The organism is Clostridium sp. SHJSY1, assembly GCF_031626875.1.
Classification (GTDB): domain Bacteria; phylum Bacillota; class Clostridia; order Clostridiales; family Clostridiaceae; genus Clostridium.
This window is the reverse complement of the sequence record NZ_JANDMF010000040.1, coordinates 1-50735: the sequence shown is the minus strand read 5'-3', so window position 1 is coordinate 50735 and position 50735 is coordinate 1. Positions and strand designations below refer to the sequence as shown.

Sequence of the window (50735 nt, the reverse complement as noted above, 5' to 3'; positions counted from 1 at the left end):
TTTTAGTATTCCATGCTTTTAAATTTAGCTTGCAAAATAATTTTCCCGAAGGGAGCGTGGCATAGCCACTTTTTTTACTTTCCTTTAATTTTTATATGTTCACCATCAAAATTAAAAAAGCATCTTAAAAAAGTATAAACTAAATTAATAGAGGATAATAAAATTATAATATAAATAATTCTTTGTAACATAATAATATTAACTGTAATAATACTAAATAAATTTATATTGAATAATCCTATAAATCCCCAATTAATACTACCTATAATACATAATACAAATGATATTTTGTCCCATAAATTTAATTTATACATATAATACACCTCATTTATAAAGTATCTGTTTAATTAAATATATGACTACTTTTCATAATTATAACTTATGTAATTTTTTTCTTACAAAGATGAAAGATTTTACTTTATATGATATAATACGAATGATAATAAAAAAAAACACAAATATATTCGTACGGAGGTTGAAGATGAGAGATTTATATAGTAGTCCTTTGAATTCAAGATATGCTTCAAAGGAAATGAGTTATATCTTTTCTGATGATATGAAATTCACAACTTGGAGAAAGCTATGGGTTGCATTAGCTGAGTGTGAGAAAGAATTAGGTTTAAATATTACAGATGAACAAATAGGTGAGTTAAAAGCTCATATAAACGACATAAACTATGATGAAGCTACAAAGAGAGAAAAGGAAGTAAGACATGATGTGATGAGTCATGTTTATGCATATGGTCTTCAATGCCCAGCAGCAAAAGGAATTATCCATTTAGGAGCTACAAGTTGTTATGTTGGAGATAATACAGATGTAATAATAATGAGAGATGCATTACTATTAGTTAAGAAAAAAATGATTACAGTATTACATAGATTAAGCAAGTTTGCAATTAAATATAAGGATATGCCAACACTTGGATTTACACATTTTCAACCAGCTCAATTAACTACAGTAGGAAAAAGAGCAACATTATGGATGCAAGATTTAGTTATAGATATTGAAAATATAGATTTCTTGTTATCTAAGTTAAAGTTATTAGGAGTTAAAGGTACAACTGGAACTCAAGCTAGTTTTGTCAATCTTTTTGAAGGTGATGAGGAAAAAGTTAAATTACTTGATAAAATGGTTGCAGAAAGAATGGGATTTGAAAAGAGTTTTGGTGTAACTGGGCAAACATACCCTAGAAAATTAGATTCAATCGTATTAAATACATTATCAGAAGTTGCACAAAGTGCATATAAGTTTTCAAATGATTTAAGATTGCTGCAAAATATGAAAGAAGTTGAAGAACCATTTGAAAAGCATCAAATAGGGTCATCTGCTATGGCATATAAGAGAAATCCTATGAGAAGTGAAAGAATGGGAGCTTTAGCTAGATATGTTATAGTAGATGCTTTAAATCCAGCTATAACAGCTTCTACTCAATGGTTTGAGAGAACATTAGATGATTCTGCTAACAAGAGAATATCTGTAGCAGAAGCGTTTCTAGCTTTAGATGGTGTTTTAAATCTATATATTAATATAGCTGAAAATATGGTTGTGTATGAAAAAGTTATTAAAGCACATGTAAATAATGAATTACCATTCATGGCGACAGAAAACATAATGATGGAATCAGTTAAGAAGGGTGGAGATAGACAAGAACTTCATGAAAGGATTAGAGAACACTCAATGGCAGCGGCACAAAGAGTAAAAGGGGAAGGGCTAGATAATGATTTAATTAAGAGAATAATTGAAGATACTAGCTTTAAATTATCTAAAGAAGAGATTATTGAAATAATTGATCCAATTAAATTTGTTGGAAGAGCACCAAGTCAAGTTGTGGAGTTTATAGATGAATATGTTAAGAATATTATAGAAGAAAATAAGGATGCTATTGAAGTTAAGAGTGAAATAAATGTTTAAGCATATATATTCATTAACTTAATTTTACAAAATGAAGTTGTTTTAAAATATAAATTTTATATTTTAAAACAACTTTTTATATTTTTTAATAAAAATGTATTTACAATTATATTAATATATCTATAAATATAAGGTTGAATACGTATACTTTACTTGTTATAATATGTATAATAAGTATTAAATTAACTTTAAATTCAGGTAAATATTTTGAAAATAATGTGCATAGTATTATTTATATATGCAAATACTAATTATTAAATTATAAAAAGGAGGGATTTAAATGGATAATAACAATTGTATACCATCATTAGATAATTATGTAGCAAAGTTTATGGATGAAACAGGTTGTACATTTGAGGAGGCTTGTAACGAACTAGGAATAAAAGAAGACGATTTTATGAATAAGGGGACTATTAGAGGATAACTTATTTAATGATCAAATTGCAGACTATAGAATCAATCTATAGTCTAATGTAATTTGATCATTATTTTTTAGAAATTATTAAGTTTTATATAAATTTATTTGTTGTGAGATAACTTTGATCTTTTAGTATATTTCTTGCCATTACTATGAGAACCTAACTTTTCACCATCTATTATGCCAATATCAGATCCTGCTTCAGAATACATTTTGCGCAATTCGGCATTTGATTTTGAATGATCTTTTAGTCTGTTTTTATTATTATCCAAGTGAAATCCTCCTTTTGTTTATTTTCTATTGATATTTTGCCCTAATGGACAAATATTATAAATTTTTTAATAGATAAATAAAATTATATTTTACTGAATAAGAATGTATGTTCTTGTTAATTATGTTAATATATAAATAGAAAATAATTAGGAGTGATTCTTTTATGGATAAATCTTTAGAGGTTTTAGAAAAATATTATGGATATAAAAATTTTAGAAAAGGTCAAGGTAAGATAATTGAAAGTATATTAAAAAAAAATGATACCCTTGCAATTATGCCAACAGGAGCTGGTAAATCAATTTGTTATCAAATACCTGCATTAATATTTGAGGGAATAACAATTGTAATATCACCATTAATATCATTAATGAAGGATCAAGTGGATTCTCTTAGGGGAATTGGAATAAGTGTAGCATTTATTAATAGCACCTTAGATAATAACGAAATACAAGAAATTTTATATGGATTAAAAAATTCAGAATATAGAATAATATATATTTCACCTGAAAGACTTGATTCTAAAAATTTTATAGATGAAATTTTTAGTATGGATGTATCACAAATAGCTATTGATGAAGCTCATTGTGTTTCTCAATGGGGGCATGATTTTAGAGTTAGTTATAGGAAAATAGGAAGTTTTATTAGCAAATTTAAACTCAGGCCAGTAGTAACAGCTTTTACAGCAACAGCTTCTTTAGAAGTACAAAATGATATAGTGAATCTATTGGATTTTAAAGAGCCACAAGTATTTGTAAATGGTTTTGATAGAGAAAATTTAGAGATTAACATTGTAAAAGAAGGAAGAAAGGACAAATTCCTAAAAGAATATATAAAAAAGCATTCAGAACTATCTGGAATAATATATTGTGCTACAAGGAAAGAAGTAGATTCAATATATGATGAAATTTTAAATTTAGGTTATAAAGTAGGAAAATATCATGCAGGACTTAAGGATATAGAAAGAAAAGAATTTCAAGATATGTTTATTAAAGATAAGATAAACATTATGGTTGCAACAAATGCATTTGGAATGGGAATAGATAAACCTAATGTTAGGTTTGTAATACATAATAATATGCCTCAAAGTATAGAAGCATATTATCAAGAAATAGGTAGAGCTGGGAGAGATGGTGAAAAAAGTGAATGTATATTACTATTTACACCAGGAGATATTCATCTTCAAAAATATTTAATAGATGTAGGGTTTAGTAGTGAGGAGAGAAAAGCTGTAGCATATAAAAAGTTACAAGAGATGGTTGGACTAGTGTATTCAGCAGATTGCTATAGAAAATATATATTAACTTATTTTGGAGAAGAGGTAACAAAAGAATGTAACAATTGCAGTAATTGTCTAAGTGAAGGGGAAGTAGTAGATAAAACAATTGATAGTCAAAAAGTGCTATCTTGTATTGGAAGAATGAAAATAGGATATGGCGTTACTATGATTGTGGATGTTTTGAGAGGGTCTAAAAATCAAAAAGTGGTTAGTTTAAATTTTGATAAACTATCAACATATGGAATAATGAAAGAATATAAAAAGGATGAATTAGTAAGTTTTATTAACACTTTAATATCTCATGGAATTGTTGATCAGGTTGAAGGAACTTATCCTGTACTAAGATTAAATAATCTATCCGTTAAAGTACTTAGAGGAGAGCATAAAGTACTATTAAAAGAAATAAGTGTAAAAGATACTATACTTGAAGTAAATACTTTATTTAGCCTTTTAAAAACATTAAGATTTAATATAGCTTCTGAAGAAGGCGTACCTCCATATATAGTATTTGGAGATAGGACATTAAGAGAAATGAGCAACTTATATCCTATTACTAAAGAAGAGTTATTAGAAATCACAGGTGTTGGAGAAGCTAAATGTGAAAAGTATGGATATATATTTATGGAAGAAATTAAAAAGTATATAACTGAAAATAAAATAGATAAAGGATATTATAAAGAAGATAGTGAAGATAGAGTTAATTTTTATATAAATAGTGATGAACATTTATATTTAAAGTTAAGAGAACTAAGAGAAGATATTTCTTCAAAGGAAAATAAATTAGCATATTCTATAATTCACCAAGATACATTGAAAGAGATTAGTGGAAGGTATCCTTTATCTTTAGAAGAGCTTAGTGATATAAGTGGAATTGGACCTAGAAAAGTTGAATCTTATGGAGAACAAATAATAGGAATTGTTAAAAAGTATGTTGAAGAGAAAAATATACAAAGGGATTGGGAGTATAGAGGTAAATTGAAACTTATTATTGATGGAGAAGAAAGAAATCATGAAGAGATAGTAATAGATATGCTAAATGAAGGATATGAAATTAAAGAAATTTCAAGTGAAATTGAAGTTTCAGTATCTACAATTTTAGGATATATAACTGAATATATTAAAGAAAATGGGTCTATTACATTTAAATTAAATGTAAGTGAACTTTTTAATAAAGACGATGAAAAATATATTTTAAAGGCATGTAAAGAATTTGGAGTAGAGAGAGTGGGAGATATTAAGAAGAATTTAGATCCTAGAATTAAATATGAATCAATTAGAGCAGTAATTTTGAAAAATTACTATAATATAGCATAATTATTTTGATGTATAATAAGGAGAATAATTTTATTCTCCCTAGTTTTAACGGCCTCTACGAGATGTTATAACTACATGCTCATTGTCAGTAAATTCATAATCGGAAGTAGGGGTATTAAAGGATTTTTCTGGGGTTGGCATCTTTGCATTTGCTGAATGAATTACTCCAGAAGTACGCTTTTTTTTATCATTTTTACTCATAATATCACTCCTCTATAACTATAGTATTTCATAGTTTTTTGTTAATAATCATAAAAATTTATTTTATTAAATAGAAAAATAATCTAATTTATGATAATATAAATTTACTAACACACATAAAACTATATCAGGGGGGAAATATATGGCTAAGGTAATTGGTTGTAGTTTAATAATTAAAGATGATTTTCACAATGTATTGATTTTAAACAAGAAAGTTAAAAGAGGAGAAGTTGAAACTTGGTCTTTATTATCACAAAAACTAAAAGGAAAGGAAAGTCACGATAAATGTATTGCTAGGGGTGCAAAGGATATATTAAAATCTGTTGTATTTGATGTAGAGCCAGTTGGAGAATATAATTTAGATTCAAATGAAGATGAGTGTGTTATGGTTTATACAGGTAGAATTAAAGAGAAGGCTATATTAGATAAAAATTATAAAGAGTGCAAATGGATTGGACATAGAAACCTAGAAGGTTTAAATATGCTATCGCATGAAAAACAAATTCTTTTAGATTTTTTTAAGGAATAATTATATATTTTATTAGAAAAGGAGCTTTTTAGCTCCTTTGGTTTATATGTTTATAATTCTAATTTTATTATAAAATAAAGGATAAACTTCACTTAAAGGATAATCAAGTTTGTCAAAACTATGACAACAATACAAGCAATCATTATTAGGCAAAATTTCAGAGATTATCCCTGAATGAGAGAAAAAACCTTTCTTAATAGAATGAAATTGAATAATATCTGATGTGTTCATAGCAGAAAAGTCAGTTGAATTAAATCCTATTTTCAAAGCATAATAGTAAAGTTCATTTACTCTTATCCAAGTGGTTGTATAAGGCTTCCAATTTAATGAATATGGCAATCCTCCTTCATGAAGACATTGGGAAACAAAATTAGTGCAATCCCCACCAGTATTATCAAAGTTCTTATATGATTTATTGTAATTAAGTGCATATTTGCGAGCATATTTAATTATTTTATCTTTATTCAAATTATATTCTGGTTTATTATAATCTTTTCGAGTAATGCTGGAAGTAATTTTATTAAATTCCTCATATGTTGTATCAATGTTTTCAATAAATTTATTATAGTTCTGTCTTTCTAAATTATGTTTTATAAAATTTAAATTAAATTCTTTATTAAAATGATTCTGAAGAAGGCTGTTGTATTCTATAGGAAACTCTTCTTTATTAATCATATATAGTATTTTCATGTCTTTTATAATAAAAATGTATTGAATTTCTTCTTTGCATGTTTTTTTCGTAGGGGGGGTTATAAATGAAAAAGAATGGTGCAATCTGGTTATTAGCATAATATGATTTGTAGATTTTCGTACTTCCAAATTTTTTAACGAATAATGATTGCTAAGAATTATATTTCCTAATTTACTTCTCCACATAGATTGTAATTTTTTTTTATTAATTATGTCATTAATAAGATTTTTATTAGATATAAATTTCGTTAATTTTTCAGGCGTTATATTTTCATATGGCTCTTTAAATATATTAAAAAAACTATACAAGAAAAACCTAAACATTAAACTACCTCCATTATGTTGTATTAAAATCATATAATCAGTATATGTTTGTAGATATTTATAAGTTACAATGGTATAATAATCGAAAGTTTATATATTTTTTGCTTATGTATGGAACTTAGTTATTTACAATATTTGAAGGGGAGAAATAAAATATGAAGATTGTTTTTATTGCAATAATATTAGTTTTAGTATTATGCAATTTATTTTGCTTTGTAAAAAGTAGAAAATATTTAAAAAAAGTAACTGGAAATGATGATGAATCAAATAGAAACTATGAGGAGGGGACAAAGTATATCAAAATTTCTGTAGTAATATCGTTTCTTATTTTTTTAGTAGGAGCTACTTCAGTAATTGTTGTTAAATTATTATAATTTAAAGAACCATCTAAAAATATTTTTAGATGGTTCTTTTTTAGTATTAAAAAGTCTAATTTTGGAATAATAAAATTATATTAAGTTTTAGGAGGGTATTAGATGAAGAAGTATGTTTGTACAGTTTGTGGATATGTCCATGAAGGTAATGAACCACCAGAAATTTGTCCTGTTTGTAAGGTTGATAAGACCAAATTTAAAGAAATTACAGATGAAATGCATTGGGCAGATGAACATGTTATTGGAGTTGAAAAAGGAGTAAGTTCAGATATCATTGAAGATTTAAGAGCTAATTTTATTGGTGAGTGTACAGAGGTTGGGATGTATATAGCAATGAGTCGTCAAGCTGATAGAGAAGGGTATCCAGAAATAGGAGAAGCATATAAGAGAATAGCTTTTGAAGAAGCAGATCATGCAGCAAGGTTCGCAGAAATATTAGGCGAAGTTGTAGTAGCTGATACTAAGTCAAATTTGGAAGCTAGAGTTGAAGCAGAGTATGGGGCTTGTGAAGGTAAAAAGAAATTAGCAACCAAAGCAAAAGAACAAAATTTAGATGCAATTCATGATACAGTACATGAAATGTGTAAAGATGAAGCAAGGCATGGAAGAGCTTTTAAAGGATTATTAGGAAGATACTTTAATGATAGGAGAGATAACTAATGAGTAGAATTCAATGTGATGCAACAAAATGTTCTCATAATAATAATAGTGCATGTTATGCAAATAGAGTAAATATTGGAGGAAATGCAGCTCAGCAAGATACTCAAACTTGTTGTGGATCATTTTTGAATAAGCTTCTCTATAGTGATCTTACCAATAATACTAATTGTCAAGGGCCTTGTGATACTCTTGTCTGTTTTGTTAAAGGGTGTCAACATAATGAAAATACATTATGCAATTTAAATCAAATTAGTGTGGGTAGAAACACTGCAGAAATATATGATGAAACATTATGTGAGAGTTTTCAAAGAAAATAAAATTAATTTATAAGTAGATTAATATACAGTAATTCCAATTATATCATAGTTTATTCACTGGATTTATGTAAAAACTACAAATAGTAGATTGATAATGGAGGTGAAATAGATATGAAAAATAAGGGAATTAGTCATTTAAAAGCAAAAATGAGTAAAAAACAAGCTAAAGAAAACTTATTAATGGAATTAGCAGAAGATATGGTCAGTTTTGTTATGAATACTAAGACATTTAAAAAGATGAAGAAAAAGATGAAATAGTAGGATATTGTTTCTAAAATCATAATAAAAAATATAAATTAGTAAAAAACTTTAATTGCTTTATTTATTCAATAGTCAATTAACAAGGATTAATTGAGGTGTTATTTTTTAGTTAAATAATGCATGAAAAAATATAAGACTAAGGTGTCATGAAATACTATATTGGTATTGATGGCACCTTATTTTATTTATACATAAAGTTAGAAATTTTAGTGTTAATGAGAAAGATTTGATTAAAGTTTTGTGTAATATCTAGATAAGTGGGGTAAAGCTAGATGTATTAAAGAATCAAAAAATTCAATTTAGGGCAAAATAAATTTCTAAATAGATAAATTTTCATTTAGCATTTTACTCATATGCTTCTAGAAAAGAGCTGCAAAGAATTTCTTGTGAAAATTTAATAAAATATTTTAATGGCAAGTTAAAAGAGGTAAATATAATAATTAATGTTTAAAATTATATTATAAAAGAAAAGAGGATATAAAAATGAGAAAAGGAATATTAAAAGAAATTGGTATAATTGCTTTAATAGGAACTCTGTTCATATCTGTTGTAGGGTGTGGAGGAAAGAAAAAAGAATCAGAAGAAACTTTAGATAAAATTAAAGATAACAAAAAAGTAGTTGTAGGATTAAGTGCAGATTATGCACCATATGAGTTTCATGCCGTTATAGATGGCCAAGATAAAGTAGTTGGGTTTGATATAGATTTGGCTAATGAAGTTGCAAAAGATATAGGAGTTGATTTAGGAATTAAGGAAATGGAATTTGATCCATTAATAGGAGCTCTTAAAGCTGGACAAATTGATATGATTATTTCGGGTATGAATCCTGATGAAGAGAGAAAAAAACAAATAGATTTTTCAGATATATATTATGAATCTAAACATGCAGTGTTGGTTAAATCTGGGGATAAAGAGAAATATAAAAAGGTTGAAGATTTAGATGGCAAAAAAATAGGGGCTCAATTAGGCTCAACTCAAGAAAAAATAGCACAAGAAAAAGTTAAAAATGCAGAATTGCATCAGTTAGCTAATGTTAATAACTTAGTCCTTGAATTAAAGACAGGAAAGGTAGATGCTTTAATCACAGAAGAACCAGTAGGAAATATGGCCATAAAGTCAAATCCAGAACTAGTACTTTCTGATATTAAATTTGAAGATGAAGGTGGAGGAAATGCCATAGGAATAAGAAAAAATTCATCAAAACTTTTAGAATCTATAAATAAAACTATAAAGAGGCTTAAAGATTCAGGTGAATTAGATAAATTTATAATTAATGCAAATGATTTAGCAGCAAAGAATCAAGATAATTCTTAAGTTAAAGCTTTAATAGAGGAGATAATGATGTTTGATTTTGATTTTTTAGAAAAATACTTTGGAAAGTTGTATGATTGAAAATATTCTAGAAGAATTATTGATTTCTTATATAAGGTATTGTAAATGATATTGACTTAAAGTTAACTTTAAGGTGTAAAATTATAATAAATATAATTTTTGTCTAGAAGGAGTATGTAGTTATGGAAAATTTTTATTATTCAATACCAACTAAAATTTATTTTGGTAAAGGTGAAATAGAGAAGCTTGGGAGTTCTATAAAGGAATATGGAAAAAAAGCGCTTATAGTTTATGGTGGTGGAAGTATAAAGAAAATAGGTTTATATGATAAGATGATTGAAATTTTAAAAAATAGTGATGTATCTTATATGGAACTTTCAGGTATAGATCCAAACCCAAGAATAGAATCAGTAAGGGAAGGGGTAAAACTTTGCAAAGAAAATAATATTGAAGTAGTTTTAGCTGTAGGTGGAGGTAGCACTATAGACTGTGCTAAAGTTATTGCAGCAGGAGCTTATTATGAAAATGATCCATGGGATATAGTTAAAAATCCAAGAAAAATTAGAAATGCATTGCCTTTAGTTACTATATTAACTTTAGCTGCAACAGGTTCAGAAATGAATAAGAATGCAGTAATTAGTAATATGAGCATTAATGAAAAGATAGGTACAGCAAGTGAATTAATGAAGCCAAAGGTGTCTATTCTAGATCCAGAGTATACATATTCAGTGTCAAAATATCAAACGGCAGCAGGTACAGCAGATATAATGAGTCATATTTTTGAAAGTTACTTTACACATACAAATGCTGTGGATATTCAAGATAGTATAGCAGAAGGTTTATTAAAATCCTGTATAAAGTATGGCAAAATTGCTGTAGAAGATTCAACTAATTATGATGCAAGAGCAAATTTAATGTGGGCATCAAGTTTGGCTATAAATGGAATGATATCACTTGGAACTAAGAATATAGGTTGGACAGCTCATCCTATGGAACATGAATTGAGTGCATTTTATGATATAACTCATGGAGTTGGATTAGCAATTTTAACTCCACATTTAATGAAATATTCATTGAATGATGCTACAGTAGATAAATTAGCTCAATATGGGGTTAATGTATGGGGAATAGATAAGAATTTAGATAAATATGAAATAGCTAATAAAGCAATAGAAGAAACATCAAAGTTCTTTAAGAGTCTTGGGATTCCTATGACATTAAGAGAAGTTGGGATAAATGAAGAAAAATTTGAAGTGATGGCACAAAAGGTAACTAAAAGAGGAAAACTTGGAACCTTCCATCCTTTAAGTACTGAAGATGTAGTTAATGTATATAAATTAGCATTATAATTTATATACAAAAAATGGGAAAAAAGTTATTTACTATTAGATTATGATGTTGTATAATTACTAAGTGCGATTGAGATAAGTAAAGGGTAAACTCAATTGAATACGGGTATATAGGAGAAAATTTATGAGAGTAAAAATGGAAAGACAAAGTGTCTCCACTAAGGATGACAGAAGTGCACCTAATAGTGAGTTTATTGAAATTATGAATAACTGTAAATTAAAAGACTTTGTAAAAATTTTAATTGAAAGTTATTGCCCTAAAGTTAAAAAAGATAGGGCTGTGTGGGTATTATGGGATAGGCATAAAGCATTAGCAGTATTTGACAGTGTAAATGCTTATTCAAAATTTTTCTATAGTGAAGATTTACCATTAAATGAGGTTATTAAAGATGCAGAGAATGCAGATATGTATCTTTACTATAGAGAAGAAGAAAAATTAGGGCATGTATTTGATGAACTCAGAGAAGAATTAATAGGTTAAAGAAATTTAATGTGGCTGTATCAGTTTTTGATACAGCCTTATTTTTATTTTGGTAGGCTATATAAGAGTTTAGCCCATGATATATATTTATTTTGTAGATAATTACGATAAAGAAGCTGATGTTGAAATATTACTTCTAAGTGATCAATATTGTCAATATTACCCATGTAGTTCCAAACTCCGATTTGGGGATTACCATTATAATTTACTATTTTATCAGTAGATCCTTCATGTGGAGCAATAGCCGATATAAGAGGAACTAAACCATCATTCTCCCACCAACTTGAATCAACTTTTACTTTATTAGGTTCATCTTGAGTATATCTTCCCATAGCTATTGAACTTTTAATCATAAGAGGATGCATATTTATATTAGGAATTTGATAATTACTAAATAAATCTTTATGTGTATTTGAACAAGATATAGAGAAATAGTATATATCATTTAATGCAGGTACTTTAATATTAAATTCTTTAGCACCTTCTAAAGATAAATCCCAAATACTTAAGTCCTTTGTATCTTTCCATATGTTACTTTTAAATACTCTGTTTATATAATTATCTAAAGATTCATTTGAATTCTTTTTAAGTCCCCATTGATCTAGTCTTAAATCAAAGTTTGCAGTAGTTGATGAATTTAATCCAGCATTTGCAGCTATAGCAGCAAAAAATTGATGAACATAAGGTTCAAAATTATCTTGCATTTCAGCTTCTGTACTACCATCATGAGGAGTGCAAAGTGTTGTTATACTGTCAATCCAATGTTTGTTTCCTGTAAATAAGGGGCTTGTTTTACCTCCAGTAGCATTTATTTCATCTTGATCACCTTGTTCAAGTAACTTAGCCAATAGTCTGCTAGTTTGTCCACCCATACTATGTCCAAATAGATGAATTTTTTGTAATTCATTTTTAGCTGAGTATTCTCCAAGTTGAGGGTATACCCCAGAATATGTTCTCCCATAACGAGCATGTCCATGTTTTTTTGAATGAGCTTCACCATAGTCAACAGTACCACCTTTTAAATAGGCATATAATTCACAAGCTCTATCCCAATTACTGGAAATGGGTCCTATAGTTGGAGTAAATACAGTATATCCTTTGTCATTTAGTAATTCTTTTAAACTTGTATTACCTCCCCAGTAATTTTCATTGAACATTTCTGTATTTCCCCAACCACAAAGACCATGAACCATTACAATAGGGTAATTATTGTTTAAATTAGGCAAATTATTATTAGTAGTAGTTGATGATTTATTATCTGAATTTGTTGTAGCTAGTGTATTAAGTGGCATAGCAAAAATTATAAATAAGCTTAACAAAAACGAAACAAATATCTTTTTAATATTTTTCATAAGAACCTCCTATAATACTAGATATTGTACGTACAGTTTTAGTTTAATTTAGTTTACATAATATGTCAAAGATAAAAATAATGACTATTGGTCATGTGGTTGAAGTATCTTAATATATATAGAAATTCTTAAAGATTTCATGAAAATTTATAAAGTACACAAAATGTAGATATTCATATAATATAATAGAATAATTTTGGGAGCAGATTAATGTTTAATGAAAGAAAATACGTAATCTCATCTATCGAGTTACATTTATTTTTTTTAAGAATTATGAAAGAACATGCCATTTTCTTAGAAATTGCATTTACACCAAAGAACTTAAAACTTGCAAAGGAAGCTGACAATTATAAAATACAATTTGAAAAAAATTTATCAGAAACTTTAAGATTAAGTAGGGGTATGATAAGAGAAAGTTTTTTAGAGTCTGGAGAAATGGTAACAAATTATACATTAGATGCTGAAAAGAAAACTGAATATTATACTGGAATTATGATAAATCAGAGAATTACTGGGGAAGAATCTAAATTAGAATGTGGTAGCAATCCACATATTCGTAATCAGACCATTAGAAATATTAAACAATTAAATAGAAATATTTATAGACTTTTAGATGAATTTTTAGACTTTAAGGGAAAAATACTAAATGAAGTTCTAGATTTCAATATATTTACAACCAATTACCCATCATTAATTAAACATATAATACATGAAGCTAATGAATATAAGGCCAGTATAATAGAGATAGAAGATGATAGTGACATGGATTATGAGGATATTAAAGAAAATGAAGTTTTTTGGGATGAAATTATGATGGAGCATGCAGAAACCATTAGAGGTTTATTAGATCCTTCAGAAAAAGAACTATTTAAAATAACAAATATTTTTGCAGAGAATTTTGACTATCTTTTTAAAAATGTAAAAGATGTTACTGGAATCAATTTACTAGGAATTACAAATGAAAATTTAAATGAGACTTTGAAATTTAAAGAATTTAAGGAAACTGGAACCAAGGGGATTTTGGATGGAAAGATTGAATCTATTATTTTACCACTTCTTGCAGATCATGTATTAAGGGAAGCAAATCATTTTATAAGAATATTAAAAAATTATAGAAAAAAATTAAATAAAAATAACTTATAAAGAATGGAAATCTACTTTTCTCTAACATCTTTAAAAATAAATAAAGATGTTAGAGTTTTCTTTTTTTTACCAAGGATAAATAAGTTACGAAAATAAAATACTATTAAGGTTAGGAGGTGATTTTTATGAGATTAGCACCACATGAAGCACTTGAAGCTCGTGAATTTATAAGTCAAGAAATGTTAGGAATTAAAAAGATAAGTGCAAATATAAATATGGTTAATGATAGTGAATTAAAAAACTTTATGCAAGATAGCATTGCATCAAAGAAGACTGCACTTAAAAACATCCAATCTGTATTGGGAAATAAATAGCAAAAGAGGTGAACAAAATGAATCAAAGTACTACTTTAACAGAAAAAGATGTTGCTATGGATTTATTAACAAGTTCAAAGGCAACAGTAACATCTTTAGCAAAGGCAATAACAGAAACTACAAATCCTGAGTTAAGAGATACTTTTAGAAATCAATTAACTGCATGTGTTAATTCACATTGTAGATTATCTGATATAGCAGTAAGTAAAGGTTGGTATGATGCATATGCAACTCCTGAGCAACAATTGCAAAAAGACTTATCAGAAATAAATTCAATAACTCAATAAAATATTAACTTTTATGTTAGAATTAAAAACTGATAACATAATTAGGAGGATAAGTACATGGAAGAAAAAGGTAAATTAACACCTCATGAAATAATTGAACTTAGAGAATTATTGGATAGTAATGTTGTTGGAGCTAAAAAAATACAAGATTCAATGTCTAAGGTTAATGATGATGAATTAGAATCATTTATGGAAAAATGCTTAGATAGTAAAAAAGAAAATATAAGTACCATAGAAAACTTTATTAAAAATAATTTTAGTATTCAATAGAGGTGATAGAATTGTCATTTTTAGATAAACTACTTGGAAGCGATAACAATCTAACAGAAAAAGAGATTGCACAAGATATGATAAAGGATTCAAAATTTGGAGTTACTTCTTTAACTTCAGCTGCAGCAGAGGCTACAAATCCAGAGTTAAGGGAAATCTTAAAAAATCAATTAGATAATGCAGTAAATGAACATTTTGAGTTAACTGATATTTTAATTAGCAAAGAATGGTATTCAGTATATGATGATCCAACTGAACAATTAAGAAAAGAATATGAAGAAGCAAAAGGGATATTATAAAAAGATTTTGGTTATGTGATAAAAGTCCCAATTCAAATAATGTTATTTGAATTGGGACTTAACATTAATTTTATTTGCAATAAATATCACTGGGTTTAGCGATATCTTGTACATGCATCAAAGCTTCACCAAATCTCTGATAGTGTACAACTTCTCTTTCTCTTAAAAATCCTAAAATCTCTTTTATATCTGGGTCATCAGTTAAATTAATAAGCCATTCGTAAGTGACTCTTGCTTTTTGTTCTGCAGCCATATCTTCATGAAGATCTGCAATAGGATCCCCTTTAGCTTGGATGTAAGTAGCAGTCCAAGGATTTCCAGTAGCATCAGTATAAAATAATGCTTTACCATGATCAGCATAGTGGCCAGCTAATCCAGCTTTCTTTATTTCATCAATAGAAGCATTCTCCATTAACTGGTAAACCATGGTTGCTATAATTTCAACATGAGCCATTTCTTCTGTACCAATATCTGTCAATAAACCCTTTGATCTATTGGTTGGCATGGTATATCTTTGGTCTAAATATCTAAGTGCAGCACTTAATTCTCCATCAGGTCCACCGTATTGGGTTACTAAAAGTTTAGCCATATTAAGATCTGAACTTTTAAGGTTAACAGGATGTTGCAAAGTTTTAACGTAATACCACATTGTTATTTACCTCCTTTACGATTTTCCCATGGCCAAGGTGTATTAATCCAAGCTTCAGGGTTTTCAATATAAGCTGAACCAAAATTAGATAATGGGCCATATGCTTGCTCATATTCGCAAATGAGTTTTTCTAGCTTATCTGAAACAAATTTATAGTCATCTGTAGCTTTTTTACATCCAGGAAAGTTATCTAAATAAAGATTAAGATCTACAGCAAAAAATAACAGTTTTCTAATTTTGTTTAGATGTTCATGTGGGCTCATAAAGTACACCCCCTAATATATTTAACTTCACAGTAAGGGCTATAAAGGCTTTTAAATATTGTTCCAGCAGCAAAAGCATCATTTATATTAAATAAGTCTTCATATGGATGAATACAAATATTTGCTTTAGCATACATTTCAGGGTCAAATACTTTATAAGATTCACAGCAATTTTTCTTGGTGCTAGGACAGATGGTATTGCAAGAAACATCATAAGGATCATTAATACAATCTTGACAGTTAATACATTTATCGTCTCTTTGATAGTACATAATTATATTTCCTTTCGTTTTTCGTACCTACAAAATCATATTATGTATAAATTAAAGGAATTGTGAATAGAAATGGAACTAATTATGCAATAATAATATGAGAGATGTTATGTTTTGGCAAATTAAAGGATATAATGGAATGTATAGTGATCTGTAAAAAGTAAAATTAGTAAGGGGGAGATAGTGTGAGAGTTCTTAAAGAAGAATTTTATGGTAGAAAGACATTGTTAGTAGCAGAAGAATTATTAGGGAAATATTTAATACATAAAGTAGATGGAAAATATATAGGTGGAAAAATAGTAGAGACTGAAGGATATTTAGGAGTTAATGATAAAGGGGCACATGTATATGGTGGAAAAAAGACAGATAGGGTTATGCCATTATATGGCCAAGAAGGTACAGCATATATTTATCAAATTTATGGATTATATTATTGTTTAAATGCCATTACAGAAAAGAAAGGAGAACCTCAAGGTGTGTTGATAAGAGCTATTGAACCGTTATTTGGGCTAGATTTTATGTCACAAAGAAGGACAAAAAAAAATTATAATGAATTAAGTAAAAAAGAAATAAGAAATTTAACATCAGGGCCTTCAAAATTATGTTTAGCTTTAGATATAGATAAGAGATTAAATAATATACTATTATGGGATAAAGAATTATTTATTGTGGATAAAGATGAAGAGATTAAAAAACTTTTAGAAAGAGAAGAAGATAAAACAGGAGATGTAGTAAAAAGTAAGAGAATTGGAATTGAATATGCGGAAGAAGCAAAAGACTTTTTATATAGATTTTATTATATAGATAATGGTTTCGTTTCTAAAAAGGATAAAATAATAAAATGAAAAGGTAAGGAGTGAAAATAATCTTCAAATTCTATGGAAGATAGGAATAAAATTGTTTTTATATAGTAGATTATTATGAAACTATAAATTTAGGACGTGGATTTATGGATGAAGATCTTTTAAGTCTCTTCATGTATTTAGATGAAGGTCTAGTTAAAAATTTATCCTCTTTATTTTTAAGTGGATATATTGAGGTTAGAACAACAAGACTTGTTCAGGATAAGACCATAACAGGAAGAGCTGGAATAGATAGCCGTGAACGTATTTTTGGTGAGGATAGATTTACTGAGGATGATAGGCAAGGATATAAAACTAATAATTGTGTAAATGTTGAGCAAACTGACAATGGAAATAGTACTTCTGCTGGAGTGGAAAATAGAGATTTTGTAAGGGTAGAGGAAGAACTTAAAAAAATTTATACAACTTTTTCATTCCATAGACAAGTGATTAGTAGCTTGAATAAATCTAATGCTATAAAAAATTTTAATAATAAAACAATAAATGAAGGTGATTTATCAGAAGGAGATTATGTTCAAATTAGAGGAAAGTTAACTACAGAATCAGTGAACTCTTATTTAGATTCACTTTTAACAGTATTTAATTGTTTTGGATGTGATTCTTTAAATAAGATGATTAGTTCTAGAAATAATCAGATTATGAATTTTACTGCGATGAATTCACTTATTGGACATTTAAATGATATCCTAAGCAAAAATTCTACAAAAGATATGATTTTAACTTGTGGAGATACACCTGTCGTCATTAATGTTAATGAAAATTTTTTTATGAACAATAATGCATATATATATGATAGAGTTGATTGTCCTTGTACTGTATTTGGTAAAGTAATAAGTGTTGCACCTAATGGTAAATGTGTTAGCTTGCTTAGGAAAACAGCACAACATGATTATTATGAAAGTGTCTTAAATAGTTGCACATCTTATTGTAATCTTTTAAACTCAAATGGAATTATAATGCCTAAAATGCCAAGATTAAAATGTGAAGGTGTTTCTGTTGTTGTTGTGCCAATAAGTATTTGTATGTGAGTAATAGTGACAGCTTCTTTTGAGAAACTGTCACTAAAACAAAAAAATATTTGACAAATTTGAATAATTTATATAAAATTGATTTAAATTAATAAATGCAGAGAAGAGGAATAGTAATAATAGGAACTTTTTAGAGAGACTATGTATGGCTGAGAATAGTTATGGGAATATTATGAATGGAGCCTTGGAGCATAATAAGAGTAAAGTAGGGCTAGTGCCAAGAAGGGTGGAACCGCGGAAATTTTTTCGTCCCTTTGTTTGGTATAGGCTTTTTTTATTTTATAAAAATTTTAATTTAGGAGTTGGTGTTATGAAATCTATATTAACAGTAATAGGGAAAGATCAAGTTGGAATTATAGCAGGTATAAGTAGTGAATTACAAAAGTTTAATATTAATATTTTAAATGTTACACAAACAATAATGGATGAATATTTCACAATGATTATGCTTTTAGATCAAACAAATGCAAATGTAAATATTGAAGAAGTAAAAAATGGTTTAATAGCAAAAGGAAAAGAATTAAAAGTAGATGTAAAGATACAAAGAGAAGAAATATTTAATTCAATGCATTCACTATAAGAAAAAAAGGGGGCAAACAATGTACACAAATATTACACCACAAAATGTATTAGAAACAATAAAAATGATAGAAGAAGAAAATTTGGATATTAGAACCATAACAATGGGGATATCTTTATTAGATTGTATAGATCCAGATGGGGATAAGGCTAGAGAAAAAATATATAATAAGATTATGTCTTCAGCTGAAAATTTAGTTAAGGTTGGAAGAGAAATCGAAAATGAATTTGGAATTCCTATAGTTAATAAAAGAGTTTCGGTAACACCAATTTCTATAATTGGAGGAGCAACCAATGAAGATAATTATGTAGAATTTGCAAAAACTTTAGATAGAGCAGCAAATGAACTTGGAATAGATTTTATTGGAGGCTTTTCTGCACTAGTACATAAAGGATGCACAAAGGGTGATAAAATACTTATCAAGTCAATCCCAGAAGCATTAGCAGTTACACAAAAGGTATGTTCTTCTATAAATGTTGGATCTTCAAAGTGTGGAATCAACATGAATGCTGTAAGAACTATGGGAGAAATAATAAAAGAAACAGCAGAGCTTACTAAGGATAAGCATGGATTTGGTTGTGCGAAGTTAGTTGTATTTGCAAATGCTGTTGAAGATAATCCATTTATGGCAGGAGCTTTCCATGGAGTAGGAGAAGCTGATAGGGTAATAAATGTTGGAGTTAGTGGTCCAGGAGTAGTACAAAGAGCTCTTGAAAAAGTTAGAGGGGAATCTTTTGATGTAGTTGCAGACACCATAAAAAACACTGCATTTAAGATAACTAGAATGGGGCAATTAGTAGCTAAAGAGGCTTCAAGACGATTAGATATTCCATTTGGTATTGTTGACCTTTCTTTAGCGCCAACTCCAGCAGTTGGAGATTCAGTAGCACATATATTAGAGGAAATAGGACTTGAATGTGTAGGAACTCATGGAACAACTGCAGCTTTAGCTTTATTAAATGATGCAGTTAAAAAAGGTGGAGTTATGGCTTGTAGTCATGTTGGAGGTTTAAGTGGTGCTTTCATTCCAGTATCTGAAGATGCAGGGATGATAGATGCAGTTATAAATGGGTCTCTTAATTTAGAAAAACTTGAAGCTATGACAGCTGTTTGTTCTGTTGGACTTGATATGATTGCAATACCAGGAAATACTAAAGCTTCAACAATAGCAGCTATGATAGCTGATGAAGCAGCTATCGGAGTTATTAATAATAAGACAACTGCTGTTAGAATAATACCAGCTATAGGTCTAGAAGTTGGAGATATGGTTGAATTTGGGGGACTTCTTGGAAGAGCTCCAGTTATGAAAATTAATGAAAATTCTTCTGAATTATTTGCAGCAAGAGGTGGAAGAATACCGGCACCAATTCATTCATTTAAAAATTAGAATAGTAATTTATAAAAAGATGATGCAAACTAACTTTTAGATAGTTTGCATCATCTTTTTTATTGCAAAAATTTTGTTACACTCAATGTATTAATTAAGAAAAACTGGAAAATAATAATTGAAATAAATGGCATTTAGAGTATAATTAAGTATATAATTCTAAAATAGGGGGAGATTACAATTATAAAGAAATATTTAAAGCCATTTATAATAAGAAATAAAATAAAATGTGTAACATATTGCTTATCAATAGTAATTTCATTTATTTTAGGAATTTGTGTATCAAAATTAAGTGAAAAAGGATTTGTAATTAAAGGCGGAGTAAATTTAATTACTATTTTTGCTTTGTTATCAATTATAGTATCTATAATATATTCATTAATTTATGATTATATGGAAAATTTAAATATAAACTTGAAGAAGTATAAATATCTATTTATAAATATAGATTTTTTTTTGTTTATATATTTTTATAGGGCAAATTATGAAAATATTATAGGTTCAATTGAAAAAACTCCAAGTTGGATTTCTAAAACAACTTTTGTATTTCTAATGTATTTCTCAATTTTTTTAGTTATTAATATAATAGTTATTGGAATAGTATCAAGAAGTATAAAGATGTTAAAAATAAGTACAAATTCAGTTGAGGTTCAATTTGAAGATAAGATTAAAATAATAGAGGGATTAAATGATATTTCATCTCTAACAAGCAGTATTACTGTGAGTAATGCAAAATTAATAGATGCTATGGATAATATTGTTAGGGCTAAATTTTATGATATTGATCTTAGCAAAGAGTATGATATAGATATATTTTTTGACTTTTATTCTGAGATAGTTACAACATTATTTTCAGAGACTATGGAGAATGTTAATGCAAGAGTTATATGTAATGATGAAGAAAATGAACTTAAATCTATTGTAGATGAGGTTGATTGTAGTATAATAGTAAAAGCAAATACTTTAGATAAAATTATTTCAGGCCATATTGTAAGATTAAGTAATTATTTGTTTGTACCAGTTTCTATGGAATTAATTGAGACAAATGCTATTGTTATAGTTTCTTTTGATAAAGAAGAAAATTGTATCACTTATTTTGGAAACATAATTTATGCTTTAATTAAATATACTGATACAGTAATCACAAATGTGCTAAGTGATAAAGCTTTGCAAGAGCTAGATGAATACATCAGCAATTTATAGGAAGGGAGATAGCTATATGAGTTCTAAGGTTACGCTAGGTAGAAAATATAAAAACCTCTCAAAGGTTCTTGGGGATGAAAATCAAAAAGAGGTAATTGATGTTCCTCAGATATCTATCACTGAAATCTTAAAAGATACTTTAAGAAAAGAAGCAATTAGCAATAATGATAGATTCGATAGAATAAAAAAAGAAATAATTACAGGAACTAAGTAACTTTTTTAAGACTTTTTAATAGTATAAATGAGAAACAGTTATTTGGAGTAGTTAGTTGATTAAAATAAAGATAAAGAATAGAGATATAGAAAAATTTGAACCACTTACAATTAAGCCTGCTAAATTAGATTTATATAAAGAGGTTAGGCGATTTATACATCTAAAAAGTAAAGAAAAATAGATACATAAAAATGTAAAGTATGAAGTGTATATAAATAAAAGTTTTAGGAGTAGGTTTACATGACCTACTCTTTTGTGTATAAATTATTTAAGAGAAATATTATCATAAAGGAGGAAATATACACATGACAAAAATGATTTCTTGGAATGTAAATGGGTTAAGAGCAATTGTGACAAAGGGATTTAAGGATATCTTTAATTCTTTAGATGCAGATATATTTTGTCTTCAAGAAACTAAATTACAAGAAGGGCAAATAGATTTAGATTTACCTGGATATCACGGTTATTGGAATTATGCAGAGAAGAAAGGTTATTCAGGCACAGCCATTTTTACTAAAATTCAACCATTGAATGTAACTTTAGGAATTGGAATAGAGGAGCACGATAAGGAAGGGAGGGTTATAACATTAGAGTTTGATGATTACTATGTAGTAACAGTATATACTCCTAATTCTCAAAATGAACTAGCAAGACTTCCTTATAGAATGAAGTGGGAAGATGATTTTAAAAACTATTTAAATAAACTAGAAGAAAATAAACCTGTTATAGTATGTGGAGATTTAAATGTAGCTCATAAAGAAATAGATTTAAAAAATCCTAATAATAATAGAAAAAATGCAGGATTTACTGATGAAGAAAGAGAAAAACTTACAGTGTTATTAAATGATAGTTTTATAGATACCTTTAGATATTTTTATCCTGAACAAGAAGGAATTTATTCATGGTGGTCATATAGATTCAATGCAAGAAAGAATAATGCAGGATGGAGAATTGACTATTTCTTAGTTTCAAAATCTTTAGAGAATAGGCTTGTAGATACCAAAATACATACAGATATTTTAGGGTCAGACCATTGCCCTGTAGAGTTAATAATTGAATAGACTTTTAATAAGAAAAAATGTTATAATTTAATTCAGGATATTTTATGATAGGAGTGACAAAATTAATGGCTAACATGTCAATTGTTAATATGGTAATTTGTGCCTGTCTGATTTTATTTACATTAATTGAAGTAGTTTCATTACTTAGGGCAATGAATAAGAAAAAAGGAATGCAAGTATTTATTCACTTATTAGGAGTAGCAGCTACATCATTGATATCTTATTCTGTAATAAAAGTTATTTTTGGGGATAAGTTAGATTCAAGTACATTAGTAATGGCTACCGCAGGAATTTCAATTGTATTTTTTATTTTAAATGGATTTAATTCTTTATTTGTAGTGAAAAAGAAAAAAATTAAATTATAAGTTTAAATTAAGTGTACTCTTTTAAATTTTTAAATGAGTGCATTTTTATTGTAGTTCAAATTAGAGGTGACATAATGATAAAAATAAAACTTGAAAAAAACAAAAGAGATGATTTTTTAGTAAAGTTAAAAGTAGAGGATGACCTTATAGATAAGTATAGGGTATTAAAAAGGGTAATTTTTGAAAGTAAAAAAATAAAAGGGGAATATAATTATAGAATGCCAGAAAGATTTCTTTCAATAATACTTAAGAGCATTCCAAAAGAAGCTATTAATATAGATGAAAAATCCATATTCAGTTATTTAGAATTTTCTGATAGTTATGATGAAAAATATTATTATGCATTGCAGGCAAGTGCAAGATATATGAAGAAGTGGAGAGAAGAAGGATGTCCTGTGATATATAAAGTTAACATAGAAAAAGAAACAGCATCAATTACAAAGGAAATAGCTTTTAAGAGAATAGATAAAGTTATTTGATTTTAGCTGAAAAATTAATTATTTCTGTTATAATTTTATTAATATACTTTCTAATATTAATAATGTAGCATTTTAAGTAGATATTTAAGGAAAATGTATATTTTATAAAAAGAATTTATGATATCTTTGTGTAAAGATATATTTATTATAGATTAAAAGGAGTAATTAAAATGAATTTAGTTACAATAGAAAATATAAATAAAAGTTATAGTGAAAAAGTATTATTAAAGAATATAAACTTTTCAATAAATGAAGGAGACAAGATTGGAATCATTGGTATAAATGGAGCTGGAAAGTCAACTTTATTAAAGATTATAGCAGGCAAAGATGAGTTCTTTGAAGGTAATTTAATAATAAATAAAAATACTAGAGTAGAGTATTTAGATCAAAATCCTGATTTTGATGAAGAAGCTACAGTAATAGAGCAAGTTTTTAGGGCAGATACTAGAGAACTAAAGCTTCTGATGGAGTATGAACAAATTTTAGATAAATTGCATACAAATAATACAGAGGAATTAAATAATAAGTTATTGAAATTACAAGTTGAAATAGATAATCTTAATCTTTGGGATTTGGAAAGCGAAGCAAAAAGTATATTAAACAAGCTAGGAATAACAAATTACGAAGAGAAAATGAAAAATTTATCTGGAGGACAAAAAAAGAGGGTTGCATTAGCTTCAGCACTCATAACTCCTTGTGATTTACTTATACTAGATGAGCCAACTAACCATTTAGATTCTGATTCTATTGAATGGCTTGAAGAATATTTAAACTCTACAAAGGTTGCACTTTTAATGATTACTCATGATAGATATTTTTTAGATAGGGTATCTAATAGAACTATTGAATTGGATAGGGGAAATCTATATAGCTATGATGGTAATTATACAAGTTTTCTAGAAAAGAAAATGGAGAGAGTAGAAAGAGAAGAATCAGAAGAGCAAAAAAGACAATCCTTGATTAAAAAGGAATTGAAGTGGGTAAGAAGAGGAGCTAAAGCAAGAACTACAAAGCAAAAGGCACGGCTTCAAAGATTTGATGAATTAGTAAACAGAGAATATATTAAACCAGAAACAGATGTTGAGATGGACTTTGTAGGAACTAGGCTTGGCAAAAAAATAATTGAAATCAGTGGATTAAATAAATCTTATGATGACAAAACTTTAATTAGAGATTTTAATTATATTTTCACAAAAGAGGACAGAATAGGAATAATAGGTCCAAATGGTGTAGGAAAATCTACCTTTATAAATATATTAAGAGGAAAAATTCAAAGTGATAGTGGAATTGTTGATATAGGTGAAACTGTAAAGATAGGCTGTTTTGCTCAGGATGATAAAGAAATGGACATGAACATGAGAGTTATAGACTACGTTCGTGAAGGTGGAGAATACATACCAGTTAGTGATGGAAGTAAGATAACTGCATCAACAATGTGTGAAAGATTCTTATTTGATGGAAGTATGCAATATACAAAAATTGAAAAACTTTCAGGTGGAGAAAGAAGGAGACTATATCTTTTAAGAATATTAATGGAAGCTCCAAATGTTCTATTATTAGATGAGCCTACCAATGATTTAGATATTAACACTTTAAATATATTAGAAGATTTTTTAGATAGCTTTATAGGCGTTGTTGTTGTTGTATCACATGATAGATACTTTTTAGATAGAATATGTAATAAAATATTTTCTTATGAAGACAAAGGAAATATTAAAGCATATAATGGAAATTATAGTGACTATCAAATTTCTGTGGAATTAGAAAAAAATTCTGTGGAAACTGAAGAAAAAAAATCTGAAAAGCAAGGAAATAAAAGAACAAAAGAGAGAGAGAATAAACCTAAATTCTCATTTAAAGAGTCTAAGGAATATGAAGAAATTCCAGAAATAATAGAATCTTTAGAAAATAAGATTTCTAATATAGAAAAGGAAATGGCTAAAAACTCAGCATCTTATGGTAAACTTCAAGAACTTATGGAAGAAAAGGAAAACATAGAAGAAGCGCTATTAGAAAAATATGAAAGATATGAGTACCTAGAGAATTTAGCATTAAAAATAGAAGAATATAAAAATAATAAATAGAGAAATAGGTGATCTTAGTTGGAGCTCCATGTGATAATTAAAGGAAAAAAAGAACCAATAATTTTTAAAGGTGATAGAATAGATGTATTAGATTTTGAAATGCAAGGAGTAAAATATAAACAGATAAGGTTTTTTAGAAAAGGATTTTCAAAATCAGAATATATCCAAGATAACTTAATAACAAAGCTGAAGGAAGTAAATAATTAACATAATTTTTTATGTGTACTTAATGTAGAAAAATTTACATATACATATATTAAAAAGATACATACAGCTTATTTTTTTATATTAAGTATCTTGGTAAAGACACCTACAGCAAAGTAAACTAAAGGTGTCTTGTCTATTTTGTAGAAAAGGAGGTAGTGCTTTGGGGTTTGAATTTTTAGATTCTTTAAAGAAGGATATATTTTATTCTGATAAAGAATTATATGATGACTTAGAAGAATATTCATTAATTGAAGATGCAAAACAAAACAATTTATTGAATTTCTATGCAAAAGCAGGTTTCCTTAGAGGAGAAAAAGAAGATGAAATAATTAACTTATTTATGGCAGCATATGATGAGAATCCACTCTCAGCAATGAAATTATTATTTTATGTAAGAGATAAAGAAGAAGGTCTTGGAGAAAGAAGAATTTTTAGAGTGATATTAAATCATCTAGCAAAAATAAAAAGTTCATATTTAGCAGCTAATATTGATTTAATTCCTATCTATGGTAGATGGGATGATTTATATAGTCTTTTTGACACTGAATTTCAATATGAAGCTATTAATATAATTCGTGAACAAATAGAAATTGATTTAAAATCAGAAAATCCTTCAACTTTAAGTAAATGGTTAAAATCAGAAAATGCATCTTCTCAGAGGACAAAAGAACTAGCTAGAAAAACAAGAATTGCTTTGGATTTATCTTCAAAGGAATATAGAGTATTACTTTCTCATCTTAGGAAGAGAGTTAATATAGTAGAGGATACTATAAGTAAAGGAAATTGGGATGAAGTTAAATATGAAGATTTAAGTTCTAGTGCTATACGTAAGTATAATAAAGCTTTTTTAAAGCATGATAAAGAACGATATATTGAATATTTAAATAAAATACAAGATGAAAAAGTAGTAGAAGAACAAATAGATGAAAATAAGGATGAGTTATATCCATACGATATAATTAATCATATAATTAATGATGCAACTGAATATAGTAAAGTGTATTATTCTGAAAGATGGAATGAAATTCCTACATTTACTAATAGTCAGTATGGAGATACTTTGGTTTGTTTAGGTTTATCAAGTAAATCTGTAAATAAGAATTTAAAACCAGCTATATATTATGGTGGAATTGGAACCTCATTATATTTACTAGATAAAAATAAAGATAAATACAAAAATTATGTTATAACTATGGTGCCAAAGCCTAATTTAGTTAGGGTAAAGGGTGATAAGCTTATATCTAGGATAAAAGATTTAACTGAAAAGTCATTGACAGAAGAGATAAATGTAGATGCTGCTTTAGATTTAATATTATTTGCTGCAATAAAAAATGGAATAAATCAAGAAAATATACCTAGAAGAGTATTATTTATTTTAGATGATAAATGTAAAATAATATTTACTAGTGAAAATAATTCTAATGAAAAAAAATATTTCTTAGATGAAAAAGATTATAGAAAAATTAAAGAAAAATGGTCAAAAAGCGGGTATGAAATACCTAATCTTTGTTTTTGGAAGATTGATAGCTATAGAGAAAATAGTAAAATACTAGAAGATAGTAATGGCTTTCAATATGCTTCTGGATATTCGAATGAAATGTTTAAATTTATTATGAATGGTCAAGATATATCTTCAAGTAATTTGGATGATGAAGTACTTCTAAATATAAGGTATAACAAAGTGTATAATGGAGATTAAATTCTGCTAATACATGTAAGAAAGGATAAATGGGAAAACATGATTTGGAAAATGAAAAAAGGGTATTATAGAATGTATCAAGCTGCATTTAGAACTGCTCTTAAAATGTTAAAATATAAAGAACAAAGTATAATATCTGGAGAAGGAAGTGTAGGTAAGTTACCTTTAGTCCTTAAGGATAGGAATATAGATAATGTTTTAATTGTAACAGGAAAGATAATAACTAGTCTTGGATTATTAGATGAATTAATAGAAGGTTTAAAGGAAAATGACATTAAATATTCTATTTTTAATAATGTGCAAGCAGATCCTATAGTAGAAAATATAGAAGAAGGCTTAAAAGTCTATGAATCAAATGGATGTCAAGGGATAATTGCTTTTGGTGGAGGATCACCAATGGATTGTGCTAAAGTTATTGGAGCCAGGGCTACAAATAAGAACTTACAGGTTAAAGATCTTAGAGGGTATTTAAAAGTAAAAAATCCTATGCCACCTTTCTTTGCAGTTCCAACAACAGCAGGAACAGGGTCAGAAAGTACTATTGCAGCAGTTGTTACAGATTCGACTAATCATGAAAAGTATGCAATTGGTGATCCAAAGCTTATGCCTGAGTGTGCAATACTTGACCCTAAATTAACTATTGCTCTTCCAAAGCATGTTACAGCTGCAACTGGATTAGATGCATTAACTCATGCTGTTGAAGCTTTTATAGGGAATGATGGAACAGAATTTACAGATGAGTATGCTTTAAAATCTATTAAGATGATATTTGAAAATTTAGAATTGGTATATAATGATGGATATAATATAGATGGGCGCAATAATATGCTGTTAGCATCAAATTATGCAGGACTAGCATTTACAAGAGCTTATGTAGGATATGTACACGCTATAGCACATGCTTTAGGTGGGTTGTATAGAATACCTCATGGATTGGCTAATGCTATTTTACTTCCTTATGTTTTGGAATACTATGGGGAATCTGCTTGTGGTAAACTTGCTAAAATAGCTACTTATGTAGGAATAAAAGGAAGTTCTGAGAAAGAGTTAGCTTTTAATATTATTGAAAGAATTAAAGAATTAAATAAGAAATTAGATATTCCAACAGTAGTAAAAGAGTTAGAAGAAAAAGATTTTGATGTAATAGTACATAGAGCATTAAAAGAAGCTAATCCAACTTATCCAGTTCCTAAAATTATGAATAAAGAAGATTGTGTAAGATTGTTGAAGAAGCTTATGAATAAGGAAGAAAATTTAATAGCGTAATTCAATTGTGGACTAAAAAGGCATAGTATAGAGGTTTAAATTCTTTACTATGCCTTAAATTTTTATTCACAAATAGAGCTTTTTATTAGGTTAATTTAAAAAGTTAGGTTATAATGATTATTAGAATAAATGGAGAAATAGGAGATAAAATAATGAGTAAAATATTAGTTTTGGCTGAAAAACCTTCAGTAGGCAGGGAATTAGCTAAAGTTTTAAAATGTAATAATAATAAAGGTAGCTATATAGAGGGAAATAAATATGTAGTAACTTGGGCACTTGGACATTTAGTTGGACTTATGGACCCCGAAGGATATGGAGATTCATACAAAAACTGGAGCATGGAAACACTACCAATGTTACCAAAATACATGAAACTTTCAATTTTGAAAAAGACTACTAAACAATATAATGATGTAAAAAAACAAATGCTTAGAAGTGATATAGATGAAATTATAATAGCTACAGACGCAGGGCGAGAAGGAGAGCTTGTGGCTCGTTGGATTATTGAAAAAGCAGGAGTACATAAAAAATTAAAAAGATTATGGATATCTTCTCAAACAACAAAAGCAATTTTAGATGGATTTAATAATCTAAAAGATGCAAGAGAATATGAAAATTTATTTAAAGCTGCTGTTTGTCGTGCAGAAGCAGACTGGTTAATTGGATTAAATGTAACTAGAGCTTTAACTTGCAAATATAATGCTCAATTATCAGCAGGAAGAGTTCAATCACCTACACTTGCAATGATAGTTGACAGAGAAGAAGAAATCAGAAACTTTAAGCCAGTAGATTATTACAAAATAAATGCAAGTGCAAAAGGTTTTAAATTAAGCTGGGCTGATAGTAAAGGAAATTCTTCAATTTATAATGAAGGAGCTGCAAAATCCCTAGTATCTAAAACTCAAGGAGCAGAGGGTGAGGTAATAGAAGTTACTAAATCTCTTAAAAAGAAATATTCAGCTCCACTATATGATTTAACAGAACTACAAAGAGATGCTAACAAAATATGGGGTTATTCAGCTAAAGAAACATTAAATTATATGCAAAGATTATATGAAAATTATAAACTTTTAACATATCCAAGAACCGACTCAAGATATGTAACAACAGATATAGTTGCAACAATTCCTGATAGACTTAAGGCAATAGGAACTGGGGAGTACAGAGTGTATACGGAACAATTGCTTAGACAAGGTGTTAAGGGAAATAAGAGTTTTGTAGATAATTCTAAGGTTTCTGATCACCATGCTATTATTCCTACAGAAGAAAAGGGAAGTTTAGCTACACTTGGAACAGGGGAAAGAAATATATATAACCTTGTAGTTAAAAGATTTTTAAGTGTAATGTTACCACCTTATGAATATGAACAAACAACAGTTAAGGTTAGTATTAATGGAGAAGTATTCACAGCTAAAGGAAATATTACTAAAGTTAAGGGCTGGAAGAAGTTATATGAAAGAGATTCCATAGACGAAGATGAAAAGGATCAAGAATTACCTACAATTAATAAGGGTGATAAGCTTAAAATAGAATCAGTAAATATGGTGAAGAAACAAACTACACCACCAGCTAGATTTAATGAAGCTACATTATTATCTGCTATGGAAAATCCTCAAAAGTATGTAAGTCTGAATAAAGAAGCATCAAAAACTTTAGGAGAAACAGGAGGACTTGGAACAGTTGCAACTAGAGCTGATATAATAGAAAAGTTATTTAATTCTTTTGTTATAGAAAAGAAGGGAAAAGATATTTACCCAACTTCAAAAGGAAAACAACTAATAGATTTAGTTCCAGAAGATTTAAAATCACCATTACTAACTGCAAAGTGGGAAAAACAATTAGATGATATAGCTAAAGGAAAAGCAAATTCCAATGTATATGTTGAAGACATGAAGAAATATGCTTCAAAGCTTGTTAATGATGTTAAGGGTGGAAAAGCAAAATTTCATCATGATAATCAAACAGGTAAGAAGTGCCCTAACTGTGGTAAGTATTTACTTGAGGTTAATGGTAAGAATGGAAGAATGCTTGTATGCCAAGATAGAGAATGTGGTTATAGAGAAAACTTGGCAAGGCTTACTAATGCTAGATGTCCAGAGTGTAAGAAAAAGTTAGAACTTAGAGGACAAGGAGAAGGTAAAATCTATGTTTGTCCAGGAACTAATTGTAATTTTAGAGAAAAGGCTACTCAATTCGAAAAGAGATTTGATAAGAATGGTAAGGTAGATAAAAGACAAGTTAATAATTATATGAAGAAGCTTAAGAAGGAAGCAGAGCAAGCAGAAGAAAGCCCATTTGCTGCACTTTTGGGTGGGTTTAAGTTTGATGATAAATAAAAAGTAAAGATGTAAGAGTTAGATTATTATTACAAGTAATCTAACTCTTATTTTTCTGAAATATAAAAAAACGATTGATTATATATTTATTTTTGAATAATGGGCCATATAAAATAATATAATTGAGTTAAATCAAGATTATATAGCAACAATCGTTGGAGCATCAAGAATACAAGTTGCTAGAGCTTTTCAAAATTTAAAAGAAAAAAATATAATTAAGACACATAAAAATAGTGTAGAAATATTAAACTTGCTTAAATTAAGTGAGGTGTGTTCTAGCGAAGTTTTAAATGATAAATTTTAATAAATTGTATCTTCTTCTAAGTTTATATGTTTTAATTATGAAGAAATGACCTAGCAATTAAATGCTAGGTATTAGACATGATTTTTTTCAATTCATTAATACTTTCTGTTGGTAAAATATCTATTAATCTGTTTAATCCCATATTAGCTATGAGTGCCATTGCAAGTGTATCTCTAGAATAGCCTTCATCTAGTAATGGGGTGCCTTCAATAAATTCCCATTTACCTTCGTATGGAATATGACATTCCCAATCTTCACATTCTAACAATTGTGGGCTAGAAGTTGGAATTAAATAACTTGGTTTTATTCCAGCAGCTTTTAAAGCTGCTCTATCCAAATCCATTTGCCTATGTAAATCTTTATCTGAATAACCTTGAGCTTGTAATTCTGATATTTGATTTTTATATTTCGTATCTAAATATTTTTTGAATTCTTTTTGTGGCATATTCAACATCATTTCGATTTCGTCTTGTGTCATAATATAATCATACTCCTTGTTATATATAATATAATTGATCATATAACTAAATTAGAAATTATAAAATATCATTAATTCCAATGGGTAATTAAAACTTAAATTTTATAAAGAGATGTTAACTAACCTATACTTTTTATTATACTTTTTTTATATTTAATTAATAGATATCCTCAGTCACATTTTTTGTAGGACTTTTGTCATTTTTATTTTTTGGTAAATGATAAAAAATAGGATAATTAATGTTGTAATTTTGTTAGAATAATTTATTAGTTAGTAAGAGTAGTATTGGATGTTCCACTAAGTGTTTGATTATAAATAATTTGGTTTCCGATTATTGGAATATCTACTGTTATAGTAATGTGTAATGAAATATAATTATTGGGAATATCATAATGAAATTGGCTGATTATAACGCTTACTTTGGGATTATTATTAACAACAATTGAGGTGTTTCCTGAAATATCAATGGGACCGCCTTGAATATGACCTTCCTTTATTCCTGAAAACTTGGAATCATAATTAACTCTGAAGCTACCTGAACTTTCAGTGTAAATAAGGGTTAGTGTTGTCTCAATGTTTTCTTTTGCAAACAAAGCAGCATAAGAATGTTTTTCTGTTTTAGAATCGATAACTTGTGACATAATGAATTCTCCCTTTTATATTTTTATAATACTAATGAAAATTATAAAAATTCTTATTAATGATTAATTATATTCGACTAATCATTAATAAATTCACATCAGTGAAAAAACCACATTCTTAAACTAATAAGATGTGGTTTAAAAGATAATTATTTAACTGTTATAATTACACGTTGATAATTCTTAAGATTAAAGTTGCCACTATCCTTTACTTCAGCAATGATATGTATTGTATCTCCTGATTTTGCATCTTTGGGGATAGTGAAAGTTGTTGAATCAGTATTACTTTCATCTAATGTGATGTTATCTACAACTTCATCCTTAGCTAATTTACGGTAAATACTAAATAAATAATCTTGGTCTTTAGTTTCTTCTATACTATTTTTTGAAACTTTAGATTCCTCATAAGTATCAGCTTCAGCATAATGCCACCATTTGTAGGTAAGGCTATCATCATCTGGGTCTGATGCTTCAGCATGAAGAGTGATTTTTTCACCTGGTGAAGCAGTTAAATCAATTCCTTCTTTAATGGATAAAATTGGATTATGGTTTGCTTCTTTATAAGTTGTTTTAATAGCCCAATCAGCTCTTGCTGCGAAATCATTTTGAATATCATCAAACCAACGCATTAAAGAATATTCTGCTTCATATTGATTGGTGTAAGGATCATAATCTAATGAAGTATTCTTTGACAACTTATCATTAATAGTTTCAAATCTACCACCCCAACCACCATAAGATGGATTTTCCAAGCTTCTTAGACCATTATTAATTAAATATAAGAATGATGGTGAATCTCCTTCAGATATAAAGTCGTATTTTTTATATTGAGAATTTTTTTGAAGATATGAATCAGTTCCTCTTTGTTCTTCTTCAAGTTCACCTTTAATATAATTTCCATCACCTATTAAAGCATATTTGCTTAGTAAATCTCCATGATCTGATTTTATATTTTTATAGAGCCAGTCGCCTTGCAATGAATTATTTACTTGGCTAGGGTTCATTTTCCAGGCATATGCAAAACGCCAAAAATTACTAGCATCATTTATTATTTGTATGTTAGGCCACTTTTGAGATATATAATCATTATAACTATCATCTTGATTTAAAATAATGTAAAGAACAAGTTTATTGTTTAATTTTTTTTGGATAGATTCCCATTCGGCAGTATTTTTGTATTGATCTTCAATGGATTTTAAAGCACGTGCAGTAGTGTTTGTACCACCCCAGGTTTGAACATAAAGCTTTCTATCATCATCATCTAAGAAAAGTTTCTTTAATAATTCAGAACCTTCTGTTATCTCTTCCATTTCTCCAGCATTTTTGATATTTCCAATTTTGGTTATATTTTTTAAGTATTCTGGCTTTGGATAACCATCAGCATGTACATTTAAATTAGGATAAATTTTTTCATATCCGTTAATAAATTCTTGAATCCATTCTGTTCCAGTCCAACGATATGGTTTAATTCCAGCTTTATCATCTCCTGCATAATGAAACTTAGAACTTGTTAAAACTATACCAGATAAATCAACTTCATTTGAATAAAGAAGAAATCTGATTACTGAGTTCATATCATCTACTTCTCCATCTGTTGTAATAACAGTACGAGCCTTTTCAGTTTTTACAGATGTTGTTGGTTGTTTATCTTCTTCTGTTTTCTTAGTGGTTATATTATTTTGACATGCTGAAAGTGTATTAGTGCAAAGCAGTAATATTAATAGAATTGAAAAAAGAAAAAAGTTTTTGTACATTCTTTTCATCTTAGTAACACCTCAAATCTTCTGATTTATATTTTTAGTTAATGTTTTTATTAAAAATCATTTCTTTAATCACGCGTGTTTATAATAAAGAAAAGAGTTTTTACAAATAAAAAAACCTAAATATTTCTGAAAAATTATAATTTCAGAAATATTTAGGTATAGCCTGCAAATTCAGTAACAATCCTAAAATACATTTAGAGTAATTTCTTTATATTTACATGATAACATTTACAATGGTTCCTGTCAATGAAAAAATGATACATTCCTGAGTACCATCAGTATGATGATTGATAATCATGACATATTTTAAAAGTAGATAATTACAAGCTTTTCTATCTTTTGTTATGGAGCAGTAATAAATATTAATTTAAATAAATATAATAATCTGATAAAAAGTATTGAGAGGCAATATATGGAGAATTCAGATAAGACCAATTTACTAAACAAAGAAGGAAGATTAAAAATCCAATGTTTTAGAGGTCGTGATTATATTCCTATTGATGGAGCTAAGGTAATTGTAAAGAGAGCAGAAGGAAGTGAGAGTTTACAAGGTATTGACTTGGTTACAGATTCAGCAGGATTAACACAAGAAATAGAGTTAACAACACCACCATTAGAATATTCTTTAGACATATACAATGATAAGATGCCATATAGTTTGTATAATATAACTATTGAGAGAGAAGGATTTAAAACATTAACAATAAATGGTTGTCAAATACTTCCTACTAGAGTTGCGTATCAAATATGCAATTTGGAACCTAGTTTAGGAAGAGGAGATATGAGGCAAGATGTTATAAGTGTACAACCAAATACTTTATATGGAAATTTCCCGCCCAAAATACCAGAACAAGTGGATAAACCATTACCACCTCCAAGTTCAGGGGTTGTATTAGCTCAACCTGTAGTTCCAGAGTATATTACTGTTCATCAAGGAGTCCCAGATGATACATCAGCTCAAAATTATAGGGTACAATTTAAAGATTATATTAAAAATGTGGCTTCATGTGAAATATATTCTACTTGGGCAGATTCAGCAATAAAAGCAAATGTTTTTTGTATTGTATCCTTTACATTAAATAGAATTTTTACTGAATGGTATAGAGGAAAAGGGAAAAATTTTGATATTACAAATTCTACAGCTTATGATCAAGCATTTAGTTATGGTAGAAACATATATGATAATATAAGTCAAATTGTAGATGAAATTTTTTCTACTTATATAAAAAGAAGAGGAAAGAAACAGCCTCTTTTTTCACAATACTGTGATGGGAAGAGTGTTAGTTGTCCAGAGTGGTTAAGTCAATGGGGAAGTCAAAAATTAGGAGCTGAAGGATTAGACCCATATAGGATATTGACACATTATTATGGAGATGATATTGAATTAGTTACAGCTCAAAAAGTTTCAGGAAGTCCAAAGTCATATCCAGGGAAAGATTTAAATATTGGAACATCTGGAGAAGCAGTTAAAGTAATTCAAGGACAATTAAATAGAATAGCTAAAAATTATCCTTTAATTCCAAAGCAAGTTGAGGATGGACAGTACACTGAAAAAACTGCTGATGCAGTTAAGATATTTCAACAAATTTTCACATTACCACAAATTGGAGTTGTTGATTATGCAACATGGTATAAGATATCAGATATTTATGTTGGGGTGACAAAACTTGCAGAACTTAAAACTACTGAATCAAGTAGAAAGTGAAGATAAATAAGAAATATAAAATCACAGGCTTCAAATTCACCTGTGATTTTATAAAAGTGATATTATGAACATATTTATATTTATATAGAAGTATATATTATCATTATAAATAATAAAGAGGTATTTATGTCAATTTATTTTGATTTCAAAACTATTAGAGAACTTATAGGCAATACTTATTGTAGAGTTGAAAAAGAATTTACATTAGAAGAGCTATCAAAGTATGATGGAAGTGATGGTAATCCTGTGTATATTGCCGTTAATGGTATAGTTTATGATCTAAGTAAAAATAAAAATTGGGTTGGAGGAAAACATTTTGGGCTTATAGCAGGTAAAGATTTAACTAGTGAATTTAATTCTTGTCATGGAAATATGGAAATTTTGGATAGTACACCTAGGGTCGGAATGATTACATATGGAAATGAAAAAGAACAAGTTGGAGTTAGGATGGTAGAGACATACGATTTTAGCCCTGATGATTGGGTTAGATACATTACCCCATTAGTTAATGATGCATTAGAAGAGAAAAATGGAGGAATGAATTTAGAACATTTATTTCAAAAATATATTATGATAGGTGTGTTTGTAGGTCAGGGAAAAACCCTTGAAGAAGCTACTAATGAGGTGGAACAATGGAAAAAAGCAGGACTATCACAGTTGTTAGATAAAACTATGATAGTACAAAGGGATTAAAGTTCATTCTAAATTAGTTCTATTAATAAATAAAGCTAGTTCAGTTCTACAATTTAATTCAAGTTTTCCAAGGATTCTTGTAACATAGTTTTTTACAGTTCCTTCTGTTAAGAAGAGCAATTGACAAATATCTTTGTTACTTTTTCCTTGGGCAACTAGCTTTGCCACATCTATTTCTCTTGGGGTAAGCAAATCTAATTTATCACTTGAATTGTCAACTTCATAATCCTGATTTTCGTTAGCAATTGAGTTAAATGCTTTAACAACTTTTATAGTTACATCAGGGTCAAGTGACATTCCTCCATTATTAACTGATTTTATTGCTTTTATTATACATTCTGAACCTGCATCTTTTAATAAATAGCCTTCAGCTCCATACTTAATTGCTTTAAATATGTACTCATCTTCATTAAATGTTGTTAGTATTATTATTTTCACATTCTTATATCTGTTTTTAATAAGTTTAGTTGCTTTTACACCATCTATTAATGGCATTCTAACATCCATAAGGATAATATTGGGAATAGTATTTTCTACAAGTTTAATAAGTTCTTGTCCATTTTCAGCTTCACCAATTATATTAATTTCTTTATCTAAGCTTAAAATCATCCTTATACCTTCTCTTATTATTTTTTGATCATCAGCTAGTATAACATTTATCATTTTGAATTTCCTCCATTAATATAGGAATATATATATTGATACTAAAACCCATACTATTATTAGAGTATTTAACTGACCCATTCAAAGAATTTACTCGACTTTCAATTCCAAGTAATCCATTTGATTTTATAATTTCAGCACATCCAATTCCGTTGTCATTTAAAATAAGTCTTAGTATATTATTCTTAAGGGAAATTTTTATATCTATATTTGTTGATTGACCATGCTTAATGCTATTTGTTATAGATTCTTTGATAGTATTATACATGGCACTTTTTATAATTGTATTTAAGTTGTCTAAGTTTTCAGTTGTATCAAAATTGATTTTTATATCATTTATCATATTAAAATTATTAATTATATCTTTAATAGAGTTATTGAAATATTCAATTCTTCGTTCTTCTTTAAGTAAGCTAACCGCCTTTCTTAAATCACTAATACTTGATTTTGCAATATCTTCTGATTTAATCAATACTTCTTTTACTTTTTTAGGATTTACATCACACATTTTTTTTGCAAATTCTATATACATAACAAGTGCCATTAGAGAATGTCCTACTGAATCATGGAGTTCTTGAGACATCATAGTTCTTTCCTTAGTTGCAGTTAATTCTTCTACTTCAAGTGAATATTTACGAAGTTTTATATTGGCTAATTTAAGGCTTCTATTCAATTCATTTATTTTTTCTTTTTCTTTACTAATTCTAATTTCAGAGTATATGTTATAAACAATAGCAAAATAACCAAATATGCTAGGAATCAAAGCTGAAAGACTCATCCAACTATTTGGCATTCCAATAAAAGAAATCATTAACATTAAATATAATAAAAAATGTATATAGAATAACATTAATAATCTTTTACCTTTTAAAATTAAAAGATATGATAATGGGAAGGTTGTAAAAATATTAGCTTCCAATCCTTTTATAAAAAATGCTAAAATTGAAGTTCCTAAAATAGATAATAATAAGGAAATATCATGTATATAAATTGAATTTTTTATAAAATTAGACTGTCTAATATGATCATTTACTATAACCATAATGATTATAAAAAATAAAATAAACATTAAAAAACTTCTATCATTAAATAAATAATAAGCTTTAATAAATATGAAAATAGCTAAAAAGTGCTTAAATATTTCAAAATACTTTCTATACATAGATATTTAGTTACCTTTCTGTATAATTAAAATCTTTTTTACATTATAACATTTAAGAAGTATTAAACAATATGTTACTAAAGTCATATATCATTTGATTACTAATGTAACTATAAAATTTTCGCATTTTATATTAACATTTAATTATAAAAGATTATTTGGCAAATATTTAGTAGATAATTTAGTTTATTTATTAGTGACAAATTTTCAAATAGAACAAATATCTTAAAGATTCTTATCTCATCTATGAATCTTCTAAAAGAATTTCTAATCATAGAGTTTATCAATATCATTCAGATAATTTTCGCTCAAAAAACGATGAAATCTAACTTTAAGATAAAAGAAGATATATTACGATAAAATAAATTGTAGCCTAATATGAATTTAACAATATGTTAATTTTTGTATTTGTGGGGACAATTATTTTTATTTAATATAATTATATTTTGAATGGAGGGTGATAATAAAAGTATTACAGATATTATATGGGAAGTATCGTAGTGTATTGTCTTAATCAATTTATGAAATAAAATGGGGGGAATAAAAAATGAATAGTAAGGCAAGAAAAATAGTGTTGTCTTTATTAACTTTTTCTATAACTTCTTTAGTAGCTATAGGGGTTTCTACATCAGTAAAAGCAGCAACTACAAGTGATATAGAAAATGCTAATTTAATGAGCACTTATGGAAAAGTATTTGATAAGGTTGGAAATGCATTAGTACAGTCTGAGATTTTAGATAATAAAGTATTAGGATATGCAAAGAAAGAATATAACAGTATAACTGTAGGAAATGAAATGAAACCTGATTATATTTTAGGGTATTCAGCAAATCAGATATCTGTATCAGAAGCAAAATCTCTTGGATATTATATTCCTGATAATTACCCAGAAAGTACAGTTCCAAAATTGGACTTTACAAATGTAGATAAAATGTTAAAAGCTTGTTATGATAATGGGTTATCAATGCGTGGTCATACACTTGTTTGGCATAGTCAAACTCCAGATTGGTACTTTAGAAGTGGATACACAAAAAATGGAGGCTATGTAAGCCAAAATGTTATGAATAAGAGAATGGAATTCTACATAAAAACTGTTATGGGACATGCTTTCTCAAGCAAATATGGAAGTGTAATTTATGCATGGGATGTTGTAAATGAATACTTACATGCAGGTAATTCGGGTTCAGGATGGCAGAAAATTTATGGAAGTGTTAATACAAAGCCAGCATTTGTAAAGGATGCCTTTAAGTATGCTTATGAAACATTAGAAAAGTATGGATTAACAAGTAAAGTTAAATTATTTTATAATGACTACAATGAATATATGGAAGTTAATAATATTATTAGCTTGATTAATTATATAAATTCAGATAAAAAGATATGTGCTGGAATTGGGATGCAATCTCATTTAACTACAAAATTTCCATCAGTGGCTTACTATAAAAGTGCATTAGATGCATTTGCAAAAGCAGGATTTGAAATTCAAATTACTGAACTTGATGTAGGGTGTACTTCTTTATCAGAACAAAGTAAATACTATTATGATTTAATGTCCGCTATTCTATCATCTAAAAAAGCAGGAGCAAATATTACTGCTCTAGTTTGGTGGGGATTAAGTGATGATGTTTCATGGCGTAGAGATGAAAAACCATTATTATACTCTAGTTATACAACAAAAAAAGATGCGTATAATTCAGTAATAAAAGCATATTTTGATGCAGGATATACTACTAGTGGTGGGTCTTCTAATGGAGGCAGCGGAACTTCTACTGATAGTAAATTACCATTACAGAATGGATGGTATTTCATTAAAAATGTTAACGCTCAAAAATACCTTCAAGTCGCAAATAACACAGGAAAGGCAGGACAAAATGTTAATATTGGTACAGGATTGGGGGCTCTTGGACAAAAGTGGTATTTGACAGATTTAGGAGATGGATATGTAACATTAAAAAGTGCATTAGGTAATTTTATGCTTGATGTAAGTAATGGTGAAAATAAAGATGGTACAAATATTCAAATTTATAATGCATATGGACATAATGCACAAAAGTTTTCTATTAAACCATCATTAAAAATGGGGGCATATATGATTACAACTATGAGTAGTAATCAAACAAAGGCCTTAGATGACTATAACTTTGGAACATCTGATGGAACCAATGTATGTCAGTGGACTATTGGAGGATATAGTAATCAACAATGGATATTTGAACCAACTAAAAATTAATTATGGATAGTAAAAGAAAAACTTTAGGTAATATGTAAGTAGATTTATATATTTTTTCATTGCTCTTCTCCATTTGTTTAAATTTTCTTAAGGGAGAAGGGCAATGTTTATATATTAAGGGGGATTGCATAAATGTTAAAAAAAACTAGTATATTATTATTAGTGTGTATAGTATTACTTAGTTTAGGGGGAAACACTACTAGAACGAATGCAATATCAAATAATAAAGTTATTGAAAGTGGAGGATTTGAAATAGCTAAAAATTCTGGTAGTATTAATAACTCTCTTGTTGTACAATCTACAACAAATCAAACTACAGGTGCTGTAGGAAAAACTCCAGGAAATTCTAATCCACTTATATCTCATAAGTTTGGAGCAGATCCATATGTGATGGTATATGATGGTAGAGTATATGTATATATGAGTAATGATATATATGAATATGATAATAGTGGCAAAGTCAAGGATAATAGTTATAGTAAAATCAATAAAATAACTGTTATATCATCTGATGATATGGTGAACTGGACAGATCATGGTGAAATTCCAGTAGCAGGGTCTGCAGGTGTAGCAAAATGGGCAAGTAACTCATGGGCTCCAGCGGTTACACATAAGGTTATAAATGGTAAGGAAAAGTTTTTTTTATATTTTGCAAATAATGCAGGAAGCATTGGAGTTCTTACAGCTGATAGTCCAATTGGACCATGGACAGATCCTCTTGGAAAACCTATGATCACAAAAAGTACTTCAGGTGTAAGTAATGTTGAATGGCTATTTGATCCAGCAGTATTAGTGGACGATGATGGAACAGGTTATTTATATTTTGGTGGAGGAATACCAGGTGGAAATAATCCTTCACAAAGTCAAATCGCAAATCCTAAGACAGCAAGGGTAATGAAGTTAAATAATGATATGATTCATACAGAAGGAAGTGCAGCCACAATCGACTCTCCATTTATGTTTGAAGACTCAGGTATACATAAGTATAATGGGAAATATTATTATTCCTATTGTTCAAATTTCTCTGGTAATCATCCAAATGGGACTCCACCTAAAGGAGATGTAGCTTATATGACAAGTAATAGTCCTATGGGACCATTCACATATGCAGGAACTTTCCTTAAAAATCCAGCAACATATTTTGGAGTAGGTGGGAACAATCATCATGGTGTTTTCCAATTTAAAAATCAGTGGTATGTAGTTTATCATGCTCAAACTCTAGGAAAAGCTCTAGGAGTTACAAAAGGATATCGTTCACCTCATATCAATAAACTTTCATATTCTGGAAGTAGTATGAATAATGTGGTAGAAGATATGCAAGGGGTACCACAAATTGCAAATATTAATCCTTATAAAAGAATTGAAGCTGAAACTATTGGATGGAATGGTGGTATTTCAACTGAAAAATCTCAAGCAGCAGGAAGTATGGTAAGTAGTATTAATCTTGATGTTACAAGCATAAATAATGGTGATTGGTTTGCAGTGTCAAAGGCTGACTTTGGAAATGGAGCTAAATCATTTAAAGCCAATATTGCATCAACTGTTGGTGGTAAGATAGAAATTCATTTAGATAGTATAGATGGTAAAGTTATTGGAAGCCTAAATGTAAGTTCTACAGGTGGAGAACAAAAGTGGAAAGAAATGCAGTGTAATGTAGAAGCTGTAAGTGGTGTTCATAATATATACTTCAAATTTATTGGAAATGGCAATGTTAACTTATTTAATATAGACTATTGGCAATTTAGTGGTAATTCCAAAGATGCTAATACTGGAGAAAGTGGTACTGTGGTAGAAAATTCAGGGACAATTAATAATGGTTGGTACTATATTAAAAATGTTAATGCTCAAAAATATCTTCAAGTTGCAAGTAATGTAGGAAAAGCAGGTCAAAACGTTGAACTTGGTACAGGAAGAGGAACTGGTGCACAAAAATGGTACTTAACGAATGTAGGAAATGGATATATTACATTAAAGAGTGCATTAGGTGAGTATATGCTTGATGTGAGCAATGGTGAAAATAAGGATGGTACAAACATTCAGATTTATAATTCATATTCAAATGATGCACAAAAGTTTTTTGTACAATCTTCGTCAAAAAATGGAGCATATATTATAACAACTATGAGTAGTAACAAAACTAAGGCTTTAGATGATTATAACTTTGGAACAACTGATGGGACTAATGTATGCCAGTGGACTATTGGTGGATATGCTAATCAACAATGGATATTTGAACCAACTAGCAATTAAGTGAAAAAGTTAAATGTAAAATAGAAACCTATAAAGTAGAAAATTAATAAAAAGAGATATTATTTCTCAATTTTATGGACCCTGCTTTATAGGGCTTTTTGTTGTGATTAAAATATTATACAGTTAAAGAAAAGAAATATTTAAAAATTTCATCAAGTTTTCTATATATACATTTAGGACCTTTCTTTTTAATAGATATGTTTTGTTACTATTGTAAGAGTATGTTTGGGATTAGATAATGTGTTACTAAAGTAATGTATGATTTAGTTACTAAGGTGACTATAAATTTGGATGATTCTATACTAAAATTAGTGTGAAATACTAGAATTTATTAATTTATAATACTTTTTTATTAAGTTATCCTTAGAATCTTGACTATATTTGTGTGTTTTGTAAAGATATGAATAATATACTTGTTAAATATAGTTCTGTTTGAATAAATATATAATAGATTCAATAATAAGGATGAAATTTTCAGTTTAGGATAAAAAAACGCTATGTTACGATAAGAATATTGTAAAAATATATATTATTTGGTATTATTATCTCGAAGATTGTAATGAAAATTACTTGTATCTTTGAGATTTTTAATTATTTAATATATTTAATGTGAATATACATTGTTTGTAGTAATAACAGTAGAGACATTTTACATTAGTTATGCTCAATGTTTTTTTCTTTTTAGAGTAATAACTTATTAGATTTCTTTAAGCTGAAAAGGACAGTGTTCATATAAATTAAACAGATAGATAGGGGTGATATATGAAATTTGTGGTTCTAGAAATACTTAAATTTTAAGAGAAAAAATATTATTTTAGGGGGGAAAATAAAATGTTAAAAAGATCAAAAAATTATTTCTTAAACCCAAATATGAAATTATTTTATTAACAAGATTGTGTAGCCATAACATATGTATTTTAATTTTAATAAATTAAAATATATCTTTTTATAAAAAAATATTGTCTGATAATTCAAAATTTTTGCAGTAACTTATTGGGAAAAAATACACCGATAAGGCAGATAACGAAAGTCAATTAATATAAAATTTAGAATTGAGTAAAATGGGGGAATTCAAATGAATAAAAAAATAAAAAAAATAGTAGCATCACTATTAGCTTTTTCAGCAACATGTGTACTATTTCATGGAGGAGCTACTTCAGTTAAAGCATCATCAAATGCTACAGTAAATTTATCATCAACAAAACAAGTTATTCGTGGCTTTGGAGGAATGAATCATGTATCATGGGCTGGTGATTTAACAGCAGCTCAAAGAGAAACAGCTTTTGGGAATGGAAATAATCAGTTAGGTTTTTCAGTTTGCCGAATCTTTGTAGATGATAATAAAAATAATTGGAACAAAGAATTAGCAACTGCAAAAAATGCGATTTCACATGGGGCATTAGTTTTTGCTACTCCATGGAATCCACCAGCTGCATTGACTGAAAAATTTAATCATAATGGTGATGCAAATGCGAAAAGGCTTAGACATGATAAGTATGCTGAGTATGCACAACATCTTAATAATTTTGTTCAATATATGAAGAATAATGGTGTACTTCTATATGCTATTTCTATTCAAAATGAACCTGATTATGGAAAGGACTGGACTTGGTGGACTCCAGAAGAAGTTCATACATTTACAAGAGATTATGTAGGAACAATTAAAGGTTGTAAGGTCATGTCAGCAGAGTCATTCTCTTATCAGAAAAATATGTATAATCCTGTTTTAAATGATCCAAAAGCTCTTGCAAATATAGATATTTTGGGTACTCATACTTATGGTACTCAAGTTAAAGACATGCCATATTCTCTTTTTAATCAAAAAGGAGCTGGAAAAGATTTATGGATGACAGAAGTGTATGTTCCAAATAGTGATGCTAATTCAGCAGATCGTTGGCCTGAAGCATTGGATGTTGCAAATCATATTAATAATTGTATGGTTGAAGGGAATTTCCAAGCGTATACATGGTGGTATATTCGTAGACAATACGGTCCTATGAAAGAAGATGGAAACATAAGTAAGAGAGGTTATATGATGGCTCACTTCTCTAAATTTGTTCGTCCAGGATATGTAAGAGTTGATGTAGCAAAGAGTCCAGCAACAAATGTTTTTTTATCTGCATATAAAGGGAATAAAAAAGCAGTTATTATTGCAATAAATAAAGGAACAACTACATTAAATCAAAGTTTTAATATACAAAATGGTTCAACTTCTAAAGTAACCCCATATGTAACAACAGGATCACAAAACTTAGCTAAATCAACTGATATAAATGTAGCGAACGGAAGTTTTACAGCATCACTTCCAGCACAAAGTGTAACAACATTTGTAGCAGATCTTAATTAGTACATTACTTATTTAAGGAGGTGATATATGGAAGGAGTATCTAAATAATGCTTATATGTATTCATAGGTAAAAATGACATTTTAGTTAGGGGGTGAGGCTAAAAATATTTTTCTGAGTTTTTTGGAAGCGATTACAAAAACATTAAGGATTAATTAGTGTAGGTTTATGGATGAATAATTACATGAACCAAAATACTGAAAAATCAATTAAAAGGTGGGGGATTCTATGAAAAAAATTCGTAATATGCTAGCTTTAGCATTTGCTATTTCTCTACTTGTTCCTGAGGTATGCTATGCAGAGAATCCAATAGTGCAAACTATTTATACTGCTGATCCTGCGCCTATGGTTTATAACGGTACCTGTTATGTTTATACAGGACATGATGAGGATGGATCAACAAACTATACCATGAAAGATTGGAGATGCTATTCTACAACTGATATGGTAAATTGGGTGGATTGTGGCTCACCACTTTCTTATTCTACATTTAGTTGGGCTAAAGGTGATGCATGGGCTGGACAGTGTATTCCTAGAAATGGTAAGTTCTATTATTATGTACCTGTAAATCAAAAGAATGGGGGAATGGCAATAGGCGTTGCCGTTTCGGATAGTCCTACTGGACCTTTTAAAGATGCTCTTGGACATCCGTTAGCTTCTACTGGTACTGGTGATATTGATTCAACAGTATTCATTGATGACAATGGACAAGCTTATTTATATTGGGGAAATCCTAATCTATTTTATGTGAAGTTAAATCAAGATATGATTTCCTATTCGGGAAGCATTGTAAAGGTACCTTTAACTACAGCAGGTTTTGGAGTACGTAACGGTAATGGCCAAAGACCAACTTTGTATGAAGAAGGTCCATGGTTCTATAAACGAAATGGAATGTATTACATGGTCTATGCAGCTGGAGGAATACCAGAATATATTTGTTATTCCACAAGTAAAAGCCCTACTGGACCATGGCAATACAGGGGGAAAATCATGCCTACTCAAGGTAGAAGTTTTACAAATCATCCAGGAGTAATTGATTATAAAGGTAATTCATACTTTTTCTATCATAATGGTGCTTTGCCTGGAGTCAGTGGCTTCACACGTTCAGTATGTGTAGAGCAATTTAAATACAATGCTGATGGAACATTTCCAACAATAAATATGACCACAACAGGTGCAACTGCTATCGGTAATTTAAATCCATATGTAAAAAACGAGGCTGAAACAATTTGTGCCGAATCAGGTATTGAAACAGAAAAATGCAGCGAAGGCGGACAAGATGTAAGTTTTGTTGAAAATGGCGATTGGATAAAGGTTAAAGGTGTCAATTTTGGTTCAGGTGCAGCATCCTTTAATGCAAGAGTAGCTTCGGCAAGCAGTGGTGGGAACATTGAACTTCGCATTGATAGTCCAACAGGTACTTTAGTTGGAACTTGTAATGTTCAAGGTACTGATGGCTGGCAATCTTGGGTTACTAAATCATGTAATGTAAATGGTGCAAAAGGAGTACATGATTTATATCTAAAATTTACTGGTGGAAATGGTTATTTGTTTAATGTGAACTGGTGGCAATTTAAATAGTAGTGGTCTACAGGAAGAAAATTAAGACAGCTTTTTTCTTCGAGGACTGAAGATAAAATAAGAAGCATATAAGGGGGATTTTAATGAAAAAGTTTATTATTTCAATTATGAGTAGTGTAGTTTTGGTTTCATCATTTGCAGTACATGCAAAGGCTGCAACACCAGTAAAAATTCCAGTATTGATGTATCATAGAATTGAAGTAAATGCTAATAAAAATGATACATGGCAAATAAGTTTAAATGAATTTAAACAGGAAATGAACTATTTAAAAAACAATGGTTATACTACACTTACAAATGACCAATTTTACAATATTATAACTAAAAAAGCTTCTATGCCAGCAAAGCCAATTCTTTTGACATTTGATGGAGCAACATCAGACTTTTACTACAATGTATATCCAATACTAAAACAATATGGATTTAATTCTACAGAATATGTTGTTACCAATCAGATTGGCACATCTTGGGGAAGCCCATCAGATATGATTAGAATAATGAATGAAGAACAATTAAAAACAGTTGCTAATAATAAAGTGGAGCTTGAAAATCACTCTACAACACATGGGCATATTGCAAATTTGAATGCTTCAGAATTAATAAGAAGAGTAGCTGGTGCAACTAACAAACTTCAAGGTATAACAAGTAAATCGGTAAATTACTTCGCATATCCATTTGGTGAATCAAGTTCAAATTTCGTTAATGTTTTAAAAAGTTTAAAGGTAAAAATGGCCTTTAAAGTAGGGGGAGGACTTGCTACAGATTCGAGTGATTTAATGAATATGCCAAGAATAGGCATTGTTAATACAGATAATATTACAACATTTGTAAGGAAAATAACAACTGGAAATTAACTAGACATAAAATTGTAAGGAGGTTTTAACATGTTAAAAAATAGACTATATAAAAGAAAGTTTTCTTTTAAAAAGGTAGGTTCTATATTAATGCTGACATGTATGTTGATAACAACAGTATCATTTCCTTCTAGTCCTGCTAAGGCATATACATCAGATTTGGGAAATGGAAGTTTTCAAAATCCTGTTATGTATGCAGATTATCCAGATAATTCTGTTATAAAAGTAGGAGCAACCTATTATATGTTATGTTCTAGTATTAATTATATGCCAGGACTACCTGTTTTGAAATCAGAAGATCTTGTAAACTGGGAGATTTGTTCATATGCATATGATCGTATTGATGTGGGAATGAGTGGAATTGATAAGACGCATGCAGATGCTTATAATTTGGTAGACGGAAAAAATGTATATAGTAAAGGGTGCTGGGCACCAAGCTTAAAATATCATAATGGCAAGTTTTATGCTACTTTTGCTTCATTAGACCTAGGTAAAACTTTTGTATGTACAAAGAATGAACCAATGGGCTTTGGAGGCTGGGATTTTACAGAAATCAAGGGCTTAGGATATGCACATGATGGAGATCTTTTCTTTGATACTGATGGAAAAGTATATTTTGTTAATGGTGGATGTACTTTAACAGAGCTGAATTCAGATTGCAAATTTGTTAAAGCTGGAGGAATAAATAAGAAAATTTTTGATGGTGGCAACAGCCATGATGGTAACAGAATTTTCAAGAAAAATGGATATTACTATATACTTTCTACACCTGTAAAGGAGAATGGACCTTATCAACGTATAGAAAAAGCATGGAGATCTAAGAGTATAACAGGTCCGTATGAACAAAAAGTAATTTTAGATGATGGTGGAAATCATCAAGTATGTGTAGTTGATGATGGTATTTATAATTGGACAGTACTATTTGAAGATAAAGGCGCAGTTGGACGTATTCCAAAGGTTGCTCCTGTTACATGGGAAAATAACTGGCCTATGATAGGTGTAAATGGAAGTGGTAAAGTACCAGTAACTTACAAAAAGCCAGCAGCAGGAAATGGAATAAAATCACCTGGTACAAATGATGAATTTAATGCACAGGGTTATGTACTTTCTCAATGGCAATGGAATCATAATCCTGATAATTCAAAATGGACTACATCTGAACGTCCAGGATGGTTAAGGCTTAAGACAAGTAATTCTTCTGATCTTCTTCAAGCAAGAAATACTTTAACGCAAAGAATACAAGGGCCAACATCTTCAGGAGGGGTAAAACTAGATGCAACTAATATAAAACCAGGACAGATTGCTGGATTATCTGCTTTTCATAGTAAATATGGGTATATAGGAGTAAGAAATGACAACGGAACTAAGAAACTTGTTCAATATAATGTTACAGGTTCAGAAACTTCTGTAAATCTTATTAATAATACTGTTTACTTAAAAGTTGATGCTGATTGTAATGCACAAACAGCTAAGTTCTTTTATAGCTACGATGGTAACAGTTGGACACAGCTAGGTGGTACTTTAAAGATGGACTTTTTCTACAAATTATGGTTTGTAGGGTATAGATATGCTTTATTTAATTACACTACAGGTTCTGATATTAGTGGTTATGCAGATTTTGATTATTTCAGATTTAGCCAAACTACAACTGGTACTGGTTCACATAATATTACAAATAGTATTGCATTGAATGCTATGGAAAATAGTATGTTTTCTTCTGCAGGAAATGCTAACAGAGATATTAAAGGGGGAAAAAATTATGAAAAAAAAGATTTTCAATATTCTACTAATTAGCTTGATGTTTATAACATTTTTAGGAATATCACCAAAAAATGTATTAGCAGCTTCTAATCCAAGTATGCCACCATCAGATTTTGATAGGGTGAAATATAATATTCCACATGGTACAGTTAATTACATTTATTATCAGTCTTCAGCAACTAAAAGTCAACGAAGGGCAAAAATTTATCTACCACCAGGATATTCAGCAAATAAAAAATACAGCGTAATGTATTTATTACATGGCATAGGAGGAAAAGATGATGATTGGACTTCTGGTGGAGGTAGTGCTAATGTCATTGCGGACAATCTTATTGCAGCAGGGAAAATTAAGCCTTCAATAATAGTAATGCCAAATTGTAACGCATCTGGAGCAGGAATAAATGATGGTTATGAAAATTTAACTAACGATTTGAAAAACAGCTTAATACCTTATGTAGAAAAGAACTATTCTGTTTACACTGACCGTAATCATAGAGCAATATCTGGCCTTTCAATGGGCGGTGGACAATCATTTAATATAGGTTTACAAAACTTACATTTATTTGGATATGTTGGTGCTTATTCTGCAGCTCCAAACACTCATTCAAATTCTCAATTATTTCCTGATGGTGGAAATACAGCAAAGAAGCAGTTAAAACTTCTATTCATCTCTTGTGGAACTAGTGATGGACTTATTAACTTTGGTGCAGGAGTACACAATTTCTGTGATTCTAAAGGTATTCCTAATACTTATTGGTTACTTCCAGGAAGAGGCCATGATTGGAGTGTTTGGAAACCAAGTTTGTGGAATTTCCTACAAATAGAAGAAGCAGCAGGATATAATAATTAGTTGCTTAAAAATTTTATATAGATGAAAAGTTAAAATTAATTTAATAACTATAGTTGAGAATTTTTAGATACAAATTTTTACAGTATATATTTATAATATACTTTAAGCAATTTTCATGGTTTT

54 protein-coding genes and 1 other annotated feature are annotated in these 50735 nt (G+C 28.7%); of the genes, 41 read left to right on the top strand and 13 right to left on the bottom strand.

What is annotated here, in order from left to right; genetic code table 11:
• Nucleotides 1-74: 74 nt before the first annotated feature.
• Nucleotides 75-314, bottom strand: a complete 240-nt coding sequence (locus NNC19_RS17045; protein ID WP_310939880.1) for a DUF378 domain-containing protein — start codon at nucleotides 312-314, stop codon at nucleotides 75-77.
• Nucleotides 315-481: 167 nt separating this feature from the next.
• On the opposite strand from NNC19_RS17045, the gene purB reads away from it, so the two are divergent.
• Together purB and NNC19_RS17035 are read left to right on the top strand one after the other, a co-directional pair.
• A complete protein-coding gene (gene purB / locus NNC19_RS17040; RefSeq protein WP_310939879.1) occupies nucleotides 482-1912 on the top strand; it encodes an adenylosuccinate lyase in 1431 nt (476 codons plus the stop codon).
• 280 nt (nucleotides 1913-2192) lie between these two features.
• Entirely contained in the window at nucleotides 2193-2336 is a 144-nt protein-coding gene (locus NNC19_RS17035; RefSeq protein WP_310939878.1) for a hypothetical protein, read from the top strand.
• A gap of 95 nt (nucleotides 2337-2431) precedes the next feature.
• On the opposite strand, the gene NNC19_RS17030 is transcribed toward NNC19_RS17035, so the two are convergent.
• Nucleotides 2432-2602 (bottom strand): hypothetical protein, encoded by a 171-nt coding sequence (locus NNC19_RS17030; RefSeq protein WP_310939877.1) that lies wholly within the window; start codon nucleotides 2600-2602, stop codon nucleotides 2432-2434.
• 164 nt (nucleotides 2603-2766) lie between these two features.
• On the opposite strand from NNC19_RS17030, the gene recQ reads away from it, so the two are divergent.
• Nucleotides 2767-5193: a DNA helicase RecQ gene (gene recQ / locus NNC19_RS17025; protein ID WP_310939876.1), complete on the top strand. Its 2427-nt coding sequence runs from the start codon at nucleotides 2767-2769 to the stop codon at nucleotides 5191-5193.
• A 45-nt stretch (nucleotides 5194-5238) separates the two neighbouring features.
• Here recQ and NNC19_RS17020 read toward each other — a convergent pair whose 3' ends face one another.
• Entirely contained in the window at nucleotides 5239-5394 is a 156-nt protein-coding gene (locus NNC19_RS17020) for a hypothetical protein (RefSeq protein ID WP_310939875.1), read from the bottom strand.
• A gap of 142 nt (nucleotides 5395-5536) precedes the next feature.
• Between NNC19_RS17020 and NNC19_RS17015 the strand changes: the two genes are divergently transcribed.
• On the top strand, nucleotides 5537-5923 hold the full coding sequence (locus NNC19_RS17015; RefSeq protein ID WP_310939874.1) for a hypothetical protein: 387 nt from the start codon (nucleotides 5537-5539) through the stop codon (nucleotides 5921-5923).
• Nucleotides 5924-5965: 42 nt separating this feature from the next.
• Here NNC19_RS17015 and NNC19_RS17010 read toward each other — a convergent pair whose 3' ends face one another.
• Nucleotides 5966-6613 carry an amidase domain-containing protein gene (locus tag NNC19_RS17010; RefSeq protein ID WP_310939873.1) on the bottom strand — a complete coding sequence of 216 codons (648 nt, stop codon included), beginning with the start codon at nucleotides 6611-6613 and terminating at the stop codon, nucleotides 5966-5968.
• A gap of 479 nt (nucleotides 6614-7092) precedes the next feature.
• Here NNC19_RS17010 and NNC19_RS17005 point away from each other — a divergent pair, with 479 nt between their 5' ends.
• The 7 genes from NNC19_RS17005 to NNC19_RS16975 all read left to right on the top strand — a co-directional run bounded on the left by NNC19_RS17005 (nucleotide 7093) and on the right by NNC19_RS16975 (nucleotide 11711).
• Complete coding sequence (locus NNC19_RS17005; RefSeq protein ID WP_310939872.1) at nucleotides 7093-7311, top strand: hypothetical protein; 219 nt, start codon at nucleotides 7093-7095, stop codon at nucleotides 7309-7311.
• A gap of 102 nt (nucleotides 7312-7413) precedes the next feature.
• Entirely contained in the window at nucleotides 7414-7971 is a 558-nt protein-coding gene (locus NNC19_RS17000; RefSeq protein WP_310939871.1) for an NADH peroxidase, read from the top strand.
• Nucleotides 7971-8288, top strand: coding sequence for a DUF1540 domain-containing protein (locus NNC19_RS16995; protein ID WP_310939870.1), 318 nt, complete (start codon nucleotides 7971-7973; stop codon nucleotides 8286-8288). The genes NNC19_RS17000 and NNC19_RS16995 overlap by 1 nt, the downstream gene beginning before the upstream one ends.
• Nucleotides 8289-8399: 111 nt before the next feature.
• On the top strand, nucleotides 8400-8546 hold the full coding sequence (locus tag NNC19_RS16990; RefSeq protein WP_310939869.1) for a hypothetical protein: 147 nt from the start codon (nucleotides 8400-8402) through the stop codon (nucleotides 8544-8546).
• Nucleotides 8547-9032: 486 nt separating this feature from the next.
• Nucleotides 9033-9863, top strand: coding sequence for a transporter substrate-binding domain-containing protein (locus NNC19_RS16985; RefSeq protein WP_310939868.1), 831 nt, complete (start codon nucleotides 9033-9035; stop codon nucleotides 9861-9863).
• Nucleotides 9864-10063: 200 nt separating this feature from the next.
• Nucleotides 10064-11230 (top strand): iron-containing alcohol dehydrogenase, encoded by a 1167-nt coding sequence (locus NNC19_RS16980; protein ID WP_310939867.1) that lies wholly within the window; start codon nucleotides 10064-10066, stop codon nucleotides 11228-11230.
• A 124-nt stretch (nucleotides 11231-11354) separates the two neighbouring features.
• Complete coding sequence (locus NNC19_RS16975) at nucleotides 11355-11711, top strand: hypothetical protein (RefSeq protein ID WP_310939866.1); 357 nt, start codon at nucleotides 11355-11357, stop codon at nucleotides 11709-11711.
• 44 nt (nucleotides 11712-11755) lie between these two features.
• Here NNC19_RS16975 and NNC19_RS16970 read toward each other — a convergent pair whose 3' ends face one another.
• A complete protein-coding gene (locus NNC19_RS16970) occupies nucleotides 11756-13063 on the bottom strand; it encodes a lipase (protein WP_310939865.1) in 1308 nt (435 codons plus the stop codon).
• A gap of 210 nt (nucleotides 13064-13273) precedes the next feature.
• Here NNC19_RS16970 and NNC19_RS16965 point away from each other — a divergent pair, with 210 nt between their 5' ends.
• The 5 genes from NNC19_RS16965 to NNC19_RS16945 all read left to right on the top strand — a co-directional run bounded on the left by NNC19_RS16965 (nucleotide 13274) and on the right by NNC19_RS16945 (nucleotide 15376).
• A complete protein-coding gene (locus NNC19_RS16965) occupies nucleotides 13274-14206 on the top strand; it encodes a DUF2935 domain-containing protein (RefSeq protein ID WP_310939864.1) in 933 nt (310 codons plus the stop codon).
• A gap of 125 nt (nucleotides 14207-14331) precedes the next feature.
• Nucleotides 14332-14520, top strand: a complete 189-nt coding sequence (locus NNC19_RS16960; RefSeq protein WP_310939863.1) for a hypothetical protein — start codon at nucleotides 14332-14334, stop codon at nucleotides 14518-14520.
• 17 nt (nucleotides 14521-14537) lie between these two features.
• On the top strand, nucleotides 14538-14807 hold the full coding sequence (locus NNC19_RS16955; protein ID WP_310939862.1) for a spore coat protein: 270 nt from the start codon (nucleotides 14538-14540) through the stop codon (nucleotides 14805-14807).
• A 57-nt stretch (nucleotides 14808-14864) separates the two neighbouring features.
• Nucleotides 14865-15077, top strand: coding sequence for a hypothetical protein (locus NNC19_RS16950; RefSeq protein WP_310939861.1), 213 nt, complete (start codon nucleotides 14865-14867; stop codon nucleotides 15075-15077).
• Nucleotides 15078-15088: 11 nt separating this feature from the next.
• Nucleotides 15089-15376, top strand: coding sequence for a spore coat protein (locus NNC19_RS16945; protein WP_310939860.1), 288 nt, complete (start codon nucleotides 15089-15091; stop codon nucleotides 15374-15376).
• 70 nt (nucleotides 15377-15446) lie between these two features.
• Here the strand turns inward: NNC19_RS16945 and NNC19_RS16940 are convergent, their stop codons facing one another.
• The 3 genes from NNC19_RS16940 to NNC19_RS16930 are packed head-to-tail and all read right to left on the bottom strand — an operon-like array spanning nucleotide 15447 to nucleotide 16560.
• On the bottom strand, nucleotides 15447-16025 hold the full coding sequence (locus NNC19_RS16940) for a manganese catalase family protein (RefSeq protein ID WP_310939859.1): 579 nt from the start codon (nucleotides 16023-16025) through the stop codon (nucleotides 15447-15449).
• 2 nt (nucleotides 16026-16027) lie between these two features.
• Nucleotides 16028-16288 (bottom strand): spore coat protein CotJB, encoded by a 261-nt coding sequence (locus NNC19_RS16935; protein WP_310939858.1) that lies wholly within the window; start codon nucleotides 16286-16288, stop codon nucleotides 16028-16030.
• Nucleotides 16285-16560, bottom strand: a complete 276-nt coding sequence (locus NNC19_RS16930) for a spore coat associated protein CotJA (RefSeq protein ID WP_310939857.1) — start codon at nucleotides 16558-16560, stop codon at nucleotides 16285-16287. Before NNC19_RS16930 ends, NNC19_RS16935 begins: the two co-directional genes overlap by 4 nt.
• 185 nt (nucleotides 16561-16745) lie before the next feature.
• On the opposite strand from NNC19_RS16930, the gene NNC19_RS16925 reads away from it, so the two are divergent.
• The 16 genes from NNC19_RS16925 (at nucleotide 16746) to NNC19_RS23535 (ending at nucleotide 31636) form a co-directional block, all read left to right on the top strand.
• A complete protein-coding gene (locus tag NNC19_RS16925; RefSeq protein WP_310939856.1) occupies nucleotides 16746-17405 on the top strand; it encodes a DNA-3-methyladenine glycosylase in 660 nt (219 codons plus the stop codon).
• A gap of 104 nt (nucleotides 17406-17509) precedes the next feature.
• On the top strand, nucleotides 17510-18451 hold the full coding sequence (locus tag NNC19_RS16920) for a hypothetical protein (RefSeq protein ID WP_310939855.1): 942 nt from the start codon (nucleotides 17510-17512) through the stop codon (nucleotides 18449-18451).
• 91 nt (nucleotides 18452-18542) lie between these two features.
• Nucleotides 18543-18708: a binding site (T-box leader), on the top strand.
• Nucleotides 18709-18761: 53 nt separating this feature from the next.
• On the top strand, nucleotides 18762-19031 hold the full coding sequence (locus NNC19_RS16915; protein ID WP_310939854.1) for an ACT domain-containing protein: 270 nt from the start codon (nucleotides 18762-18764) through the stop codon (nucleotides 19029-19031).
• Between the two features lie 19 nt (nucleotides 19032-19050).
• The gene (locus tag NNC19_RS16910) at nucleotides 19051-20418 is read left to right on the top strand and encodes a PFL family protein (RefSeq protein ID WP_396136447.1); all 1368 of its coding nucleotides are present in this window, start codon (nucleotides 19051-19053) and stop codon (nucleotides 20416-20418) included.
• 456 nt (nucleotides 20419-20874) lie between these two features.
• On the top strand, nucleotides 20875-21621 hold the full coding sequence (locus NNC19_RS16905; protein WP_310939853.1) for a hypothetical protein: 747 nt from the start codon (nucleotides 20875-20877) through the stop codon (nucleotides 21619-21621).
• Between the two features lie 16 nt (nucleotides 21622-21637).
• Entirely contained in the window at nucleotides 21638-21835 is a 198-nt protein-coding gene (locus NNC19_RS16900) for a hypothetical protein (protein WP_310939852.1), read from the top strand.
• Between the two features lie 55 nt (nucleotides 21836-21890).
• Nucleotides 21891-22016 (top strand): hypothetical protein, encoded by a 126-nt coding sequence (locus tag NNC19_RS16895; RefSeq protein WP_310939851.1) that lies wholly within the window; start codon nucleotides 21891-21893, stop codon nucleotides 22014-22016.
• 124 nt (nucleotides 22017-22140) lie between these two features.
• Complete coding sequence (locus NNC19_RS16890; protein ID WP_310939850.1) at nucleotides 22141-22896, top strand: exodeoxyribonuclease III; 756 nt, start codon at nucleotides 22141-22143, stop codon at nucleotides 22894-22896.
• Nucleotides 22897-22961: 65 nt separating this feature from the next.
• On the top strand, nucleotides 22962-23261 hold the full coding sequence (locus NNC19_RS16885) for a hypothetical protein (protein ID WP_310939849.1): 300 nt from the start codon (nucleotides 22962-22964) through the stop codon (nucleotides 23259-23261).
• A gap of 74 nt (nucleotides 23262-23335) precedes the next feature.
• Entirely contained in the window at nucleotides 23336-23740 is a 405-nt protein-coding gene (locus NNC19_RS16880) for a hypothetical protein (RefSeq protein WP_310939848.1), read from the top strand.
• Between the two features lie 170 nt (nucleotides 23741-23910).
• Nucleotides 23911-25824, top strand: a complete 1914-nt coding sequence (locus NNC19_RS16875; RefSeq protein ID WP_310939847.1) for an ABC-F family ATP-binding cassette domain-containing protein — start codon at nucleotides 23911-23913, stop codon at nucleotides 25822-25824.
• An 18-nt stretch (nucleotides 25825-25842) separates the two neighbouring features.
• Nucleotides 25843-26031: a hypothetical protein gene (locus tag NNC19_RS16870; RefSeq protein WP_310939846.1), complete on the top strand. Its 189-nt coding sequence runs from the start codon at nucleotides 25843-25845 to the stop codon at nucleotides 26029-26031.
• Between the two features lie 160 nt (nucleotides 26032-26191).
• Nucleotides 26192-27730 carry a DUF2828 family protein gene (locus tag NNC19_RS16865; RefSeq protein WP_310939845.1) on the top strand — a complete coding sequence of 513 codons (1539 nt, stop codon included), beginning with the start codon at nucleotides 26192-26194 and terminating at the stop codon, nucleotides 27728-27730.
• A gap of 51 nt (nucleotides 27731-27781) precedes the next feature.
• Nucleotides 27782-28996 carry an iron-containing alcohol dehydrogenase gene (locus NNC19_RS16860; protein WP_310939844.1) on the top strand — a complete coding sequence of 405 codons (1215 nt, stop codon included), beginning with the start codon at nucleotides 27782-27784 and terminating at the stop codon, nucleotides 28994-28996.
• A gap of 152 nt (nucleotides 28997-29148) precedes the next feature.
• Nucleotides 29149-31332, top strand: a complete 2184-nt coding sequence (locus tag NNC19_RS16855) for a DNA topoisomerase III (protein WP_310939843.1) — start codon at nucleotides 29149-29151, stop codon at nucleotides 31330-31332.
• Between the two features lie 118 nt (nucleotides 31333-31450).
• Nucleotides 31451-31636 (top strand): helix-turn-helix domain-containing protein, encoded by a 186-nt coding sequence (locus tag NNC19_RS23535; RefSeq protein ID WP_396136449.1) that lies wholly within the window; start codon nucleotides 31451-31453, stop codon nucleotides 31634-31636.
• Between the two features lie 64 nt (nucleotides 31637-31700).
• Here NNC19_RS23535 and NNC19_RS16850 read toward each other — a convergent pair whose 3' ends face one another.
• The 3 genes from NNC19_RS16850 to NNC19_RS16840 form a co-directional block, all read right to left on the bottom strand.
• On the bottom strand, nucleotides 31701-32114 hold the full coding sequence (locus NNC19_RS16850) for a hypothetical protein (protein ID WP_310939842.1): 414 nt from the start codon (nucleotides 32112-32114) through the stop codon (nucleotides 31701-31703).
• Nucleotides 32115-32380: 266 nt separating this feature from the next.
• Nucleotides 32381-32755 (bottom strand): hypothetical protein, encoded by a 375-nt coding sequence (locus NNC19_RS16845; RefSeq protein WP_310939841.1) that lies wholly within the window; start codon nucleotides 32753-32755, stop codon nucleotides 32381-32383.
• 149 nt (nucleotides 32756-32904) lie between these two features.
• Nucleotides 32905-34518: a nucleoside hydrolase-like domain-containing protein gene (locus tag NNC19_RS16840; protein WP_310939840.1), complete on the bottom strand. Its 1614-nt coding sequence runs from the start codon at nucleotides 34516-34518 to the stop codon at nucleotides 32905-32907.
• Nucleotides 34519-34930: 412 nt separating this feature from the next.
• On the opposite strand from NNC19_RS16840, the gene NNC19_RS16835 reads away from it, so the two are divergent.
• The gene (locus NNC19_RS16835) at nucleotides 34931-36223 is read left to right on the top strand and encodes a peptidoglycan-binding protein (protein WP_310939839.1); all 1293 of its coding nucleotides are present in this window, start codon (nucleotides 34931-34933) and stop codon (nucleotides 36221-36223) included.
• Nucleotides 36224-36349: 126 nt separating this feature from the next.
• Nucleotides 36350-36916 carry a cytochrome b5 domain-containing protein gene (locus NNC19_RS16830; RefSeq protein WP_310939838.1) on the top strand — a complete coding sequence of 189 codons (567 nt, stop codon included), beginning with the start codon at nucleotides 36350-36352 and terminating at the stop codon, nucleotides 36914-36916.
• Between the two features lie 3 nt (nucleotides 36917-36919).
• On the opposite strand, the gene NNC19_RS16825 is transcribed toward NNC19_RS16830, so the two are convergent.
• Together NNC19_RS16825 and NNC19_RS16820 are read right to left on the bottom strand one after the other, a co-directional pair.
• On the bottom strand, nucleotides 36920-37579 hold the full coding sequence (locus NNC19_RS16825; RefSeq protein ID WP_310939837.1) for a response regulator transcription factor: 660 nt from the start codon (nucleotides 37577-37579) through the stop codon (nucleotides 36920-36922).
• Nucleotides 37557-38621 carry a histidine kinase gene (locus tag NNC19_RS16820; protein WP_310939836.1) on the bottom strand — a complete coding sequence of 355 codons (1065 nt, stop codon included), beginning with the start codon at nucleotides 38619-38621 and terminating at the stop codon, nucleotides 37557-37559. Before NNC19_RS16820 ends, NNC19_RS16825 begins: the two co-directional genes overlap by 23 nt.
• Nucleotides 38622-39288: 667 nt before the next feature.
• On the opposite strand from NNC19_RS16820, the gene NNC19_RS16815 reads away from it, so the two are divergent.
• The 7 genes from NNC19_RS16815 (at nucleotide 39289) to NNC19_RS16785 (ending at nucleotide 50612) form a co-directional block, all read left to right on the top strand.
• Nucleotides 39289-40971, top strand: coding sequence for an endo-1,4-beta-xylanase (locus tag NNC19_RS16815; RefSeq protein ID WP_310939835.1), 1683 nt, complete (start codon nucleotides 39289-39291; stop codon nucleotides 40969-40971).
• A 132-nt stretch (nucleotides 40972-41103) separates the two neighbouring features.
• Nucleotides 41104-43221: a carbohydrate-binding protein gene (locus NNC19_RS16810; protein WP_310939834.1), complete on the top strand. Its 2118-nt coding sequence runs from the start codon at nucleotides 41104-41106 to the stop codon at nucleotides 43219-43221.
• Nucleotides 43222-44296: 1075 nt separating this feature from the next.
• Nucleotides 44297-45568: a glucuronoxylanase gene (locus NNC19_RS16805; RefSeq protein WP_310939833.1), complete on the top strand. Its 1272-nt coding sequence runs from the start codon at nucleotides 44297-44299 to the stop codon at nucleotides 45566-45568.
• Nucleotides 45569-45794: 226 nt separating this feature from the next.
• Nucleotides 45795-47147, top strand: a complete 1353-nt coding sequence (locus NNC19_RS16800) for a glycoside hydrolase family 43 protein (protein ID WP_310939832.1) — start codon at nucleotides 45795-45797, stop codon at nucleotides 47145-47147.
• A gap of 83 nt (nucleotides 47148-47230) precedes the next feature.
• The gene (locus NNC19_RS16795; RefSeq protein WP_310939831.1) at nucleotides 47231-48001 is read left to right on the top strand and encodes a polysaccharide deacetylase family protein; all 771 of its coding nucleotides are present in this window, start codon (nucleotides 47231-47233) and stop codon (nucleotides 47999-48001) included.
• A gap of 30 nt (nucleotides 48002-48031) precedes the next feature.
• A complete protein-coding gene (locus NNC19_RS16790; protein WP_310939830.1) occupies nucleotides 48032-49795 on the top strand; it encodes a family 43 glycosylhydrolase in 1764 nt (587 codons plus the stop codon).
• Nucleotides 49761-50612, top strand: coding sequence for an alpha/beta hydrolase-fold protein (locus NNC19_RS16785; RefSeq protein ID WP_310939829.1), 852 nt, complete (start codon nucleotides 49761-49763; stop codon nucleotides 50610-50612). Before NNC19_RS16790 ends, NNC19_RS16785 begins: the two co-directional genes overlap by 35 nt.
• Nucleotides 50613-50735: the final 123 nt, after the last annotated feature.

Coding starts and splice junctions, on each gene's coding strand:
- NNC19_RS17045 (WP_310939880.1), bottom strand. CDS start 314: ATGTATAAATTAAATTTATGGGACAAAATATCATTTGTATTATGTATT.
- purB (WP_310939879.1), top strand. CDS start 482: ATGAGAGATTTATATAGTAGTCCTTTGAATTCAAGATATGCTTCAAAG.
- NNC19_RS17035 (WP_310939878.1), top strand. CDS start 2,193: ATGGATAATAACAATTGTATACCATCATTAGATAATTATGTAGCAAAG.
- recQ (WP_310939876.1), top strand. CDS start 2,767: ATGGATAAATCTTTAGAGGTTTTAGAAAAATATTATGGATATAAAAAT.
- NNC19_RS17020 (WP_310939875.1), bottom strand. CDS start 5,394: ATGAGTAAAAATGATAAAAAAAAGCGTACTTCTGGAGTAATTCATTCA.
- NNC19_RS17015 (WP_310939874.1), top strand. CDS start 5,537: ATGGCTAAGGTAATTGGTTGTAGTTTAATAATTAAAGATGATTTTCAC.
- NNC19_RS17010 (WP_310939873.1), bottom strand. CDS start 6,613: ATGAAAATACTATATATGATTAATAAAGAAGAGTTTCCTATAGAATAC.
- NNC19_RS17005 (WP_310939872.1), top strand. CDS start 7,093: ATGAAGATTGTTTTTATTGCAATAATATTAGTTTTAGTATTATGCAAT.
- NNC19_RS17000 (WP_310939871.1), top strand. CDS start 7,414: ATGAAGAAGTATGTTTGTACAGTTTGTGGATATGTCCATGAAGGTAAT.
- NNC19_RS16995 (WP_310939870.1), top strand. CDS start 7,971: ATGAGTAGAATTCAATGTGATGCAACAAAATGTTCTCATAATAATAAT.
- NNC19_RS16990 (WP_310939869.1), top strand. CDS start 8,400: ATGAAAAATAAGGGAATTAGTCATTTAAAAGCAAAAATGAGTAAAAAA.
- NNC19_RS16985 (WP_310939868.1), top strand. CDS start 9,033: ATGAGAAAAGGAATATTAAAAGAAATTGGTATAATTGCTTTAATAGGA.
- NNC19_RS16980 (WP_310939867.1), top strand. CDS start 10,064: ATGGAAAATTTTTATTATTCAATACCAACTAAAATTTATTTTGGTAAA.
- NNC19_RS16975 (WP_310939866.1), top strand. CDS start 11,355: ATGAGAGTAAAAATGGAAAGACAAAGTGTCTCCACTAAGGATGACAGA.
- NNC19_RS16970 (WP_310939865.1), bottom strand. CDS start 13,063: ATGAAAAATATTAAAAAGATATTTGTTTCGTTTTTGTTAAGCTTATTT.
- NNC19_RS16965 (WP_310939864.1), top strand. CDS start 13,274: ATGTTTAATGAAAGAAAATACGTAATCTCATCTATCGAGTTACATTTA.
- NNC19_RS16960 (WP_310939863.1), top strand. CDS start 14,332: ATGAGATTAGCACCACATGAAGCACTTGAAGCTCGTGAATTTATAAGT.
- NNC19_RS16955 (WP_310939862.1), top strand. CDS start 14,538: ATGAATCAAAGTACTACTTTAACAGAAAAAGATGTTGCTATGGATTTA.
- NNC19_RS16950 (WP_310939861.1), top strand. CDS start 14,865: ATGGAAGAAAAAGGTAAATTAACACCTCATGAAATAATTGAACTTAGA.
- NNC19_RS16940 (WP_310939859.1), bottom strand. CDS start 16,025: ATGTGGTATTACGTTAAAACTTTGCAACATCCTGTTAACCTTAAAAGT.
- NNC19_RS16935 (WP_310939858.1), bottom strand. CDS start 16,288: ATGAGCCCACATGAACATCTAAACAAAATTAGAAAACTGTTATTTTTT.
- NNC19_RS16930 (WP_310939857.1), bottom strand. CDS start 16,560: ATGTACTATCAAAGAGACGATAAATGTATTAACTGTCAAGATTGTATT.
- NNC19_RS16920 (WP_310939855.1), top strand. CDS start 17,510: ATGGATGAAGATCTTTTAAGTCTCTTCATGTATTTAGATGAAGGTCTA.
- NNC19_RS16915 (WP_310939854.1), top strand. CDS start 18,762: ATGAAATCTATATTAACAGTAATAGGGAAAGATCAAGTTGGAATTATA.
- NNC19_RS16910 (WP_396136447.1), top strand. CDS start 19,051: ATGTACACAAATATTACACCACAAAATGTATTAGAAACAATAAAAATG.
- NNC19_RS16900 (WP_310939852.1), top strand. CDS start 21,638: ATGAGTTCTAAGGTTACGCTAGGTAGAAAATATAAAAACCTCTCAAAG.
- NNC19_RS16890 (WP_310939850.1), top strand. CDS start 22,141: ATGACAAAAATGATTTCTTGGAATGTAAATGGGTTAAGAGCAATTGTG.
- NNC19_RS16885 (WP_310939849.1), top strand. CDS start 22,962: ATGGCTAACATGTCAATTGTTAATATGGTAATTTGTGCCTGTCTGATT.
- NNC19_RS16880 (WP_310939848.1), top strand. CDS start 23,336: ATGATAAAAATAAAACTTGAAAAAAACAAAAGAGATGATTTTTTAGTA.
- NNC19_RS16875 (WP_310939847.1), top strand. CDS start 23,911: ATGAATTTAGTTACAATAGAAAATATAAATAAAAGTTATAGTGAAAAA.
- NNC19_RS16860 (WP_310939844.1), top strand. CDS start 27,782: ATGAAAAAAGGGTATTATAGAATGTATCAAGCTGCATTTAGAACTGCT.
- NNC19_RS16855 (WP_310939843.1), top strand. CDS start 29,149: ATGAGTAAAATATTAGTTTTGGCTGAAAAACCTTCAGTAGGCAGGGAA.
- NNC19_RS16850 (WP_310939842.1), bottom strand. CDS start 32,114: ATGACACAAGACGAAATCGAAATGATGTTGAATATGCCACAAAAAGAA.
- NNC19_RS16845 (WP_310939841.1), bottom strand. CDS start 32,755: ATGTCACAAGTTATCGATTCTAAAACAGAAAAACATTCTTATGCTGCT.
- NNC19_RS16840 (WP_310939840.1), bottom strand. CDS start 34,518: ATGAAAAGAATGTACAAAAACTTTTTTCTTTTTTCAATTCTATTAATA.
- NNC19_RS16835 (WP_310939839.1), top strand. CDS start 34,931: ATGGAGAATTCAGATAAGACCAATTTACTAAACAAAGAAGGAAGATTA.
- NNC19_RS16830 (WP_310939838.1), top strand. CDS start 36,350: ATGTCAATTTATTTTGATTTCAAAACTATTAGAGAACTTATAGGCAAT.
- NNC19_RS16825 (WP_310939837.1), bottom strand. CDS start 37,579: ATGATAAATGTTATACTAGCTGATGATCAAAAAATAATAAGAGAAGGT.
- NNC19_RS16820 (WP_310939836.1), bottom strand. CDS start 38,621: ATGGTTATAGTAAATGATCATATTAGACAGTCTAATTTTATAAAAAAT.
- NNC19_RS16815 (WP_310939835.1), top strand. CDS start 39,289: ATGAATAGTAAGGCAAGAAAAATAGTGTTGTCTTTATTAACTTTTTCT.
- NNC19_RS16810 (WP_310939834.1), top strand. CDS start 41,104: ATGTTAAAAAAAACTAGTATATTATTATTAGTGTGTATAGTATTACTT.
- NNC19_RS16805 (WP_310939833.1), top strand. CDS start 44,297: ATGAATAAAAAAATAAAAAAAATAGTAGCATCACTATTAGCTTTTTCA.
- NNC19_RS16800 (WP_310939832.1), top strand. CDS start 45,795: ATGAAAAAAATTCGTAATATGCTAGCTTTAGCATTTGCTATTTCTCTA.
- NNC19_RS16795 (WP_310939831.1), top strand. CDS start 47,231: ATGAAAAAGTTTATTATTTCAATTATGAGTAGTGTAGTTTTGGTTTCA.
- NNC19_RS16790 (WP_310939830.1), top strand. CDS start 48,032: ATGTTAAAAAATAGACTATATAAAAGAAAGTTTTCTTTTAAAAAGGTA.
- NNC19_RS16785 (WP_310939829.1), top strand. CDS start 49,761: ATGAAAAAAAAGATTTTCAATATTCTACTAATTAGCTTGATGTTTATA.